The sequence below is a fragment of the Pseudoalteromonas sp. SCSIO 43210 genome, from assembly GCF_054133285.1.
On the sequence record NZ_CP087225.1, the window covers coordinates 4,902,080 to 4,946,368 of the forward strand.

40 protein-coding genes and 3 rRNA genes (1 of these 43 running past the window's edge) are annotated in these 44,289 nt (G+C 40.0%); 8 read left to right on the plus strand and 35 right to left on the minus strand.

Annotated features, from left to right (window positions below):
• Nucleotides 1-732, plus strand: partial view of an alpha/beta hydrolase gene (locus LOS73_RS21230; protein WP_007377906.1) — the 3' portion only. It extends 645 nt beyond the left edge of the window; the window shows 732 of its 1,377 coding nt (coding positions 646-1,377); its start codon lies beyond the left edge, outside the window; its stop codon occupies nt 730-732.
• Nucleotides 733-738: 6 nt separating this feature from the next.
• Nucleotides 739-1,878 (plus strand): GNAT family N-acetyltransferase, encoded by a 1,140-nt coding sequence (locus tag LOS73_RS21235; RefSeq protein WP_007377907.1) that lies wholly within the window; start codon nt 739-741, stop codon nt 1,876-1,878.
• Here LOS73_RS21235 and LOS73_RS21240 read toward each other — a convergent pair.
• Entirely contained in the window at nt 1,855-2,445 is a 591-nt protein-coding gene (locus tag LOS73_RS21240) for a DUF938 domain-containing protein (RefSeq protein ID WP_007377908.1), read from the minus strand. The genes LOS73_RS21235 and LOS73_RS21240 overlap by 24 nt on opposite strands.
• A 200-nt stretch (nt 2,446-2,645) precedes the next feature.
• Here LOS73_RS21240 and LOS73_RS21245 point away from each other — a divergent pair, with 200 nt between their 5' ends.
• The 5 genes from LOS73_RS21245 (at nt 2,646) to LOS73_RS21265 (ending at nt 5,707) form a co-directional block, all read left to right on the plus strand.
• Nucleotides 2,646-2,831, plus strand: coding sequence for a hypothetical protein (locus LOS73_RS21245; RefSeq protein ID WP_007377909.1), 186 nt, complete (start codon nt 2,646-2,648; stop codon nt 2,829-2,831).
• A 101-nt stretch (nt 2,832-2,932) separates the two neighbouring features.
• Nucleotides 2,933-3,298 (plus strand): hypothetical protein, encoded by a 366-nt coding sequence (locus tag LOS73_RS21250; protein WP_232525492.1) that lies wholly within the window; start codon nt 2,933-2,935, stop codon nt 3,296-3,298.
• An 11-nt stretch (nt 3,299-3,309) separates the two neighbouring features.
• Entirely contained in the window at nt 3,310-4,686 is a 1,377-nt protein-coding gene (locus LOS73_RS21255; protein ID WP_457934273.1) for a class II fumarate hydratase, read from the plus strand.
• Nucleotides 4,687-4,770: 84 nt separating this feature from the next.
• Complete coding sequence (locus tag LOS73_RS21260; RefSeq protein WP_007377912.1) at nt 4,771-5,292, plus strand: hypothetical protein; 522 nt, start codon at nt 4,771-4,773, stop codon at nt 5,290-5,292.
• Nucleotides 5,293-5,302: 10 nt separating this feature from the next.
• Nucleotides 5,303-5,707, plus strand: a complete 405-nt coding sequence (locus tag LOS73_RS21265; protein ID WP_457934274.1) for a hypothetical protein — start codon at nt 5,303-5,305, stop codon at nt 5,705-5,707.
• Nucleotides 5,708-5,726: 19 nt separating this feature from the next.
• Here LOS73_RS21265 and LOS73_RS21270 read toward each other — a convergent pair whose 3' ends face one another.
• The 13 genes from LOS73_RS21270 to LOS73_RS21330 all read right to left on the minus strand — a co-directional run bounded on the left by LOS73_RS21270 (nt 5,727) and on the right by LOS73_RS21330 (nt 21,158).
• On the minus strand, nt 5,727-5,912 hold the full coding sequence (locus tag LOS73_RS21270) for a hypothetical protein (RefSeq protein ID WP_007377914.1): 186 nt from the start codon (nt 5,910-5,912) through the stop codon (nt 5,727-5,729).
• Nucleotides 5,913-5,927: 15 nt separating this feature from the next.
• On the minus strand, nt 5,928-6,248 hold the full coding sequence (locus tag LOS73_RS21275) for a hypothetical protein (RefSeq protein WP_007377915.1): 321 nt from the start codon (nt 6,246-6,248) through the stop codon (nt 5,928-5,930).
• The gene (locus LOS73_RS21280) at nt 6,245-6,883 is read right to left on the minus strand and encodes a DUF4178 domain-containing protein (protein ID WP_033032150.1); all 639 of its coding nucleotides are present in this window, start codon (nt 6,881-6,883) and stop codon (nt 6,245-6,247) included. Before LOS73_RS21280 ends, LOS73_RS21275 begins: the two co-directional genes overlap by 4 nt.
• Nucleotides 6,884-6,957: 74 nt before the next feature.
• Nucleotides 6,958-7,650, minus strand: a complete 693-nt coding sequence (locus tag LOS73_RS21285; protein WP_007377917.1) for a PspA/IM30 family protein — start codon at nt 7,648-7,650, stop codon at nt 6,958-6,960.
• Between the two features lie 24 nt (nt 7,651-7,674).
• A complete protein-coding gene (locus LOS73_RS21290; RefSeq protein WP_004335098.1) occupies nt 7,675-8,088 on the minus strand; it encodes a YjfI family protein in 414 nt (137 codons plus the stop codon).
• Nucleotides 8,089-8,167: 79 nt separating this feature from the next.
• Entirely contained in the window at nt 8,168-9,889 is a 1,722-nt protein-coding gene (locus tag LOS73_RS21295) for a polyamine aminopropyltransferase (RefSeq protein WP_033032156.1), read from the minus strand.
• A 3-nt stretch (nt 9,890-9,892) separates the two neighbouring features.
• Complete coding sequence (locus LOS73_RS21300) at nt 9,893-10,792, minus strand: DUF350 domain-containing protein (protein ID WP_033032158.1); 900 nt, start codon at nt 10,790-10,792, stop codon at nt 9,893-9,895.
• Between the two features lie 25 nt (nt 10,793-10,817).
• Nucleotides 10,818-11,750 (minus strand): CHAD domain-containing protein, encoded by a 933-nt coding sequence (locus LOS73_RS21305; protein WP_306725103.1) that lies wholly within the window; start codon nt 11,748-11,750, stop codon nt 10,818-10,820.
• A gap of 701 nt (nt 11,751-12,451) precedes the next feature.
• A 5S ribosomal RNA gene (rrf, locus tag LOS73_RS21310) occupies nt 12,452-12,566 on the minus strand.
• 152 nt (nt 12,567-12,718) lie between these two features.
• Nucleotides 12,719-15,609, minus strand: a 23S ribosomal RNA gene (locus LOS73_RS21315).
• A 298-nt stretch (nt 15,610-15,907) separates the two neighbouring features.
• Nucleotides 15,908-17,443 (minus strand): 16S ribosomal RNA (locus LOS73_RS21320).
• Together the 16S, 23S and 5S rRNA genes form the textbook arrangement of a ribosomal RNA operon.
• 608 nt (nt 17,444-18,051) lie before the next feature.
• Nucleotides 18,052-19,845, minus strand: a complete 1,794-nt coding sequence (locus tag LOS73_RS21325; RefSeq protein WP_457934275.1) for a choice-of-anchor I family protein — start codon at nt 19,843-19,845, stop codon at nt 18,052-18,054.
• Between the two features lie 83 nt (nt 19,846-19,928).
• Nucleotides 19,929-21,158, minus strand: coding sequence for an acyltransferase family protein (locus LOS73_RS21330; protein WP_457934276.1), 1,230 nt, complete (start codon nt 21,156-21,158; stop codon nt 19,929-19,931).
• A 144-nt stretch (nt 21,159-21,302) separates the two neighbouring features.
• On the opposite strand from LOS73_RS21330, the gene LOS73_RS21335 reads away from it, so the two are divergent.
• Nucleotides 21,303-22,145 carry a LytR/AlgR family response regulator transcription factor gene (locus LOS73_RS21335; protein WP_457934277.1) on the plus strand — a complete coding sequence of 281 codons (843 nt, stop codon included), beginning with the start codon at nt 21,303-21,305 and terminating at the stop codon, nt 22,143-22,145.
• Between the two features lie 28 nt (nt 22,146-22,173).
• On the opposite strand, the gene glmU is transcribed toward LOS73_RS21335, so the two are convergent.
• The 21 genes from glmU to rpmH form a co-directional block, all read right to left on the minus strand.
• Nucleotides 22,174-23,532, minus strand: coding sequence for a bifunctional UDP-N-acetylglucosamine diphosphorylase/glucosamine-1-phosphate N-acetyltransferase GlmU (glmU, locus tag LOS73_RS21340; RefSeq protein ID WP_033031751.1), 1,359 nt, complete (start codon nt 23,530-23,532; stop codon nt 22,174-22,176).
• A gap of 325 nt (nt 23,533-23,857) precedes the next feature.
• Nucleotides 23,858-25,993 carry a winged helix-turn-helix domain-containing protein gene (locus tag LOS73_RS21345; protein WP_457934278.1) on the minus strand — a complete coding sequence of 712 codons (2,136 nt, stop codon included), beginning with the start codon at nt 25,991-25,993 and terminating at the stop codon, nt 23,858-23,860.
• A gap of 159 nt (nt 25,994-26,152) precedes the next feature.
• Complete coding sequence (locus tag LOS73_RS21350; protein WP_007377666.1) at nt 26,153-26,575, minus strand: F0F1 ATP synthase subunit epsilon; 423 nt, start codon at nt 26,573-26,575, stop codon at nt 26,153-26,155.
• 13 nt (nt 26,576-26,588) lie between these two features.
• Nucleotides 26,589-27,974: a F0F1 ATP synthase subunit beta gene (gene atpD / locus LOS73_RS21355; RefSeq protein WP_007377665.1), complete on the minus strand. Its 1,386-nt coding sequence runs from the start codon at nt 27,972-27,974 to the stop codon at nt 26,589-26,591.
• A gap of 33 nt (nt 27,975-28,007) precedes the next feature.
• Entirely contained in the window at nt 28,008-28,868 is an 861-nt protein-coding gene (atpG, locus tag LOS73_RS21360) for a F0F1 ATP synthase subunit gamma (RefSeq protein WP_033031118.1), read from the minus strand.
• 60 nt (nt 28,869-28,928) lie between these two features.
• The gene (gene atpA / locus LOS73_RS21365) at nt 28,929-30,470 is read right to left on the minus strand and encodes a F0F1 ATP synthase subunit alpha (protein ID WP_024597177.1); all 1,542 of its coding nucleotides are present in this window, start codon (nt 30,468-30,470) and stop codon (nt 28,929-28,931) included.
• A gap of 14 nt (nt 30,471-30,484) precedes the next feature.
• Complete coding sequence (gene atpH, locus LOS73_RS21370) at nt 30,485-31,018, minus strand: F0F1 ATP synthase subunit delta (RefSeq protein WP_007377663.1); 534 nt, start codon at nt 31,016-31,018, stop codon at nt 30,485-30,487.
• A 16-nt stretch (nt 31,019-31,034) separates the two neighbouring features.
• The gene (gene atpF / locus LOS73_RS21375) at nt 31,035-31,505 is read right to left on the minus strand and encodes a F0F1 ATP synthase subunit B (RefSeq protein ID WP_004335264.1); all 471 of its coding nucleotides are present in this window, start codon (nt 31,503-31,505) and stop codon (nt 31,035-31,037) included.
• A gap of 41 nt (nt 31,506-31,546) precedes the next feature.
• A complete protein-coding gene (gene atpE / locus LOS73_RS21380; RefSeq protein ID WP_004335261.1) occupies nt 31,547-31,780 on the minus strand; it encodes a F0F1 ATP synthase subunit C in 234 nt (77 codons plus the stop codon).
• Between the two features lie 56 nt (nt 31,781-31,836).
• Nucleotides 31,837-32,694, minus strand: coding sequence for a F0F1 ATP synthase subunit A (gene atpB / locus LOS73_RS21385; protein ID WP_024597178.1), 858 nt, complete (start codon nt 32,692-32,694; stop codon nt 31,837-31,839).
• 15 nt (nt 32,695-32,709) lie between these two features.
• The gene (locus LOS73_RS21390) at nt 32,710-33,090 is read right to left on the minus strand and encodes an ATP synthase subunit I (RefSeq protein ID WP_457934279.1); all 381 of its coding nucleotides are present in this window, start codon (nt 33,088-33,090) and stop codon (nt 32,710-32,712) included.
• Between the two features lie 142 nt (nt 33,091-33,232).
• Nucleotides 33,233-34,159, minus strand: coding sequence for a ParB/RepB/Spo0J family partition protein (locus tag LOS73_RS21395; RefSeq protein WP_007377660.1), 927 nt, complete (start codon nt 34,157-34,159; stop codon nt 33,233-33,235).
• 20 nt (nt 34,160-34,179) lie between these two features.
• Nucleotides 34,180-34,965, minus strand: coding sequence for a ParA family protein (locus tag LOS73_RS21400; protein ID WP_007377659.1), 786 nt, complete (start codon nt 34,963-34,965; stop codon nt 34,180-34,182).
• A 14-nt stretch (nt 34,966-34,979) separates the two neighbouring features.
• A complete protein-coding gene (gene rsmG, locus LOS73_RS21405; RefSeq protein WP_149605238.1) occupies nt 34,980-35,600 on the minus strand; it encodes a 16S rRNA (guanine(527)-N(7))-methyltransferase RsmG in 621 nt (206 codons plus the stop codon).
• A 15-nt stretch (nt 35,601-35,615) separates the two neighbouring features.
• On the minus strand, nt 35,616-37,505 hold the full coding sequence (gene mnmG / locus LOS73_RS21410; protein ID WP_007377657.1) for a tRNA uridine-5-carboxymethylaminomethyl(34) synthesis enzyme MnmG: 1,890 nt from the start codon (nt 37,503-37,505) through the stop codon (nt 35,616-35,618).
• Between the two features lie 428 nt (nt 37,506-37,933).
• Nucleotides 37,934-38,383 (minus strand): FMN-binding protein MioC, encoded by a 450-nt coding sequence (mioC, locus tag LOS73_RS21415; protein WP_007377656.1) that lies wholly within the window; start codon nt 38,381-38,383, stop codon nt 37,934-37,936.
• A 1,107-nt stretch (nt 38,384-39,490) separates the two neighbouring features.
• Nucleotides 39,491-40,855 carry a tRNA uridine-5-carboxymethylaminomethyl(34) synthesis GTPase MnmE gene (gene mnmE / locus LOS73_RS21420; protein WP_337150489.1) on the minus strand — a complete coding sequence of 455 codons (1,365 nt, stop codon included), beginning with the start codon at nt 40,853-40,855 and terminating at the stop codon, nt 39,491-39,493.
• A gap of 395 nt (nt 40,856-41,250) precedes the next feature.
• Entirely contained in the window at nt 41,251-42,885 is a 1,635-nt protein-coding gene (gene yidC, locus LOS73_RS21425) for a membrane protein insertase YidC (RefSeq protein ID WP_007377654.1), read from the minus strand.
• 8 nt (nt 42,886-42,893) lie between these two features.
• Complete coding sequence (gene yidD / locus LOS73_RS21430; protein ID WP_008138026.1) at nt 42,894-43,169, minus strand: membrane protein insertion efficiency factor YidD; 276 nt, start codon at nt 43,167-43,169, stop codon at nt 42,894-42,896.
• Between the two features lie 129 nt (nt 43,170-43,298).
• A complete protein-coding gene (rnpA, locus tag LOS73_RS21435; RefSeq protein WP_033031124.1) occupies nt 43,299-43,721 on the minus strand; it encodes a ribonuclease P protein component in 423 nt (140 codons plus the stop codon).
• A 7-nt stretch (nt 43,722-43,728) separates the two neighbouring features.
• The gene (gene rpmH, locus LOS73_RS21440) at nt 43,729-43,863 is read right to left on the minus strand and encodes a 50S ribosomal protein L34 (protein WP_004335215.1); all 135 of its coding nucleotides are present in this window, start codon (nt 43,861-43,863) and stop codon (nt 43,729-43,731) included.
• Nucleotides 43,864-44,289: the final 426 nt, after the last annotated feature.

Here is a 44,289-nt window from a genome sequence, read left to right on the forward strand (position 1 = left end):
ACTGTTTCGCCTAAAATTAAAGCGCTTATGCTTTATTCGCCCGGCTCTGAGCCGCATAATAAGTACGGCTGGATAGCAAAGTGGATTGATGCCATACCCTTTGTTAATTGGATAGATAAAGACGCCGATGTAGACTTTGCTAAGTATGAATCATTTCCTTTAAATGCAGCTGCCGCTTCATACGATGCAATGTCACTTGCAAGCGTAAGTAGTTTAAACAAACGCCCTGCACTTAAATTGCCTATTTTTAGTGTACTTTCCGACATTGATACCACGATAGATACGCGTGCCACGCTAAAATTATTAAGTGCGTTACACAAGGGTAATTCAGTAAAATATAAGCCACTCGATACTTTAGTACTTTATGGCAAAACCGATATTTTACCGCCAGACTTTGCTAGTGACTACACAGTAAATAACCCGCAATGCACAACACCTCAATGTAAAAAAGTTCATGGTATGTCGCATATTGCTGTTGTTAACTCACCGAAAAATCCACATTATGGAATTAACGCAACCTATCGTAATTGTGGCAGCTTTATTAACGATGAGTCCCTGTACAAAACATGTAAAACAACAACAAAACCACAACTAGGAGAGCGTACAAGCGCCAACTTAAAACACTATCCGGCTTTACAACGCTTAACTTATAATCCTCATTTTACCGAGCTTAAAATGCAAATTAGTACGTTTATTAAAAATGTAGAACAGCTTAGAACAACTACAAGGTAAGTAGTCATGGGAACGTTTTCGCACCAATGGTTTAGCAGTATTAATGAGATTGTTCAGGCGCAGTGGCAACGTTTATTTGGTGATGAACCATTTACTCAACATGCTTTTTTATATGCCCTTGAACAAAGCCAATGCGTAACACAAAAAAGCGGTTGGCAGCCCCATCACCTCGCTATTTTTGAAGATGATACGCTCGTTGCACTTGCACCCGGGTATTTAAAAAGTCATTCATATGGCGAGTACGTATTTGACTGGGCATGGGCTGAGGCATACGAAAAACACGGTTTAGAATATTATCCCAAGTGGCTATCTGGCATTCCCTTTAGCCCTATTGAAGGCAAGCGTATTGCTATCGATCACGCTAACCCAAATGCGGTGTATCAGTACATTACAGAGCAACTTAGCATACACAGTGCTGAGCAAAAGTGGTCGGGTTGGCATGTTAATTTTTGCGACCAAGCCCAAGCGACTTCATTAACTGAGCAACACGCCATGTTAAGAGTGGGTGTGCAATTTCAGTGGTTTAATAAAGGTTTTGAAACCTTTGACGACTTTTTGCAAATACTTAGCTCACGAAAACGTAAGTCACTTAAAAAAGAGCGAGCTAAAATAGCGCAACAAAATATTGATATTGAATGGCTGCAAGGAACGCAAATTACGCCCGAGATAATGCAATTGTTTTGTGAGTTTTATCAGCGTACCTACTTAAAGCGTTCTGGTCATTTGGGCTATTTAAATATGGAGTTTTTTACGCTTTTACATGCCTTAATGGCTAATAATCTCGTTATTATGCTGGCCAAAAGAGACGATAACGTGATTGCTGCAACACTCAGTTTAGTAGGTGCAAATACGCTTTATGGGCGCTACTGGGGAGCAAGTGAGGAAGTAGATTCGCTTCACTTTGAGTTGTGTTATTACCAAGGTATTGAGTTTGCAATAAAACATAAACTCAACTGTTTTCATTCGGGTGCACAAGGTGAGCACAAAATAGCACGCGGATTTGAACCCGTACTTACCTACTCTGCTCACCATATTGTTGATGGCGATTTCAGTAATGCAATAAGCGACTACTTAAAGCGTGAACGCGGCCATATTGATATATATAAAGAGCAATGTAGCTCATTACTGCCGTTTAAAAACGAGTAACTGATTATTTGCAGGCATGGCAGTATCGCTAATAAGCGTAAGCCCTGCTTGCTTAGCTAGTTGTTCAACTGCTTCAAAATCTCTTATTCCACTTAACGGATCGCGCTCTGTTAAAAAGGCACTAAAGTCATCATTACTTGGGCTGGTAAATTCATCTTGGTATTTGAATGGCCCATAAATACACAACATACCGTCGCTATTTAAGTGACGTTTAACACCGTCAAAAAAACGTTCAACTAATTGCCAACTTACAATATGAAATGTGTTTGCAGTATAAATAGCGTCAACCTTATCTATTGGCCACTCATTATTTAAATCAAGCTCAAGTGGTGCATGTAAATTAGTTAAATTAGCTTCGTGGTGCCATAAATTAATCCCTTCGTGGTTTATAGCGCGATCACTTGTATGCCATTGTAAATGTGGTAATTGTTCTGCAAAAAACACACTATGTTGGCCGGTTCCTGAGCCTATTTCAAGCAATACTTTCGTTTTATTAAGTACCTGAGTAAGCACTTTTAAAATAGGCTTTTTGTTATTTTCGCAAGCTTGTGAGAAAGGTTTAGCCATTACTTTGCACCAAATGAGAAGCATATTGCACAACAATATCGCAAATTGCTAATTTTGGGTAACTAAAATTGTATCGAGTATTTATAAAGACTATTAAATTCATAACTCTACAACTAATTTAAGGCAGTGGTATGTATTATGCTTTAGTTATATTAACCCTTACTTGGGTTAATTTATGATTTAATTAATAGGAAAATATTATGCATACTCCCTCTTATACAGCTGTAGATGCAGCTGTTGCTATAATTGAAAAAACCACCGACGATCATAGTTATGCCGTTGATATGAGAGCTACAGTAATCGATTTACTTTCGCATCCTAAACATAATCAAAAGGCGATAACAAAACATGAAACAGATCAGATATTTATTCTTGGCTACAATTAAAACTCAAATTAATATCGCAAATAATTTTAATAATAACTGTTTACACTGAAACCGATTAAATGTAATGATAACTATTATCGTTAACTTAAGTCGGTTTTTTTATGTCTTCAAATCATGCACAGCATCGCTACCATCAAGAACTCTCTTGCCATTGCTTAAGACCCGGCCTGCATGCACCCATGCTCGTTGCCGATTACATAGAAACCGCCCTAAACGTCGCCAAAAACTTTGAACAACAGCGAAATCCTTTGCTTCAAGAGTTTTATCTTAGGCGCACACACCATGAAATTATGAACAAAATGTGCGACCCTCTTATCCATAATGCTATTCGTAAGCAATGTTTAGAGCAGTTATACAAGCCATTATTAGCATTGAAACGGTTTTATAAAGTGCATAACAATACTGCACAATTTTTAATACTGGAGCGTGAAGCTCGTATTCTTAGCCACGAATTCAACCCTTTTTAAGGAGCACACTTATGAGCAACTTTAGAACAGAATCAGACAGCATGGGCGAGCTACAAGTACCTACTGATGCGCTCTATCAGGCGCAAACACAACGAGCAGTTAATAACTTTGCGATTAGTGGCCTTTCTATGCCAAAGCAATTTATCACTGCACTGGCTTATATAAAGCAAGCCGCTGCACAAAGTAACTGCGAGCTTGGCCATCTAAGTAAAGACAAAGCAAATGCTATTGAGCAAGCTTGTCAAAGTATTATTGATGGCGAACACATTGAGCATTTCCCCGTTGATATTTTTCAAACAGGTTCGGGCACAAGCTCAAATATGAATGCCAACGAAGTTATTGCAACACTTGCTAGCCGATTAGGCAATGAAAGCATTCACCCTAATGATGATGTAAACATGGGACAAAGCTCTAACGATGTAGTTCCTACCGCTATCGCACTCAGTAGTGCAATAAATGTAGTGTATGAATTACTTCCTTCGCTTGAAAACTTATCGCAAAGCCTAGAAAATAAAAAAGCTGAGGTAGGCCATATAGTTAAAACGGGCCGTACGCATTTAATGGATGCAATGCCAGTTACATTTGATCAAACACTAAGTGCATGGCAGTCACAAGTTAATCATGCTGCAGCAGGAATTAGACATAGTTTAGAGCGTGTATGCGAACTTGCACAAGGTGGTACAGCGGTTGGAACAGGAATAAATGCAGACCCTAAATTTGCAGCAAAATTTACAGAAAACCTAAGTGCCAATGTAGGCATTAGATTTGCGCCTAGCAGTAACTTTTTTTATAACATAGGTTCACAAGACGCCATAGTTGCGCTTTCGGGGCAATTAAAAGTACTCGCTGTCGCACAAATGAAAATAGCGAACGACCTACGCTGGATGAACTCAGGACCACTTGCAGGCTTAGGTGAAATAGAGCTTGAAGCATTGCAACCAGGCTCGTCTATTATGCCTGGTAAAGTAAACCCAGTAATACCAGAAGCCGTAGCCATGGTAAGTGCACAAGTAATCGGTAACGACGCGACCATTACAGTAGCCGGCCAAGCGGGTAATTTTGAGCTGAACGTTATGCTCCCAGTCATTGCTTATAATATTTTACAAAGTATAGAATTACTTGCCAATAGCGCGCAAGCATTGGGCGATAAAGCCATTGCCAGCTTTAAGGTAAATCAGCCTAATATAGATAAAGCACTCGCTAAAAATCCAATTTTAGTGACGGCGCTTAATCCGGTGATCGGTTACGAAAAAGCAGCAAAAATAGCAAAGCAGGCTTATAAAGAAGCCCGCCCTATTATTGATGTAGCTGAACAGGAAACTGATTTACCGCGCGAAGAACTCGAAAAGCTACTTAATCCCACCAAACTAACGCAGGGCGGACTTTAATTACTTGATTATATAGTTTTTATTGCCGTAAAAAATGCACAGTGTATGATAGTGATGAATATTTCATCACTATCAAGGTTTATTATGCGTACCCCATTGTTAGCCATACTTTTACCTCTTTGTTTAACTGCATGCTTAGATAAAACACCAGCTGAAACAGATCAAGTAACAGTCACCTCTGAAACTGAAACATCAAAGCCAGTACTTCAAAAATTACAAGAGAATACTAAAACACAAAACAAATCAGTTGCTGAAAAAATCCCGAAAGCCGATTTAAAAGAAGTTTCAATAGAAGATATCAGAGCAGCTAAAACCGAGTTAAATACACTTATTGCAGACACGCAATGTGATACAAGCACGCAATGTAGGGTAAATGCAGTGGGTAGCCGCGCATGTGGTGGACCGAGTAGTTTCATTGTGTATTCAACAAAATCAGCGTCTGAAGAGCAAGTAACAGCCTTAAGTGATAAAGTTACTAAGCTTGAAAGTAACTATAATGCACAAAAAGGGATGATGAGTATTTGTCAGCATTTAACAACGCCAAGCACGCAGTGTGTTGAAAATAAATGTGTTAAACTTGAAGGCTCAGCGGTAAGTGCATTTTAAGGATAACGTTATGAGTTGTTTATCATCGGCAATTAAACTATCAATTTTAAGCGTTGCTAGCAGCATTTTATTACTAAGTGGTTGTGCTAGCACTATAACGTCAAGCAATGAACAAAGTAAAAACTTGTCTGACTTAAACTATGAGCTGAATGACATGGTGAGTGATAATAGCTGCACCGCTAGCTTTCAGTGCAAAGTGCTTGAAGTTGGCGCCCGCGCATGCGGTGGACCGAGTAAATATGTTGTTTACTCAACACTTAACACCCCGCAAGAAAAAGCTGAAAATATTGCGCAACTCATAACAAAGCAAGAAAAAATTAAAAATGCAGCACAAGGCTTAACCAATTGCTCCCCTGTACTTGAAGTACAATCGCTGTGTATTAATCAGCAATGTCAGTCGTTTGATATAAAGTAAATCAAACTTAATTTCAGCGTTAACTTAAATACGGAATTAACGCTGAAATTACTACCACCAGTATCACGCAAATACCCGCTTTTATAATGTACTTCATGGGCATTGTTTTAAGCACCCAATACGCATAAATAAAACGTACAAAATAACTCGCCGCTGTACCAAACAACGCAAAAATAATTAAGTAAGCAATTAAAATAATATTCATAATAATCTAGTGTAACTACTTAGTTTTTTTAGTGTGAGCAATTAGTAAGTCAGCTACTTGTTGTTTTACGGCTCGCTTATCATCACTTGAGACATCAAAGCGACTGGCTAGTTGCGCAATTTCATCATCATTTAAATTAAACGATAAACGTTGACGCGTTTTTTTAGATTTTACGTCTAAGCCAAGTATTTTACGGATCATATCTGACGGCGTTAACTCTTGGTCTATAGCTTGCTTTTTTATCAGCTTTTGAACTTCACTGCTTAGATCAAATGCCATTTGCGTGGCACGTACAGCTTGTTCCTGACGTAACCACTTGTCTTTAGCATCACTCACTTAGCATCTCCGGGAAACAAGTCTACAATGTCTGACATTGGACGCATGAGCGTTAGCGATACTTCGGTTTCGCCGCCATCCCAAATTTCGATATTTAAACCAAAACCTTCATTATCTGACGCTAAGCAAATCATTTCACATGGCTCGCCACCTTCTTGCTCATAACGAGGTAATGCTTGGTTGCGGTAATCTTTATTATGGAAATAACACACATAAGGCGACTCGCTTTGTTGATAGCTTTTAGCTAAAAACTGCATAAAGCGCTCTGGTGTATTTTGCACTGTAATGTGGGTTAACGACTCTTCATCAAAAATACGCGCAAACTCATCAAGGCCAAATATCTCCTCAACTTCGTTTCGCTGAATTTTAATAGAAAAGTTAGCCCACTCCTCGCCGTCATCTTGCTCAATTTGTAAAAATACAACTTGGCCGCTGTTTGTCTCAAGTACAAATTCAGTATCGCTACTGTGCTGATATTGGTAAGTCTGAATACCAGTAACACGTAGCGTTTCACCTTTTAGCCATGCCGGATAAGCAAAGGAGTCGATAACGCTAAACATGTCGCCTTTTTTAAGCTCGCTCGGATGATTAAGCTGACGCTCTGGCTCTTTTTTAGATTTGAAAAAATTAAACATAGAAAGGCTGCCTTCTAAGCAAAAAAGGTAACTGAGCAAAACTCGGTTACCTTTTTAAAGTATAAACGTAATGGTTAGCTATTTTGCTTCGCTTTGATGCGAGCTAAAATATCAGCGCTTTTTGGACTTGTGTCGCCAATACCTGCTTCAGCCATTTTTGCTTTTAAGTCATCGCCATTTACGTCAGACTCAAGTTGCTTTGCAGCACCTAGCTGGTCGCTACGATCTTGTTGACGCTGTTTAATGCGTTCAAGCGATTGACGAGCCGATGTCATAGACGAGCTGTTTGTATTAAGCGTGCTGTTAACAGCCATTGTTGCTTGCTGTACGCTTTCAGTGGTTTTAACCATTGTAAGCTGGCGCTGATTCTCTTTAATCGATTTTTCAGCATCTTTAACTTGCTGCTTAAGCGTAACAATGTGATTGCTAAAGCCAGATAATACTTGCTCGTTTTCAGCTTTTTCAGCTTCAAAGTCACCAATTTTTTCTGCAATTTCTAATGCTAACGCTTCGTTGCCCTTTTCAAGAGCTTGGCCTGCATACGCTTCATGTTCAGCGATTGATGCATCTACAGCGCTAATTTTACGCTTAGTTTGCATTTCTTTAGCCATTACTTCAGTAAGGCTTTTTTTAGCACGGTGAAGTGCATTTTGCGCGTCTGCAATTTCTTGCTCAAAAATACGGATACCATTTTTGTCTACAATTGCTTCGCCTGCTTCACGAGCGCCGCCACGTACTGCTGTAAATAATTTTTTTAAAATACTCATAATCTTAACTCCACTAACTGGCTATTAATCGTTTAAATACAAGGTCACGGCTTCTAGTGCATCAATAGCGTTATCGGCTAATGTCACTAGTTCGTGGGTAACGTCATCTAATGATGAATTTACCGACAGTGCACCAAAAATCGCGTATTTGTTATCGATTTTAGCAAATGCACTCAGTGGAATTGGCACGTTTAAACGTAGTAATGTTTCGTTCAACTCGTTGCGTAATTCACTCTTAACTTCATCTTCGTCAAACAAGTAGCTAATACATAATAACTGCTCTTGCGTTTGTGTAACAAAAATTGGAAGTTCATCATTTCCATCAACAATGACTTGTAAAACATCTTGCTCGCCTGGGTTGGCAATCAAGAAAGACTCAAAGTTAGCACCTTCAGTTTCAAAAGAAGCTAATTTTATTGAAAGTTCATTTAATTCCATGTCTCTGCCTTTTGTCGTTTGACATATTATGTCTGAGTTAAGATTCTCACGGCTGACATATTATGTCAACCATGTTTTTTTAATTTTTATACAATTCGCTTTCTATTTGCCATGCAGTTCGGTAGTAATCATACAGCTGACCAGATCCTAACCTATTGACCTCAATATTTTTAACTTGTTCAAAGTATTGATTGGGAAATACAAAGCTTGCCAATAAATACTCTTTACTAATCCACCTTGATGGCACAGGCATAGCCGTCGCATCATTAATACGGCCACTGGCCGACTGCCCCATTTTAGTGGCTATAGTCCAGCCCCACTGCCCAAACGAAGGTATGTTTTGCTGATACTGCTCAACATACTCAAACCCAGCCGCTTTGACTGTTTTAGCAATGCTTAAAAACGCTTTTTTAGCATGATAAGGTGAAGTTGATTGAACCGCCATTGCGCCATCGGGTGCTAATAACTGACGTACATGATTATAAAAATAGTCACTGTACATTTTATTTAGATCAGGGTGATTTGGGTCCGGTAAATCAATTAAGATGGTGTCGAACTGCTTAGATTGATCAAGCAGCTTTTCAACTTCTAAAAATGCATCACCCACAATTATGTTGGCTCGCGAGTCTTGCATCGATTTATTGTTTAGCTGTAGTAATCGCTTATTGATGTGCTCTGGCGGCGTAAAGTCACCGTCTTTATGACCAAATAAATTGAGAAGCTGCGCATCTAAATCTATTAGCGTTACTTCACTTACAGGCCACTTTAAAACATCTCTAAGTGCAAGCCCGTCACCACCACCAATTATTAATACACGGTCGTGTCTGTTAGAGGCAAGCATTGCAGGGTAAACCAGCATTGAATGATATATTTGCTCATCAATACTTGAGAACTGTAAACGCCCATTTAAATATAAATCGGTGATTGGCTGAGGTTGGTTTTTGCTTAATCTTTCGGTTAAAACTACGTGTTGGTATTTAGTTGCTTGCGAATAAATTACCTTATCTTTGTATAAAATATTACTTAGATTGTTCATCCAGCTACTGCCAAATACTAAAATAAAGCCAAACAATGCCAACAGTACTATATGGCAAACTAAAAGTGCCTTAGCAAAGCGCACATAAGTGTGATAGCGCCATAAAAACGCGAGTCCTGCAATGATATTAAATAACGCCGTCCACGCCGCAGCTTGCATTATAGGCATTGAGAGCATGATGCTTACCCAAATGGCGGCACCAATACCAGCACCAATATAATCGGCACCATAAATAGTCCCTGCGTTGTTTTCTAAAAAACGGCCATAAACGTGCTGACGAATACGCGCTATAAGCGGTATTTCCATACCAATAAATAAGCCCAGTATTAAACCAAAAACATAAGGTAGAAAACGTGACCACTCTTGTAGCTTTTGAAATACGTAACCATTAAGTACAACATCAGGGGGTAAATTAAAAATGCTCGAAAATAAATGAGGAAGAGAGTAACTTACAGCTATTACACCCGCTATCGCTAAAATGCAGCCCATGCCAACCAAAGCAATAATGCTTTCTAGCCAAGCAAAAGCGGTAAATGCATCTTTAAACCAGCGCGCTAAAAAAGCGCCTAAGCCCATTGCTACAATCATAGTACCAATCATGGCGTAAATAGCGCTTTCTACTGAGCCAAGTACACGGCCCGCATAATGAGACAGTAAGTATTCATAAATAAGGCCGCATCCAGCAAGCACGGCCATAACAGTAATTAGTAATATATCGTGCCCAAGTAAGCGAGACTTACTTGGGGGAGTGTTGGTTGATGACACTGATTATGCGCCTAGTAAGGTTGCCATAGTGATACCTACAGCAAATGATACTGCTGCAGAAATAGTAGCTACACCTACATTTTTTTGACGATTAACTTCATCGGAAATATCGCAACCAGATAAAATTATTTTAATTGTCACTAAGTGCAAAATAATAAATGCGACAAGGCTCACTACAGCGCTAATAGCCCAGTATAGTAAACTCGCATTAATGTTATCAGCAGCGTATGGCGCAACACCCGTTGCAGCTGTAATAGCTAATGCACTACCTATTAAAAATCCAGCGTAACGAATACCCACAGCTAAGTTACCATCAACAATTGCTTGTTGTAGGCAGTCGCCACTTTTGTTTGTACGCTTAAATAACTGAACTCGGTATTGGCTAACAAGTAGTAATACAACACTACCTATAATAAAGGCAGCAATTACAATTGGAAGACCATGCCAGCCATCAGTAGCCACCCATAAAAGTGCTGAGCGAATAACTATTGCAACGCTAACAACATGACCAAAATCAATTATTGAAGCTGTAACGTTACCTTTAACTATTTCGTTGTGCAGGCTTACTTTACGAAGCGCTACTTTATCTTGGAAAAAGTGGCCCAACTTAATAAGTACAATAGCTAATGCGCCGTAAGCTAACATTTGCAGTGCTTCTTGTTGCAGTGTTGCAGCAAAAGCACCACTACTTACACCTGTTAATACAATCGCCAGTGCCACTAAACCAGCGGCAAAGCTAATACCAAAAGCAAAGTTATCACGCTCTGTTATTTCATCATTTGCGTGTAAGTTTGAAACCCAGCCTTTTATATATTTAAGGCTTACAAATAATAAAACAATAATTGCAAAATCAATCGCCAACGCTTGTAGCGACCACATAGTTATTCCATTAAATTCATACATATTATTCTAACTCCAACTTATTCTTTTACTTACCACGGCTCACGCCACGAGAGGTTCTGCTACCGCTATCACGCACCGTTCCTGAGCTATTGCTATAACTGCTAGAACGAGAATAACTACTGCGGCTTTTTGGTGGCGTATAACTACTACGACTTAAACCGGATGCACCTGTTTTTTTACTCGCATAAGGGCTTGTAAACTGCTTACCTTGGCGTTGGTATGTTTGGCGCGTGCGTGTTTCTAGCGCGCTTTGGGTTTTAATTTGTTTAGGGCTTGAATAACGCGAACGGCCATAGTCATTGTAATAACTATACTTTCGGCGCTTACTCCAGCTTCCATATTCAACACGATCAAATACATCACCTAAAATACGGTACATCCCGTACCATTGCCAAAAGCTAATACCGTTACTATTTGATTGCCAGTTACCATAGTTAGGGTTACCTACCATTTGGTTACCAACACCCTCACCTTCAGCTTGCTTACTAATTGCGCCTACACGCGCTAAAGTGCCTTTGGACATATCAGCTAGCATATTAATAGGATCGGTTAGCGCATCAGAAAATAGCGTAGGTTTAGACGCATCACGCAACAAATCAATGCTATGCAACGTATCTTCGTAAGGAGGAATTAAGTAAGTTCCTTTAATATCTTTAAGTCGCTGTGTTAAACCACTATAAAGTGCACCTTGGCGCGTTGCATCAAGGGTAATTACATCAACAACTTTTGTAAGCTCTGGTTGTTGTTTTTTAAGAAGCTCGCCATATTCTTTAAGTAATATAGCATTGCGCACACTCCCATTATCGAGTGCAGTACCAAGCTGAGACAGCTCCGTATCAGCCTTTTTAATAGACTCTTGAATTGTTTGTTGCAGCTGCTCTTCTTTAGATTGACAACCCATAAGCACTGCGAACAAACAAAACAGGCTTATAAGTTTCCAAGCTTTAATATTCGACATTCATGTCACCTGATTTACTAAATTAACGCAGCTAGTTTTACACAGGTCACTTATTAAACCAAGAATGAAATTGCAACAAAGTGAGAAGAAGTAGCTAGCTTTTAAATCCGACTGTGATTTAGTGAAGATATTGAGTTGTATCGCCAAGGTTAGAATTGAAGTAGAAGCTTTATAAGGGTACTTTCAGTGCTTTTACGTTGGGAGTCGCGCTCGCCCGACCTACGAGATGGATGTTGCTGTGAGTGGATGTTAATTACGCGTATTTTACTTTTCTGCAGACGTAAAAAAGCCCGAATCGTTAGATTCGGGCTTTCTACAATGTGAAGTCGGTGCGCTACGCAGTAGAATGTCGTGCTGCCCACAGCGGTGGAGAGTCACATAACAAATGCTACACTATCTTTGTGTCAGGGCGGCCTTCAGTGGGTCTCGCCTTCGAGCTGTTTTGTTTCACTACTGAGTTCGGCATGGGCTCTTGGCTATTTATTAAATCCAAAACAGCAAAAAACCCGTCACATTGCTGTAACGGGTTTCTTTAATTTGAAGCCTGGTGATGTCGTAGTGCCCACAGCGGTGGAGAGCCACAGTGAAATGCTACACTATCTTTGTGTCGCGATATGAGTGTGTGTTAATTGCGCACATTTTACTTTTCTGCAGACGTAAAAAAGCCCGACTATTTCTAGTCGGGCTCTCTACAATTTGAAGCCTGGTAATGTCCTACTTTCACATAGCAAATGCTACACTATCATCGGCGCTGTTTCGTTTCACTACTGAGTTCGGCATGGAGTCAGGTGGGTCCAAAACGCTATTGTCACCAAGCAAATTTGGGCGTTAATACGTATTTCTGCGCACTAACTGAATTTGGAAAATATCTGATAATATTTTTTAAGTCTTTCTTTAAGTAATATCTACTTTAGTTATATTAACTTCTTCGCGTGTTTCACTATCACATAAAACGCGTTTGGCGTTGTATGGTTAAGCCTCACGGGTAATTAGTACAAGTTAGCTTAATGGCTCACACCACTTCCACATCTTGCCTATCAACGTTGTAGTCTTCAACGGCCCTTCAGAGACTTTAAAAGTCTAGTGAGAACTCATCTCGAGGCCTGCTTCGCGCTTAGATGCTTTCAGCGCTTATCAGTTCCGAACGTAGCTACCGGGCAATGCCATTGGCATGACAACCCGAACACCAGCGGTTCGTTCACTCCGGTCCTCTCGTACTAGGAGCAACCCCTCTCAATTCTCAAACGCCCACGGCAGATAGGGACCGAACTGTCTCACGACGTTCTAAACCCAGCTCGCGTACCACTTTAAATGGCGAACAGCCATACCCTTGGGACCGACTTCAGCCCCAGGATGTGATGAGCCGACATCGAGGTGCCAAACACCGCCGTCGATATGAACTCTTGGGCGGTATCAGCCTGTTATCCCCGGAGTACCTTTTATCCGTTGAGCGATGGCCCTTCCATTCAGAACCACCGGATCACTATGACCTACTTTCGTACCTGCTCGACGTGTCTGTCTCGCAGTTAAGCTGGCTTCTACCATTACACTAACCGTACGATGTCCGACCGTACTTAGCCAACCTTCGTGCTCCTCCGTTACTCTTTAGGAGGAGACCGCCCCAGTCAAACTACCCACCAGGCACTGTCCGTAACCCCGATTCAGGGGCCAACGTTAGAACATCAAAACTACAAGGGTGGTATTTCAAGGTTGACTCCACAACAACTAGCGTCGCTGCTTCAAAGTCTCCCACCTATCCTACACATGTAGGTTCAATGTTCAGTGCCAAGCTGTAGTAAAGGTTCACGGGGTCTTTCCGTCTAGCCGCGGGTACACAGCATCTTCACTGCGATTTCAATTTCACTGAGTCTCGGGTGGAGACAGCGTGGCCATGGTTACACCATTCGTGCAGGTCGGAACTTACCCGACAAGGAATTTCGCTACCTTAGGACCGTTATAGTTACGGCCGCCGTTTACCGGGGCTTCGATCAAGAGCTTCTCCCTAAGGATAACCCCATCAATTAACCTTCCGGCACCGGGCAGGTGTCACACCGTATACGTCATCTTGCGATTTTGCACAGTGCTGTGTTTTTAATAAACAGTCCCAGCCACCTGGTCACTGCGGCTCCCGTCCGCTTAGAGAGCAAGTCTCATCACAGATAGGAGCGTACCTTCTCCCGAAGTTACGGTACGATTTTGCCTAGTTCCTTCACCCGAGTTCTCTCAAGCGCCTTAGTATTCTCTACCTGACCACCTGTGTCGGTTTGGGGTACGATTCCATATAATCTGAAGCTTAGAGGCTTTTCCTGGAAGTATGGCATCAGCAACTTCATCACCGTAGTGACTCGTCTCGTGTCTCAGGTTTAATGTTCGTCCGGATTTACCTAAACAAACGCCCTACTCACTTTCACATAGACTACCAACGCTATGCTTGCTTAGCCTGCTCCGTCCCCCCATCGCAATTATATCGAGTACAGAAATATTAATCTGTTTCCCATCGACTACGCCTTTCGGCCTCGCCTTAGGGGTCGACTTACCCTACCCTGATTAACATGGGATAGGAACCCTTGGTCTTCCGGCGTGGGAGTTTTTCACTCCCATTATCGTTACTCATGTCAGCATTCGCACTTCTGATACGTCCAGCATACCTCCCGGTACACCTTCAACCGCTTACAGAACGCTCCCCTACCACTCAGAATAAATTCTGAATCCGCAGCTTCGGTGCATAGTTTAGCCCCGTTACATCTTCCGCGCAGACCGACTCGACCAGTGAGCTATTACGCTTTCTTTAAAGGATGGCTGCTTCTAAGCCAACCTCCTGGCTGTCTGGGCCTTTCCACATCGTTTCCCACTTAACTATGACTTTGGGACCTTAGCTGGCGGTCTGGGTTGTTTCCCTCTTCACGACGGACGTTAGCACCCGCCGTGTGTCTCCCGGATATTACTTTACGGTATTCGGAGTTTGCAAAGGGTTGGTAAGTCGGGATGACCCCCTAGCCTTAACAGTGCTCTACCCCCGTAAGTATTCGTCCGAGGCTCTACCTAAATAGATTTCGGGGAGAACCAGCTATCTCCCGGTTTGATTAGCCTTTCACTCCTAGCCACAGGTCATCCCCTAACTTTTCAACGTTAGTGGGTTCGGTCCTCCAGTTGATGTTACTCAACCTTCAACCTGCCCATGGCTAGATCACCGGGTTTCGGGTCTATACCTTGCAACTAGTCGCCCAGTTAAGACTCGGTTTCCCTACGGCTACCCTATTCGGTTAACCTCGCTACAAAATATAAGTCGCTGACCCATTATACAAAAGGTACGCAGTCACCCAACAAGTGGGCTCCTACTGCTTGTACGTACACGGTTTCAGGTTCTATTTCACTCCCCTCACAGGGGTTCTTTTCGCCTTTCCCTCACGGTACTGGTTCACTATCGGTCAGTTGGGAGTATTTAGCCTTAGATGATGGTCCACCTATATTCAGTCAAAGTTTCACGTGCTCCGACCTACTCGATTTCACTTAAAATGTCTTTTCATGTACGGGACTATCACCCTGTATCGTGGCGCTTTCCAGCAGCCTTCCATTAACACATAATAAGCTTAAGGGCTGTTCCGATTTCGCTCGCCGCTACTTTCGGAATCTCGGTTGATTTCTTTTCCTACGGGTACTTAGATGTTTCAGTTCTCCGCGTTCGCCTCGTTAACCTATGTATTCAGTTAACGATACCTGCAAGCAGGTGGGTTTCCCCATTCGGAAATCCTAGTCTCAAGCGCTTTTTACTAGCTTGACTAGGCTTATCGCAAGTTAATACGTCCTTCATCGCCTCCAACTGCCAAGGCATCCACCGTGTACGCTTAGTCACTTAACCATACAACCCAAACGGGTCTTTGTTTTGTGACAGTTTAACTTCGCCAGAAGTCAATATTGAATACTAAAGTAGATACCAATCAATCAACTCATAAGAGTTAACTAAATGGCACTCAATGGTACTGCTACCATTGTTTTTTTACTTTTGAAAACTCTTGATAAATACACTGTATTCATCAGAATTTTATTATCAGCTTTTCCAAATTTTTAAAGAGCATATTAATTAGTTATCCCGAAGGACAAGCACTAATTAACAATCATCTGTGTGGACACTACGAACAAATAAGTTCTAAATCGTATAAGGAGGTGATCCAGCCCCAGGTTCCCCTAGGGCTACCTTGTTACGACTTCACCCCAGTCATGAATCACTCCGTGGTAAACGTCCTCCCGAGGGTTAGACTATCTACTTCTGGAGCAACCCACTCCCATGGTGTGACGGGCGGTGTGTACAAGGCCCGGGAACGTATTCACCGCGTCATTCTGATACGCGATTACTAGCGATTCCGACTTCATGGAGTCGAGTTGCAGACTCCAATCCGGACTACGACGCACTTTAAGTGATTCGCTTACCTTCGCAGGTTCGCAGCACTCTGTATGCGCCATTGTAGCACGTGTGTAGCCCTACACGTAAGGGCCATGATGACTTGACGTCGTCCCCACCTTCCTCCGGTTTATCACCGGCAGTCTCCTTAGAGTTCTCAGCATTACCTGCTAGCAACTAAGGATAGGGGTTGCGCTCGTTGCGGGACTTAACCCAACATCTCACAACACGAGCTGACGACAGCCATGCAGCACCTGTATCAGAGTTCCCGAAGGCACCAAACCATCTCTGGTAAGTTCTCTGTATGTCAAGTGTAGGTAAGGTTCTTCGCGTTGCATCGAATTAAACCACATGCTCCACCGCTTGTGCGGGCCCCCGTCAATTCATTTGAGTTTTAACCTTGCGGCCGTACTCCCCAGGCGGTCTACTTAATGCGTTAGCTTTGAAAAACAGAACCGAGGCTCCGAGCTTCTAGTAGACATCGTTTACGGCGTGGACTACCGGGGTATCTAATCCCGTTTGCTCCCCACGCTTTCGTACATGAGCGTCAGTGTTGACCCAGGTGGCTGCCTTCGCCATCGGTATTCCTTCAGATCTCTACGCATTTCACCGCTACACCTGAAATTCTACCACCCTCTATCACACTCTAGTTTGCCAGTTCGAAATGCAGTTCCCAGGTTGAGCCCGGGGCTTTCACATCTCGCTTAACAAACCGCCTGCGTACGCTTTACGCCCAGTAATTCCGATTAACGCTCGCACCCTCCGTATTACCGCGGCTGCTGGCACGGAGTTAGCCGGTGCTTCTTCTGTCAGTAACGTCACAGCTAACGGGTATTAACCGTTAACCTTTCCTCCTGACTGAAAGTGCTTTACAACCCGAAGGCCTTCTTCACACACGCGGCATGGCTGCATCAGGCTTGCGCCCATTGTGCAATATTCCCCACTGCTGCCTCCCGTAGGAGTCTGGGCCGTGTCTCAGTCCCAGTGTGGCTGATCATCCTCTCAAACCAGCTAGGGATCGTCGCCTTGGTGAGCCATTACCTCACCAACTAGCTAATCCCACTTGGGCCAATCTAAAGGCGAGAGCCGAAGCCCCCTTTGGTCCGTAGACATTATGCGGTATTAGCAGTCGTTTCCAACTGTTGTCCCCCACCTCAAGGCATGTTCCCAAGCATTACTCACCCGTCCGCCGCTCGTCAGCAAAGTAGCAAGCTACTCTCTGTTACCGCTCGACTTGCATGTGTTAGGCCTGCCGCCAGCGTTCAATCTGAGCCATGATCAAACTCTTCAATTAAAAAGTTTTATGTCTTTCGACAGCTCAATGAATTCTGAATTTTTTAATATCTTTCGATATTGAATTGACTGTGCCGAATAATTACCGAAATAACTATTCTGTTGGTCACTCAGTTTTCAATTGAGACTCTAATTTGTTTGCCTCGCTACCTAAGTAGGTTGGCTGTTAGAACTCAATCTGTACGAGTGCCCACACAGATGATTGCTTTATATTGTTAAAGAACGTTTTGAGTCGCTTTAGCGTCTCAAGGGATGCGGATAATACACCCTTTATTTTTCGAGTCAACACTTAGTTTTAAACTTTCTTTCGACAATTTAAAACCGAAGTTTTATTTAACTCTCTGAGTAGTTCGTGCCTCGCTATGCGTTGGCGTTTCCTGTCTCAGTGGGGTCGCATTATATGGAGATTCGAGCGGGGGTCAATGTTTTATTTCAGCTTTTTGACAATTAAATGAATTTAGTATGAAAGCTATACAAACAAAGGGCTGTAGGATACTTTTAGTTTAAAAAACACTCATAATTTATGTATCAATTGATGATGTATTAGTAAGGTTTAAACTAAGCTGTATGTTAAACAAACAACACACAGCTTTATTTAAAATTAAATATTTATTTAGATGCTATTTCCCATACGGCAATAGAGCCTGATATTTCATTTCCAACAATTAAGAGTGGATTTCCTGTTGCACTTTGCTCTGCTGAAACGAATACCATTCCTTCAGGTGCCAAATCGCCTGTAATATTCGCTCCTTTAATTAAGCCTCTATTATAGAAGTAGTCTTCAAACTGCACATTATATGGATTGGTAATGTCGTAAGCCATAATCCCACCCATACGCTCAAGCCCTATAAAAGCAAATGTACGATCGTCAATTTTGCCAATAGTCAGCGCTTCAGGCTCTGCGCCTTTATCATCTGAACGTGAGTCACCTTTGTTTTCATCTTCATTATTGTTAAATGATTCACCATGCACAGATGCTGTTATACGTGCTATATCGTCACCTGAATCAAAAACCACCAGCCCATTGCTATCCCAAATAGTAAAAGAACGTGCACCATAAGCATAAAGCGATTCGTATTGTCCGTCGTTATTGGTATCGCCTTTTATTGTTGTTACTTTTAAGCGACCAATATCATCATCGTCATTATTTAAGTAATCAAAATTAGCAGCAAGCGTTAAGTCTTCAACGCGGCTTTCATCTATATAAGCTAAGCAGCCATCGTCTTTATCGTAATCAAGTCCGCCCTTTGCTATACAGTCTGCTTCATCCGTTGTATCAAAAAAGTATTCTCTTGCGTCACCTTCGTTGGCAGTAACTATAAAGTTAGCGCCTTTCCAACTAAAACTTGAGATAGTATCGGGCTGGTAAATACCATAGAGCCCTGGGTATGATTTAAAATTCACGCCGCCGTCTTTATCTGAGGCATCAAGTTGTAAGCTTGACCAATATTTAAAGCCTAAGCCCTTTAGCTCAAGACTGTTGTCTTGTAGGTTAACTATTGCAAGTGCATTGTTTTCTTGAATAGATACATAAGCATATTTGTTATCTTTAGAAATGCTAACGTACTCGGGCTCTAAATCCATAGCTACTGTAGTATTTATTAGATTACCGTTAATAGTACGACCATTTGGGTTTGCAAAAACTACCCCTTGCGCTTCTAGTTCGGTTTGTTTGTTGTTATAGGCTTTAAAATCAATATTTATTGCTGTATCGGCTATTACATTATTTGTTATATCGATAATACTAATAGAACCTTCAGGATCTACGCTGTAGTCGCCACTTGGTTCACCTTCGTTAGCAACCACTGCCTTTGCGCCATCATGGGTGAACGTCACCATGTCTGGTAAAAATCCGACCGTTACGTTTTTAATAAATACAGGTGAGTCGCCGCTTATATCGTAAAAAGCAATTTGACCTGCATCACCCGTGCTTTTAGCAGCCATTGCGACCGCGAGTAAATTATTGTTTTCATCAATAGCAATGCTGTTTGCATCGCCTTGAGTATGCTCGTTTAAAGGCAACGTAATAACGGATGTTAAATTTTTGCCGTTTATAACCCCTTCGTTATCTTTAACGAGTGCGGCAGTATCAAAGGTGTCGGCGGGTAAAATATCAACAACAGCGTCATCGCCTGAACTGTTAATAGCGTAAATCCATTTTTTAGATGCTTGGTATGCAACTATTTCAGCCGCACCTTCTGGGCTTTGTGCATTTAGTACACCTCTACCCACAAGGTTAATATTTAATGCTGAATTAGCATTTACACCATTTATCCCATTAATGCCATTTGCGCCTTGTTCTCCCTGTAATCCTTGAGAGCCGTTTTGACCATCGTCACCATCAAGTGCGCAACCAGTAAGAATAGATATAAGTGACAGCGCAATAATTGATTTTTTAAACATATGATTTTCCTTAGTATTGTATTTGCTAAATATCAACACACAGGCATGACAAGATTATGGCAGTTTTAATACAGCCTCTTAGCCTAAGTAATTAGCTTATACGCTAGCGGAGTAATTAAAATTAAAGCGGCCGTATAACCAAGCATTTTTACACTCGAGGAATACTCTCGTTTAATTGCAACTCCTAGCAAAGGTCTAAGTACATCAATACGTGTAATACTCCATGTTATAACCCCGCAGAGAGACCAAGTTCCTGTAATAATGATAAATGGCTCAACAACAGTCCCTAAACTTAAAGGTTGCAGTAAAAAACACAAAATAATCAAAATGCTTTGATGCAATAAATAAAAGGGAAACACCCATGCATTGAGCTGCTTTAAATAGTAGGTATTAAAATTTAAAAATCGGTGAGCGAGCGCAAGTACAAAAAATACACCTACAACACGTTGAATATTGTAGCTAGCGCTTAAAATAAAATGAGGAAGAGTAAACACCTTCTGATAACTTAATATTATAAGTACAAACAAAACCGCAAAACTCAAAGCTAGTAATACTAAGTTTTTATTTAAGCACTTCCAAAAGTAAGTGTTTTTAGCAAGTATGTATCCTGCGAGTAGCAGTATTAAGCCGTTAGTTTCTCTGATTGAATCGCCAGTTAAGTAATGGCTTATAAATAGTGTGGCAATAGTGAGCAAGGTAATTAAAAACCCAAATGACATACCCGCTTTAACAAATGTTTTTAAAGGCGCAATAAAGGGCAAACGTTCAAAAAGAGCTAAAACAATAATGATCAGCATAAATTGCCACAACGAGCGCAAATACCATAAGTGATTTACATCCACATGCGGCCACACCCCAGACTGATAATTGATAAAAAGCGTATTGTTAGTCTCTATAAAAGCTAAATAAAATTGCCAATAACTAATATCAATAACACCGTGCTGCGACATTTCTGCAAACAGCTGTAAAGGCACTATTAACCATAAACCCACCAGCAAGGGTAATAGTAAAAAAATAGAGCGGTATAAGGTGAAATGCAACCAAGACTTAAAGCCACTTATTTTATCAATCATAAAACGCAGTGCTACGCCCGATATAAACCAAATGAGCAACATACGCCAAGGTGAAAACACCAACATTAAATATTCAACATACTGTGATGTGTAATTACTTTTAAAATGAAATCCCCAGTTTTCGCTATACAACATGCCAATGTGATAAAAAATTAGCGACGCAAATGCGATTACCCTAAGCCAATCAAGATAATATTTACGCGAATTAACTAATGAAGGTTGTTGTGTTTGAGTGTTCATGCTTTTACTACTTTATGAATTTTATGCGTTATTCATACCTAAAGCTCTCGCTAAAACTATCTACAAGTGCTTATATTACAAGCAATAGTGATAAAAGGTGGTATACAGGGATAAGCGTGCCACATTAGCAATAAGCATACATTTATGAACCTACAGCACTTTCAACGTTTTCAAAGCATTTACGCATCAGTATTACTGTGTGCTTACGTATTAATTAATAATACAGTAAACGCTACAACCCAAATAATGGAAGCCCAAAGAGAAGGCGCTTTAACTTTTTTAATGTGGGAGCCATTTGTTTGGGAGTATTCAAGTGCCTTGAGTACTTTGCTTATATTCCCTATTTTAATTTGGTTTTTAAGACACTTACCTTTTAATTGGCAAAATATTACGGCCTCATTAGGTATGTACTTTGCTGCCTCTATTATATTTAGCGTGTTACACGTTGGTATTATGGTAGGGGTTCGTAAATTCATATATTTGTTGAATGATGGGTCTTACAACTTTGGACTTAGCTGGTTTGAGCTTATTTATGAATACCAGAAAGACGCTATAAGCTTTGTGTTTTTTATCCTACTTATCAAAGTATATCAATATGTGGTACAGCAGTTACTAGGTGAAGCTTCTTCAATTGAAGAAAGTGAGCAGCAAACAAAATCGACCATAAATCGCTTATTAGTTAAAAAGCTCGGTAAGGAATTCATTATAAAAATAGAGGATGTTGATTGGCTTGAATCGTCGGGTAATTATGTAAACCTACATATAGGCTCACGTATATATCCGTTAAGGGCAACGCTTACAGCATTAAGTAAACAACTTGAAGTGCAGGGGTTTTGTAGAATTCACCGCAGCCATGGCGTAAAACTCGATAAAGTGGAGTCTATTACACCACTATCCAGTGGCGACAGTGAAATAAAATTAACTACAGGTAAAGTACTAAACCTATCTAGACGCTATAAAGAGCAATTTAAACTTCAACTAAAATAAAAAAGGCTACCTAAGTAGCCTCTAATTGTTATTTTTTAACTGGGCGTTTCCAACCTGTTAAATTACGCTGTTTAGAGCGTGCTATTGCTAATTGGTCATCTTCAACGGTACTGGTTATCACCGAGCCTGCACCAATTGTTGCAGTTGCACCTATATTTACTGGGGCAACAAGTGATGAATTAGAACCAATAAAAGCATTATCGCCAATAATAGTTTTTGATTTATTAACACCATCGTAGTTGCAGGTAATAGTACCAGCGCCAATATTCACTTTTTCGCCAATTTCAGCATCACCTAAGTAACTTAAGTGGTTGGCTTTTGAGCCTTTACCTAAACGGGTTTTTTTCATCTCAACAAAGTTACCAATGTGTGAGTCTTCTTCCATTACAGCACCAGGGCGAAGCCGAGCATAAGGACCCAACGTACACTGTGCGGCAACGCTTGCATCTTCAATTAAGGTATTTGCCTTTATTACCACGTTATCGCCTATGGTACAATTTTTAAGGACACAGTTAGGGCCAATTTGTACATTGCTACCAAGGGTTACATTACCTTCAAAAATAACGTTTATATCAATAAGTACATCTTCACCGGTGGTAACTGTTCCACGCACATCAATACGCGCAGGATCAGCAAGTGTTGCACCATTTAACATTAACTCTTGCGCTTGCCATGCTTGGTAAGCACGCTCAAGACCAGCAAGTTGTACGCGGTTATTTGCGCCCTCAACTTCCATTGCATGGTCTGGCTGAGCTGAAGTAATTTCTACACCTTCACTGTGCGCCATTGCAACGATATCTGTTAAGTAGTACTCGCCTTGTGCATTATTGTTAGATAAGTTACCCAACCATGTTTTTAATAGCTTACCGTTAACAGCCATAATGCCTGTATTTACTTCGTTAATAAGTAACTGCTCTGAGCTTGCATCTTTTTGCTCAACAATACCGACTAACTTACCACCGACACGAAGCATTCGACCATAGCCATTTGGGTTTACCAAATTTACCGTTAATACCGCTAAACCATTTTTAGGTGTTGCGGCTAATAAACGCTCTAGTGTTGATTGTTTTGTTAGTGGTACATCGCCGTATAAAATTAATACCGTGTCTTCATCATTAACATGAGAGTTGGCTTGCGCTACTGCGTGGCCAGTACCAAGTTGTTCAGCTTGGAGTACCCAATTTACATTGTTATCGGCAAGTTGTTGTTGTAATAGTTCGCCGCCGTGTCCGTAAACTAAGTTTGTAGTCGTTGCACCTAATGCCATCGCATTATCAATAACGTGCTGTACCATTGGTTTACCTGCAACTTTGTGCAAAACTTTAGGTAGAGCAGAGCGCATACGAGTACCTTTACCCGCAGCAAGAATAATAGTTGTTAGAGCCATTAAAACAATTTCCTTTTTTCGTTGTTTTAGCTAAATAAGTCTTATGTTTGTGCAGAAGATTACGTAAATCACTTCTTGTGCAAATACTCAGTAGGTTAGTTTATTAGTACTGAATCTTGACTGAAAAACACACTTAATTGAATAGCGTTATTGTAGCGGGGATTCGGAAAGGATATAAGTGAAAATTGCAATTACAGTACCCCTGTAGAACACTCATAAAAAACAATGTAAGCCATTGATTTTAAATCAATTATTAACATACTCCATAAGCAGACCAATAAATAGAGGTTTATTAGTAACTAGGTCACTTCACAAAAAACACTAACTAATCGCTTTCCTCTAATGAAAACCTCACAACTTCGTTATTTACTAGCTCTACTATTTCTAATGATAGAATGTTTCCTGAACTTGAAAAATTAACTTCTCGAATAACATCTTCTGCTTTACTAATCTCGAATACTTTATTAGGAGCGATATTAACGCCTTTGGAAAAATCATATTCGTATACAGCTTTCCCTGTTGAATGATAAAGTTTATTTTGGTTTGTTGATAAAGAGTGTTTATAGGCTGATTTTTTTACTTTAAAGCCTTTTGTTTGTTCCCCAGTTGATAAGTCGAAAAATATCAACATATCTAAACTATTCAAAAAAACGAGTTTGTTATTTTGTAACTGACCAAACCACACTGCATTTTTTACTGGTAACAATATACTATTAGAATTACTTCTATTAAAAATATAAGAGCTGCTGTTTGCACTAGGTTCATCCTGCACAATATAACCAATATTTTTATCTAGTAAATAATTAACCGAGATCAAATCACCTTTGGGGGCAATAACATCCTTAACGGATAACTCTTCATACTTGAGTATTTCTATTTTCTTTTCATCAACGCCAAAAGCTTCTTGGGAATCAGAAGATATTTTAAAGTCCTTATATCTTAAATTTACCTTTTTAGACGTGAGCTTACCGTCTTTGAATACTGTATTTAATTTAACAGATTCCCCATCACTACTTAAAAAAACAACATTTTCTCCAACTGTATTTGCAAAGCCACTTTCTAGCTTTGATACACGCTCAAAGTTTTCAGAAGTTAAATCGAACCTGTAAATATTATGATAAAAAGGGTAAGTAAGCCCTAAAATATTTTTATTATCAATTGGATAGGTTGATGAGTAAACACTTTCACTATCCACTTTTGTTTTACTTTCTAGACGGTTATTTTTTAATGAGTATTGGTAAAGAATCTCTTCAATATTGTCAAACCATAGCAGTGAATCTGTCTCATTGTTGTAGTTAATTGACCATATTCTATTCTTAGTCTCATAAAGCTTTATTTGGGCACCACCTTCTAAATCCGTCATGTATAATTGACTGGAATTAAATTGGTGTCTTTCAAAAATAATTTTTTTTTGGTTTTTTATAAAATATAAAAGTTTATCACCATACGAATTTAAGTTTGGTGAACTTATTTGAAACTCCTCACCTGTACTTAGGTTTCTATTAACAAGGACCGATAATTCAGAGCGATTTCTGTAACCATATTTAGAATATATATAAGAGTTGTTACCTAAACTTACAACATTCATTAGGTTTGATGGCTCACAATCAAATAAAAACTTACTATCAGCATTACTTGTTAAACCGACTTCCCACAGCTCACATTTACCTTCGCTTTCTAGACTATAAATTGCACGCTCACTATCAATAGACCAACCTGCAGGGAATATATTAGCATTAACTTCTGAGATTATTCTCTCTTGACCGGTATGTAAATTTTTGATTAAAAGCGATGAGTATAGTTGTTCTTTTTCAAGGAGTGTAAGTGTAACAGTTGAACTGTCTGGAGAAAGTACCATTCGGCTATATACGCCTTGTCGCCAAGATAGAACTTCCTCTTTAAATTTTTTATTAACAACATTTAAGTTTTTTGTTTCAACCTTGGGAGGCGTATTTTTTTGGCCAACTTTGCCTGGATCTAATACGTTTAAAACAATGTAAAAACCAATAAAAACGACCAAAGTGAATATAGCCAATAACTCAATTGATATTTTTTGTTTTTTATTAGGTGTTTCTTTTAATGCATTAACTTGGCTGAAAGACGAATTACCTTCTTCATAATATATAATCTCTGGCTCTAAAAAGAAGCTATACCCTTTTCTATAATGTGTTTTTACCACTAGGCCGCGTTGCATATCTGATTTCAGTACTTTTCTAAGCTCTGAAATAGCTCGGTTAATGGCGTTATCGTCGACATAGTGCTGACACCATACGTCATCAATTAAATCTTGACGTGTGATAATCGACTCTTTATTAAGAATAAGGTAGCTAAGAATTTTGAACAGCAACGGTTCTAACTCCCTCTCAATTACACCATCATTAATAGTTTGCCGTCTGGGATTTAAACGCCAGGCTCCAAACTTAATTTCTGCTATTGATTCTGAGAAAGTTGACGGTTTCATTGGTAGGTCACTACGTCCTTATAGCTAATAATTCGATGTAAATTTAATTATTAAAATTAACTACTTAATATTGTTTAGATTATCAGTAAGGCCTGATAGAGTCATCTATACGAGTACAAAAAAGCCCACTTAAAGTGGGCTTTTCAAAACCGGATAGGCTTACTTGTGACGTAATTGCTGAATTACGCGTAACTGAGCAACTGCTTCTGCCAGTCGCGTAGCCGCTTGTTGATAATCAAACTCAACAGCTGACGAATTCGCCATATGTTCTTCAGCTTCACGTTTAGCTTTTTGTACAGAATCTTCATCTAAATCTTCACCACGAACCGCAGTATCTGCAAGAATCGTGATGTGATTTGGTTGAACTTCTAATGTACCGCCAGCAACATATATCACATCTTCGTGACCAAATTGCTTAACTAAACGTACCATACCAGGTTTAAGGGCAGTTAGTAATGGAGCATGGCCTAGGTTTACACCCAGCTCGCCTTCACTACCAGATACTTGAATCGATTCAACAAGACCAGAGAACAAACTCTGCTCAGCGCTTACTACGTCAAGATGTACAGTCATAGCTGTCATACTACCCTCCTAGTTACATGCCTTTGGCTTTTTCTTGAGCTTCTTCGATAGAGCCAACCATGTAGAACGCTTGCTCTGGCATATCATCAAATTCACCGTTTAAGATGCCTTTAAAGCCAGCAATTGTATCTTTTAGTGATACGTATTTACCAGACGCGCCTGTAAACACCTCTGCCACGAAGAATGGCTGAGATAGGAAACGTTGGATTTTACGTGCACGAGATACAAGTTGCTTATCTTCGTCAGAAAGCTCGTCCATACCTAGGATTGCAATGATGTCTTTAAGTTCTTTATAACGCTGAAGAACTGTTTGAACGCCACGTGCTGTATCGTAGTGCTCTTGACCAATTACTTGTGGGTCAAGTTGACGTGAAGATGAATCAAGTGGGTCTACCGCTGGGTAGATACCAAGTGATGCGATATCACGTGAAAGTACTACTGTTGCGTCTAAGTGAGCAAAGGTAGTTGCTGGAGATGGATCTGTTAAATCATCCGCAGGTACGTATACCGCTTGGATTGATGTAATTGAACCAGTCTTAGTTGAAGCGATACGCTCTTGAAGCACACCCATTTCTTCAGCAAGTGTAGGCTGGTAACCTACCGCTGATGGCATACGACCAAGAAGTGCAGATACTTCTGTACCAGCAAGTGTATAACGGTAGATATTATCTACGAAGAAAAGTACATCGCGACCTTCATCACGGAACTTTTCAGCCATAGTAAGACCAGTTAACGCTACGCGTAAACGGTTACCTGGAGGCTCGTTCATCTGACCGTATACAAGCGATACTTTATCAAGTACGTTTGAATCGTTCATCTCATGGTAGAAATCGTTACCCTCACGTGTACGCTCACCAACACCTGCGAATACTGAGTAGCCGCTGTGCTCGATTGCGATGTTACGGATAAGTTCCATCATGTTTACAGTTTTACCAACACCGGCACCACCGAATAAACCAACTTTACCACCTTTAGCAAACGGACATACAAGGTCGATAACCTTGATACCAGTTTCTAAAAGCTCAACTGAACTTGATTGCTCTTCGTATGAAGGCGCTGCACGGTGAATAGACATACGGTCTTCTTCGCCGATTGGACCCGCTTCATCGATTGGCTCACCAAGTACGTTCATGATACGACCAAGTGTTGCTTTACCAACTGGAACTTGAATCGATTCACCTGTATTCATAACTAAAGCACTACGACGTAAACCATCAGTAGTACCCATAGCGATAGTACGCACTACACCGCCACCTAGCTGTTGTTGAACTTCTAAAGTCAAACCAGCTAAATCGCCATCTGTTACTCTTAGTGCGTGGTATACCGCTGGCACGCTATCTTGTGGAAATTCAATATCCACAACGGCGCCGATAATTTGGACGACCTTACCTAAACTCATGTCTATTCCTCTCGTTAATCTTTACCTGAAGCATTAAACTGCTGCTGAGCCAGAACAAATCTCACTAATTTCTTGTGTGATTGCTGCTTGGCGAGCCTTGTTATAAACAAGCTGTAGCTCGTCCATAAGGTCACCTGCGTTATCAGTTGCAGCTTTCATTGCAACCATACGAGCAGCCTGTTCTGAGGCAGCATTTTCTACCACACCTTGGTATGCTTGAGACTCAATAAAGCGTACTAACAAAGACTCTAAAATAGCCTCTGGGTTTGGCTCGTATAAGTAATCCCATGTATGAGCAGATACTTCTTCTTCAGCTTTTGGCAAAGGGAGTAACTGATCTATAATTGGCTCTTGCTTCATGGTATTAACGAATTTGTTATATACCAAGAATAAACGGTCTATTTTGCCTTCAGAAAATGCATCAAGCATAACTTTTACAGGACCAATAACGTCTTGTACTGAAGGTTTATCTCCTAGGCCCGCTTTTTTAGCGAGTAGTTGACCACCAAAACGTTGAAAGAAGCCAGCTGCCTTACTACCTAAAGTAGCAAATTCAGCATCAACACCTTTCTCTTTCCACGCTTTAACATCAAGTGCAACTTTCTTAAACTCGTTTGAGTTTAGACCGCCACACAGACCACGGTCTGTAGAGATAACAATATAACCAACTCGTTTTACTTCACGATCTTTTAAGAACGGGTGAGTAAAATCAAGATTTGCTTGAGCAACACGACCAATTACTTCACGTAATTTATTAGCGTATGGACGGCTTGAAGCAACGCGTTCTTGCGCCCTTTTCATTTTAGACGCAGCAACCATTTCCATTGCGCTAGTGATCTTTTGAGTGTTTTTAATACTCCCGATCTTGCTTTTAATCTCTTTTCCGCTGGCCATGACTCTCTCTCCGAATCAAGGTGTGCTTTAGTTTCCTAAAGCGCACCATTAATAACTAAATTACCAAGTTTGCGTAGACTTGAACTTCGTAAGAAGTTCTTTAAGCTGCGCTTCGATCTCGGCATTCAAGTTACCAGTTTCATTGATTTGAGCCACAAGCTCTGCGTATGTGCTAGTTGCATAAGAAAGTAAAGCTGCTTCAAAGTCACCGATTTTCGAAATTTCGATGTCTTGAAGGAAGCCTTTTTCAGCAGCAAATAACGACAAAGACATTTCAGCAACAGACATTGGCGCGTACTGTTTCTGCTTCATTAGCTCTGTTACACGCTCACCATGCTCAAGTTGAGCACGAGTAGCATCATCAAGGTCAGACGCGAACTGCGAGAACGCAGCTAATTCACGGTACTGAGCTAGGGCTAGACGAATACCGCCACCTAGTTTCTTAACGATTTTAGTTTGTGCAGCACCACCAACACGCGATACCGAGATACCAGCATTTACTGCCGGACGGATACCTGAGTTGAATAAGTCAGTTTCTAAGAAGATCTGACCATCGGTGATAGAGATAACGTTAGTCGGTACGAACGCAGAAACGTCGCCGCCTTGAGTTTCAATGATTGGCAATGCCGTCAATGAACCAGTTTTACCTTTCACTTCACCATTAGTGAACTTTTCAACGTAATCTGCGTTTACACGCGATGCACGCTCTAAAAGACGAGAGTGAAGGTAGAATACGTCACCTGGGTATGCTTCACGGCCTGGTGGACGCTTAAGTAGTAATGAAATTTGACGGTAAGCAACTGCTTGCTTAGACAAATCATCATATACGATTAATGCGTTTTCACCACGGTCACGGAAGTATTCACCCATAGTACAGCCCGCGAACGGTGCTAAGTACTGAAGTGCCGCAGATTCAGAAGCAGATGCAACAACTACGATAGTATTTGCTAGTGCACCATGCTCTTCTAATTTACGAACTACGTTTGCAATAGTAGATGCTTTTTGACCAATCGCAACGTACACACACTTAACGCCTGTGTCTTTTTGATTGATGATTGCATCGATTGCTAGTGCAGTTTTACCTGTTTGACGGTCACCGATGATAAGTTCACGTTGACCACGACCAACTGGAATCATCGCATCGATAGATTTATAACCAGTTTGAACTGGCTCATCTACTGATTTACGCTCGATTACACCTGGTGCAATTTTTTCTACAGGTTCAAACCCGTCGTTATCTAAAGCGCCTTTACCATCGATTGGAGCACCTAGTGTGTTTACAACACGACCAAGTAGACCAGGACCAACAGGAACTTCTAAAATACGACCAGTTGTATATACTTTTACGCCTTCAGTAAGGTCAGCGTACGGACCCATTACTACTGCACCAATTGAGTCGCGCTCAAGGTTTAGTGCGATAGCATAACGGCTGCCAGGAAGCTCAATCATTTCACCTTGCATACAGTCAGCAAGACCGTGGATGCGGATGATACCGTCAGTAACAGATACAATAGTACCTTCGTTACGAGCTTCACTTACAACTTCGAACTTCTCAATACGTTGTTTGATCAGATCTGAAATTTCAGTGGAATTAAGTTGCATGCTCTTTTTCCCAATTACGATTGTAGTGTTGTAGCTAAGCGGCTTAATTTACCGCGAATAGTACCGTCGATTACAGTGTCGCCAGACCTAATAATAAGTCCACCAACCACTGACGCGTCTTCACTACAATTCAGCTTAACTTTGCGTGCGAAACGTTTTTCAAGTGCCGCTACCAATGACTCTTGTTGCGCAGCAACAAGAGGAGTTGCAGAAATCACATCTACTTCGATTTCTTTATCGTATTGTGCTTTAAATTCAGCAAATAACTGTGCAACTTCAGGTAGAGCTGTCAAACGTCCATTTTCAGCCATCACCTTAACTAGGTTCTGACCTTGTTCGTTGAGCTGCTCAGCACAAAGTTGAATAAATAATTCAGCTTGTGCAGTAGCTGTAGGCATACCTGCTAAAGCAGATGATGCTTGTTCATTGCTGGCTACGTGGCCTGCAAAGAACAACATATCATTCCAGCTTTCTAGAGTGCCTTTCTCAACGGCAAGTTCAAAAGCCGCTTTAGCGTATGGGCGAGCGATAGTAGTCAAATTAGACATGCTCATACCCTCCTAATTACAGCTCAGCGACAAGTTTTTCAACGATGTCACTATGTGCGGCTTGATTAATTTCACGCTCTAAAATACGTTCTGCACCAATCACTGCCAGAGTTGCTACTTGCTTACGTAGCTCTTCTGTTATGCGATTACGTTCAGACTCAACTTCAGAGTGCCCTTGAGCAATGATACTTTCACGCTCTTGCTGACCACGAAGTGTTTCTTCGTCAACAATTAGCACTGCACGCTTTTTAGCTTGATCAATGATATCAGCCGCTTGAGCTTTTGCATCTTTAAGCTGTTCAGCAGCTTTCTTTTGCGCAAGTTCTAAGTCTTTTTCGGCTCTATCAGAGGCAGCTAAACCATCTTCGATTTTTTTCTGGCGAGCTTCAATTGCACCGTTTAGTGGTGGCCATACGTATTTCATACAAAATAATACGAACACCGTAAACGCAATCAATTCACCGATAAGAGTGGCGTTTAAATTCACAACCGCTCCTCCTTAAATAGTAAGCTGTTCAAAAAATAAAATTAAAGTACGAACAACAATACCATAGCGATACCAACACCAATCATTGCTACAGCATCGATTAGACCAGCAAGAATAAACATCTTAACTTGTAGCGATGGTGCAAGCTCAGGTTGACGCGCACATGCTTCAAGGAATTTACCGCCCATGTTACCAAAACCGATTGCTGTGCCGATTGCACCAAAGCCGATTAGTAAAGCTACTGCGATATACTTAAGACCTAATACTAGTTCCATTTTTTTCTCCAAAGTTTCAATTGTAAATTAAAGTTAAATATTAAAGGTTATAAAAATTAGTGATTATCTGAGCTTGCCATACTTAGGTATACGATTGTTAGCATCATAAATACGAATGCTTGCAATACAATTACTAAGATGTGGAATACAGCCCAAACAAAATGCAATGGTAATTGCATAAATCCGATAGCGCCGATCAAGATGAAAATCAATTCACCTGCATATAAGTTACCAAACAAACGTAGCGCTAATGAAAACGGTTTAGAAACCAGCGCAATCAGTTCAAGTAATAAGTTAAACGGGATTAAAAGGATTTGTAGTGCAGTATTATTTGAACTAAACGGGTGAAGTGTTAGTTCTTTAATAAAACCACCGATGCCTTTTATTTTAATTGAGTAGCCTATCATTAAAATAAATACGCCAAGCGCTAGCGCCGCAGTCATATTAATGTCAGTCGTTGGTACAATTTTCATGTACACATCGTGTGAATCCATACCAAACGCAGTTTCACCAACAAAACCAGCTAATGCAGGTAAAAAGTCAACCGGTATTAAATCCATTAAGTTCATTAAAAATATCCAAACGAATATTGTTAATGCTAATGGTGCAATAAGCTTGCTTTTACCATGGAAAGTATCACGTACGTTGTCACCAACAAACTCTACTACCATTTCAATGAAACATTGAAATTTTCCAGGTACACCTAGTGTTGATTTTTTAGCGGCACTACGAAAGATCCATAAAAATATAAGACCTAAACCGATAGACCATGCGAGGGTATCTATATGCCATGTCCAGAATCCACTGTCCGTACATGCTTTATTGAAGGCGAGACCTGTATCGGTCGAGCACATCTTAGCATTGGTCAAATGGTGCTGGATATGGCCAGATAGAGTAACTTCTTCTGCTGCCATGTTATATCCCAAAAGTTAATGTTTAAAAAAAACGGGTGCGAACAATCCAGTAAAGAGCGCCAGTATATAAGTACTAAAAAAGGGTAATAAAATTACCGGAAAATGCTTCAGTACTAGCGCAAACAATACAATTGTTAGCATAAATTTTAATCCGTTGCCGCGTTTCAACGAGGCATACGCTTGATTTGCTCGACTTGCACCCATATACCTAAATGCATAAAGTGCAAATACAAAGTGCGGAAGTACTGCGACAAATCCACCAGCGAGTGATGAAAGCGAAGCATTGGCTCCCGAACTAAAAAAAATAATTACAGCAGCAACTAATGCTACAATACCCTGAAGGCAAATTAACTTTAATACGGCAAGTCTATATGGACTCGCTAACTTATCAGTCACGTTTAGTTAACCTTTATTGCGTTCTAATTGTTAGGGTGTGAAAACTGGCGAAATTATACTTAATCCTGCCAGTTTTGCAACTTGAGTAGACGGTTTGTAACACGAAATAGCTACAAATGTCTCTTTTTAGACATGTAGAAAACTAATGGTGGGTATTGTCTTGATTAATGCGATTTAAAATACCGTCAAGTTCATCCAAATTAGTATAAGAAATAACAAGCTTACCTTTGCCTTTTTTATTGTAATTTATTTCAACTTTGGCACCTAGGTTTTCAGCAAGTTGTTGTTCTAACTGCTTAACATCTGGATCTTTTTCGGTTATTTCTTTAGCTGGCACTGGTTCTAAAATTGAGCGAACTAACTTTTCGGTTTCTCTAACTGTTAGTGCTTTAGCGACAGCTAAACGAGCAGCATCAGACTGCGCTTCGCCTTCAAGGGCTAACAGGCAACGAGCATGGCCCATTTCAATATCGCCATGCTCTAACAAAATCTTCACATCGTTATTTAAGTTATTTAAACGCAGTAAGTTAGTTACAGTCGTACGTGATTTACCTACCGCATCAGCTACTTGTTGATGTGTTAATTCAAATTCTATTAGTAAACGATTAAGTGCAACCGCTTCTTCCATGGCATTTAAATCTTCACGCTGAATATTTTCTATCAGTGCAATCGCAACGGCAGCTTCATCGGGTACATCTTTAATAATACAAGGTACTGTTTCAAGCTTAGCTATTTGCGCTGCGCGCCAACGACGCTCACCGGCGATAATTTCAAAGCTATTATGTGCAATAGGGCGCACAACAATAGGTTGAATAATACCTTGTGAGCGAATAGAACTAGCAAGCTCTTCTAGCGCCTCTTCAGACATGTCTTTACGAGGTTGGTATTTACCAGAGTGTAAAAACTCTATTGGAAGTTTTTGTAATTCACTGTTATTTGGCCCAGCTGCATTTTTTACAGCTTCAGTCACGTTTGATGTGTCTTGTTCCTTGCTTGCGCTCGGTGCAGGCTTTGACGAACTTAAAAGTGCATCGAGTCCTCGGCCTAAACCTCGTTTTTTAGCAGACATGTTATTTTTTTACCTCAAAGTTAGGCGACAACGGACGCTGTTTTTTCTTTTCTGCGTAGCATTTCACCAGCGAGTGCTAAATACGCTTTAGCGCCACTTGATGCCCGGTCATAATACATAGCTGGAGCACCAAAACTAGGTGCTTCGGCTAAGCGAACATTACGTGGGATCACCGTACGGTATACTTTATCGCCAAAATGTTGTTTTAATTGTTCTGATACATCATTTGCCAAACGGTTACGCGGGTCATACATAGTACGAAGTATGCCTTCAATTTGTAAGCTCGGATTCACTAATCTAGCAAGCTGCGTAATCGTATCCATTAATGCGGTTAACCCTTCAAGTGCATAATACTCACACTGCATTGGTACCAAAATAGAATCAGCCGCAGCCATAGCATTAACAGTTAACATATTTAAAGAAGGCGGACAGTCTATAAAAATAAATTCGTACTGGTCCTGAATTTTTTCAAGCGCGTTACGTAAACGCACCTCACGGGCAAATAATTCCATGAGTTTAACTTCTGCAGCGGTTACATCACCGTTTGCAGCAATCATATGGTATTCGCCAGACGTTTCTTTGATGATAACGTCTTCTATTGGTTTATCTTCAATAAGTAAGTCGTAAATAGTTGGCACATCGCCGTACTTATCTACGCCACTCCCCATAGTCGCATTACCTTGCGGATCGAGATCAATTAACAGCACTTTACGTTTCGTTGCAGCCATAGACGCAGCGAGATTAACAGCGGTTGTAGTTTTACCCACTCCACCTTTTTGATTTGCTAATGCGATGACTTTTGCCACAGTGTCTCTGATCCCTAGTCTTTAGAAAGAATAATTAAATGTCGTTGTGCATCTAACTTAGGTACTTCTAATGCAATTTTTTGCTCAAACTTAACGCCAGTAGGTAATGACTCTAGCTCTTCACTAGGGAACACACCTTTAAGTGCTATAAATTTACCCGAATGATCGATTAAGTGCGAACACCAGTCAACCATATCTTGTAATGAAGCAAATGCACGACTGAGTACGCCGTCTAATTTAACACTTGGTTGATATTCTTCAACTCTAGACTGCACAGGGGTTACATTATCAAGACCTAGTTCATGTTTAACATGCATTAAAAATCGCACACGTTTACCTAAACTATCTAATAGCACAAAATGTGTATTTGGTAATGCAATTGCCAACACGATACCCGGTAAACCAGGGCCTGTACCTACATCAATATAATGATGCCCGGGTAAATGAGGCGCAACAACTAAACTGTCCATAATATGCTTAATCATCATTTCTTCAGGTAAACGTACTGAAGTTAAGTTATAAGCTTTATTCCACTTATTTAATAACTCAACGTAACGGACTAGCTGTTGCTGTTGTTTTTCTGTTAGCGCAATATCAGTTTGCGCTAACAATGTAGTTAATTGTTGCTGTAACACTATGTACCCTTATCGTTACGCAGATTTGCGTAATAAGCCTTGCTTCTTCAGATACACCAATAATAGCGAAATCGCCGCAGGGGTGATACCAGAAATACGCGATGCTTGACCAATCGTGTCAGGACGTGACTCAATAAGCTTAGCAACTACCTCATTTGATAAACCAGATACGGTTTTGTAATCAAACTCTTTTGGTAAAATTGTTTGCTCATGACGAAGCTGCTTATTGATTTCATCTTGTTGGCGCGCAATATAACCTGCGTACTTAGTATGGATCTCAACTTGCTCGAGTGCTGCTTTATTTGTGAATTCAGATCCCAATCCGTCAATAGCCATCAGATCGTTGTAACGAATTTCCGGACGGCGAAGTAATTCTTCCAAGCTTGCTTCACGCGTAAGCGGGGTTTTAAGTAATGCGTTTACTTGATCTACAACGGCATGATCTTTGTGGATCCATGTATCTTTAATGCGTTGTTTCTCTTTTTCGATTACTTCCATTTTTTCGTTAAATGCCTGCCAGCGTTCGTCATTAACTAAACCAAGCTCACGGCCTTTTTCTGTTAAACGAATATCAGCATTATCTTCACGAAGTAATAAACGATATTCAGCACGGCTGGTAAACATACGGTAGGGTTCTTTTGTACCCAGTGTTGCTAAGTCGTCGATTAATACACCAACATAAGCTTCATCACGACGTGGTGTCCAAGAATCTTTGCCTTGCACTTTTAGCGCAGCATTCATACCTGCAATTAAGCCTTGTGCACCTGCTTCTTCATAGCCGGTAGTACCGTTAATTTGACCCGCGAAAAATAAGCCTTCAATAAATTTAGTTTCTAAAGACTGTTTTAAATCACGTGGATCAAAGTAGTCATATTCTATTGCATAACCTGGTCGACAAATATGTGCATTTTCAAAACCAGAAATAGATTGCACAATCTCAAGTTGTACATCAAACGGTAAACTAGTCGAAATACCATTTGGATATAATTCGTATGATGTTAAACCTTCAGGCTCAACAAATATTTGATGTTTATCTTTATCTGCAAAACGAACAATTTTATCTTCAATTGAAGGGCAGTAGCGAGGACCAATACCTTCAATAACACCTGAGTACATAGGTGAGCGATGTAGGTTTTTACGAATAACATCATGTGTTTTTTCGTTTGTGTAAGTGATGTAACACGGTATCTGTTGTGGGTGATCTGATTGTTTACCCATAAACGAAAACACAGGTGTTGGTGTATCACCAGGCTGTGCTTCCATTTTTGTAAAATCAACAGTACGTGCATCAATACGTGGCGGTGTACCTGTTTTTAAACGATCAACTCTAAATGGATGTTCACGTAAGCGATCAGCTAAAGCGATTGAAGGAGGATCGCCTGCACGGCCGCCTTTGTAATTTTCTAACCCTATATGGATTAAGCCACCTAAAAAAGTACCCACGGTTAAAACAACACTTGGTGCACTAAAACGCAAACCCATTTGAGTTACTACGCCAGTAACACGATCGTTTTCAACAATAAGATCATCACACGATTGTTGAAAAATTTTAAGATTATCTTGATTTTGCAATGTTGTTTGAATAGCCGCTTTGTACAAGGCGCGATCTGCTTGTGCTCGAGTTGCACGAACAGCAGGTCCTTTTGAAGAATTTAGTGTACGAAATTGGATCCCGCCTTTATCAATGGCCTGTGCCATTGCACCACCAAGCGCGTCAATTTCTTTTACCAAATGACCTTTGCCTATCCCACCAATCGCTGGGTTACAAGACATTTGACCAAGGGTATCCATATTGTGAGTCAGTAGCAGGGTATTCATCCCCATACGGGCAGCTGCTAATGCGGCTTCAGTGCCAGCATGTCCACCACCTACTACGATAACGTCAAAATTTTCGTGAAAAATCATTAATGGGATCCTACTTAAATCAAACCGGTAAACTTCAAAAGGGAGCGTATTCTACCTAGAAATTGGCAGAAGATAAATGATTAAACAGTGGGCAAGATCTAAGTATGTGATCTCTAATAATATAAAGGATCTTTTAAAGAGATCTTTTATTACTATTACTACTACTGATCGACTTTTCTGTTGATAAGGTTTAGATCTTCATTAAAAACATCAAATTAGATCAGATCTAAAGGTGTTAATATGATCGGATCATCCCGCAAATAAGCTCTGATCAAAAAGGCACTTTATGCACAGGGCTGAATCAGTTAGATCTTATCCCATGGATAAGCATGCTTTAAAAAGCAGTTTATTCAATCTTTATCCACAAAATCTATTAAATTATTAGTAAATTGTGGGTAACTTTATATGTAACTTTTTACTTGATCTCTCTATTTTAAGCCTGTTTTGGTTATCCAAGAGTCTAACCATGCTAATGCGGTGTCCTCTGGTAGTGCTTCATCGAGAATATTAAGCTCTAAGCGTTCTGCTACTTTTATAGCGCCTTTTTGAGCTAATAAGGCATCTATATTACGTCCAGCCTGGTTGTAAGTGTCATAACTGGTATCACCTAAAGCGATTACTGAGTATTTTAATTGAGATAAATCATTAGCTTGAGTCACATCTTCAACAAAGCTAATAAAGTTTTCAGGGTAATCACCTGCGCCATAAGTAGATGTGCAAATTAACCAAATGGTATTTTGCTGATCAATATCGCTAAATTCAGGTTGATCATGTAGTTGTGTAGTAATACCAAGGTTATTTAGCGCGTCGCTTAGTTGCTCTGCAACATACTCGGCTGATCCCATTTGGCTGCCAACAATAAGATTTACTGAACTCATGAATATTAGTGATCACATTTGTTTTAATTGCTGACTATGATAACTGAGTGAGGGTAACAGTAAAGTTAAGAGTGCCATTTTGTATAACTATTTTTGCAGTAATTTTACACTCATTCAAAAGCGTTTCTTTAAGTTGTTGATAATATAGGGTTTAACAAATTATCTTTAAATGTAATCTTCTGATCAAGTTGTTGATAACAGTGGGGAAAGCTCTGTTTAAATAGGCTTATTAGGTTGTTTTATATCCGCTAAGTTATTGATATTTCTAATCAGTAAAAAAGTTGAAATAGTAATTTATATATTAAAAGTAAATGTTGATCATAATGTGGATATAAAGCCTGTTGATAACCTCAAATTTAGATCTAAAATAAATTTTTAAAATGATCTAATAAAGCAGATCTAATGAAATTAATTAAAAATAAGCTCATAAACGGATAAATATTAATAAATAGTGAGGTTTTTTCAGCTTATTTACCTGTTTTTGGTATTTGTTTGAGCTGAAAATTAGGTATTGTGGATAAGTGATCGAGGTTTTTTAAATTTAATGTAGGTTTAGAGTCGTTATTTTTATATATTTTGCTGGTTGAGTTAGCAGATCAAAACTTTTTAATACTTAACAGTTGAGTTATTTTATTTAAAAATCACGATGATTATCAAATTATATGTTATCAAAAGTAAGTTTTTTAGAGTAATAATCAGTGTTTTTTAGCTCTTTAATTGAGCAAAAAGCATCATTCTTTGCGTGTATGAGGTGTGTTTTAGTGCATTTTTGTGGGCTAAAGTAAGTATAAGAAAGCCATTTATAACTTTCTTCTGCATGAAGTATAACGCTTTAAAAGTGTGTTATTGTTTGAAAAATGTATCGGTTTTGTATTAATAATAGGGGTAATTTACGCTATTAATGCCGCTAAAGAGTGTATTCCACATTGTTTAATCTACGTAATCAGACCTCTCTTAGCACGTAACAAAGGTAGCTTTGAATATGATTTATCGACTGTAACTCTCAGGAATTAGACGTATAAATAGCATATTTTAAAGCCTAATTTTTTATATGAAAAAGAGCACCTGAGTGCTCTTTATAATAAGAATATGCTTGTAATAAGGTGTTTATTTACCAATACAAAACGAGCTAAATATCTTTCCTAGTAAATCGTCAGAGGTAAATTCACCGGTTATTTCATTCAAATATTGCTGTGTTAAACGTAATTCTTCAGCCAGTATTTCACCGGCAATGTGCATTTCTAATTGTGTTTTACCGGTATCTAAATGATGGGCCGCACTTTCCAGTGCATCCAAATGACGACGGCGCGCCATAAAGCCACCTTCAGTTGCACCTTGAAAGCCTATACAGGCTTTTAAATGCTCGCGAACAAGTTCAATACCGTCAGCATTTTTGGCACTTAAGCTGATGACCGGGTATTGTTGCTCTTGCTCCATTCCTACTATATCACCCGATAAATCGGCCTTATTTCTGATGACTGTCACGCCCATACCTTCTGGTAATTTTGCCATAAACTCAGGCCAAATTTTATGCGGGTCAGTATCTGTAGTATCGGTGCCATCAAGCATAAATAAAACGCGATCGGCTTGGTTTATTTCATCCCATGCACGCTCAATGCCTATTTGTTCTACTCTGTCTGGGCTTTCGCGCAGGCCTGCGGTATCTATAATATGCAGTGGCATACCATCTATATGTATATGCTCTCGTAGTACGTCGCGAGTGGTACCGGCTATTTCTGTTACGATTGCGGCTTCACGACCAGCTAGAGCGTTGAGTAGGCTTGATTTACCCGCATTTGGGCGACCAGCAATAACAACACGCATACCTTCGCGCATTATGCTGCCTTGCTTGGCTTGATTAGTTACAGTATTGAGCTGATTTATAATGGCATCTAAATCACCTGACACTTTACCGTCAGATAAAAAATCAATTTCTTCATCAGGAAAGTCTATTGCCGCTTCTACATACATACGTAAGTGAATTACTTTTTCTACGAGTGTTTCTATGTGCTTAGAAAATTCACCTTGCAGCGACTGTAGGGCGCTTTTAGCGGCTTGTTCGCTGGTGGCATTAATTAAGTCGGCGATGGCTTCTGCTTGTGTTAAATCAAGCTTGTCGTTCATAAATGCACGTTCAGAAAACTCACCTGGCTTTGCTAAGCGAACGCCCTCGATTTTACTAATTTCTTTAAGTAACATATCCAGTACTACAGGGCCGCCGTGGCCTTGTAGCTCAAGCACATCTTCGCCTGTAAATGAGTTAGGACCTGCAAAGTAAATGGCAATACCTTGATCAAGTTGCTCGCCAGCTAGGCTTTTAAATGGCACGTAATCGGCGTAGCGAACTTTAGGAATTTTACCTACCACTTTTTCGGCAACGCTTTTAGCAAGGCTGCCTGAAACGCGAATTATACCAACGCCACCACGTCCGGGAGCGGTTGCTTGTGCTGCAATTGTATCTTGATTGATCATGCTATTAATTTGCCAACGATGAGTAACTTTATGGCGGTATTGTAACCTATGAAATAAACACTCGCGAATACTCTGGTGAAAAACAGGCAATAAAAAAGGCGACCTAAGTCGCCTTTATATAAGTAATATACCCAAGCCATCTCAAGATGCGAGTTTCAGTTGGAGTTAAAAGCTATTTAGGCAAGGCATTGATTGAGAATAATAGTGGTTCTATTGTTAAAATCAATAACGCAGTATAAATCGCTTTTAAACCAACCCTTTGGGCGTTTCACAGGTACTTAATTTCATCGTTGTTACTTTTTAAAAGGGACTGCCATTCTTGCAAAGTAACGCCTTGATCTTAAGCCCCTGTGAAACGCTGAATTTTGCATCTTGATATGGCTTGGGTATAGGCGCTAGCCTCTTACTTTAATTCCTTTCTTTTCCATGCCACGGTAGATGATTAACATCTGGACAATAGAAATAAGGTTAGACACTAACCAGTAAAGAACTAAACCCGATGGGAACCATAAGAAAAATACAGAGAAGATAACCGGCATAAAGGTCATCATTTTTTGCTGCATTGGATCAGTAACCGTCATAGGTTGTAGCTTTTGCGTCACAAACATACTCGCACCAAATAATATAGGTAATACGTAGTATGGGTCTTTCGCAGAAAGGTCAGTTAACCAAAAAATGAATTCAGCGTGGCGAAGTTCAGTTGACTCTAAGAATACGTAGAACAAGGCTAAGAAAATTGGCATTTGTAGCAAAATAGGGAAACAGCCACCCATAGGGTTAACTTTTTCTTTTTTGTACATTTCCATAGTTGCTTGGCCGAACTTTTGACGGTCATCACCAAACTTTTCTTTAAGAGCTGCCATTTTAGGTTGTAGGGCACGCATTTTTGCCATTGAAGTGTATTGCGCTTTAGTAAGTGGGTACATTAACGATTTAACGATAATAGTGATGGCAATAATTGCTACACCCCAGTTACCTAAAATGCTGTGTAGCCATTTTAGCAATACAAATAAAGGTTGCGAAATAAACCATAACCAACCGTAATCTACAGTTAAATCTAGGTCTGGGTGAATCGCTTCAAGAATATCCGATTCTTTCGGGCCCATATAATAAATAGCAGTTAGTGTTTGCTCACTACCAGCTTGAATATTAACAGCTTCATCTTTAGCACCAATAATAGCGGCATTACTTTTTGTAATTAAGCTATAAATTGTATTTGATTGATCCTGCATTGGAACCCAAGCACTTACAAAGTAATGTTGAATAAACGCAACATAACCACCTTGGGTGTTTTTGTTTAGGTTTTTATCAGCCATATCTGAAAAACTATACTTTTCGTATGGTTCTTCGTCAGTACCGTATGCAGCACCTAAATAGTTTTGATCAACCATGCTGCCTTTTTCTTGTACGGTACGCTTAATCTGCGTGTATAGCTGTACTTGAAGAGGTGCGCTGGTGGTGTTGTTAATTTTGTATTCTAAGCCTACGTCATACTGACCTTTTTTGAATACATACGTTTTAGTAAAACTAACACCATTACGATCTGTAAACTGAAGTGGAACGCGAAGCTCATCACCCGTTAAGGTATATGACTTTTGTTCGGTATTGTAAGTAGGGCGACCGTTAGCTGATGCGTCAGGGCCATTTAAGCCAATTAAGCCACTTTGTGAAAAGTATTGTTTGCCATCAAACTCACCAAGCAACATAAAAGGAGTGTTACTTCCTTTGGTGTCTTCGTATTGAAGAAGGTCTGTTTCAACAATGTCACCGCCTTTGGTGTCAATTTTAACTTTAAAAACGTCAGTTGTGATTTCAATAACTGAACGTTTAGCTAAAGTTGCTGAAGTAGGTAATTCTGAATCTGACGATGAAGGAATATAATCATCCGACTCTGGTGAATTTGCTTTTAGTGTTTGTGTTGTGGCACTTGGATCGACTTTAGGCTTGTTGTAATCATTGTCCCATTCTTGGAACAATAAAAACGACACTAGCATTAGGCCAATTAATAAAAACGTGCGTTGCGATTCCATAACAGCTCTTATTTCTCGTGTTGGTGGTTAATATGGGTTAATTTTTCAGGGACGGGGTCGTCTCCGCCTGAATGTAAAGGATGGCATTTTAATATGCGTTTCAAAGCTAACCAACTACCTTTTACCGATCCATGCAATTTAATTGCTTGAATAGCATAACTAGAACAGGTTGGATTAAAACGACAATGCGGACCTAACAGCGGGCTAATCCACTTTTGATAACCGCGGATAAATAACACTAAACAAAAAGTTGGTAAAGCAACAAGTGGTTTAAGTAACCTCATGATGTTTATGCCCCTACTTAAGTTTAGTGAGATAGATATCATGTATTTAAAGACTCAATTAGAAATTTTAAATGCATGATTAAAAGGTGAGCTAAAGATACATTAATTAACCCTGCAATTCTATTGCAATTAGGTTTGTTTATTAGATTTAGCTGATTTGTTTGGGCGTTTCTTAAAAGGTGGCGGTTTAGGTGCACCTGGTTTACAGCGTTCGTTAATTTTTCGCCATAATTTAGTAAGTTGTTTGGTTATTTCTTCATTAGACTGCTCATCAATACCATTTTTAACCATAAGCACAATATCAATATTATCGATGCTGTGTTGATTTAAACGAAAACTTTCGCGAGCGAGACGTTTAATACGGTTTCGTTGGCATGCCTTTTTTACACGTTTTTTAGCAACAGTAAGTCCTAACCTAGGTTTATCTTGGTTATTTGGTTTAGCTAATAGAGTAAAGAAAGGAGTTGCAGCCCGAGCGGGTTCATTAAATATGCGAGAGTAATGCGAGGGAGTTAACAGACGTAACTCCCTGCCAAAGCTAAAGTCTTCCACTTATAAATTAAGCAGAAAGAACTTTGCGGCCTTTAGCGCGGCGACGTGCTAATACTTTACGGCCATTTACAGTTGCCATGCGAGCACGGAAGCCGTGTGCACGTTTGCGTTTTAAAACGCTAGGTTGAAAAGTTCTTTTCATAACAATCTCATCCGATCGGTTAAAGTTAAAACATCCTATACAGGTCGCGATCCTGGCATAGGTGCCATTGCGAGCGCGAGATATTATAGATGAAGTGACTCAAAGTCAATCATAATTACAGCCTATACTAAGTGTTAGTTACTCTATTCATGGTGATCGAGAATTATGATCCACTAGGATCATCATAAATAAGAAGTTTTCCACAGCCCCTGTATAAAAAGTGAATAAAAGCAGGGGAAAAGTAAAATGGATCGTAAAATTGGTTCGCGATCTTAGTGTTATTTTGTTATGATCTGTCATCAGGCTTTGAAATAAAAGCTTATTTAAATCAGTCTGTTAATGTTTTTATACAGCGATATCAACAATTTTATAAAAATCAATCTTTTACTTGTGGATAAAGTGTCTTCATAATACGCGGCCTTGGGC

Coding starts and splice junctions, on each gene's coding strand:
- LOS73_RS21235 (WP_007377907.1), top strand. CDS start 739: ATGGGAACGTTTTCGCACCAATGGTTTAGCAGTATTAATGAGATTGTT.
- LOS73_RS21240 (WP_007377908.1), bottom strand. CDS start 2,445: ATGGCTAAACCTTTCTCACAAGCTTGCGAAAATAACAAAAAGCCTATT.
- LOS73_RS21245 (WP_007377909.1), top strand. CDS start 2,646: ATGCATACTCCCTCTTATACAGCTGTAGATGCAGCTGTTGCTATAATT.
- LOS73_RS21250 (WP_232525492.1), top strand. CDS start 2,933: ATGTCTTCAAATCATGCACAGCATCGCTACCATCAAGAACTCTCTTGC.
- LOS73_RS21255 (WP_457934273.1), top strand. CDS start 3,310: ATGAGCAACTTTAGAACAGAATCAGACAGCATGGGCGAGCTACAAGTA.
- LOS73_RS21260 (WP_007377912.1), top strand. CDS start 4,771: ATGCGTACCCCATTGTTAGCCATACTTTTACCTCTTTGTTTAACTGCA.
- LOS73_RS21265 (WP_457934274.1), top strand. CDS start 5,303: ATGAGTTGTTTATCATCGGCAATTAAACTATCAATTTTAAGCGTTGCT.
- LOS73_RS21270 (WP_007377914.1), bottom strand. CDS start 5,912: ATGAATATTATTTTAATTGCTTACTTAATTATTTTTGCGTTGTTTGGT.
- LOS73_RS21280 (WP_033032150.1), bottom strand. CDS start 6,883: ATGTTTAATTTTTTCAAATCTAAAAAAGAGCCAGAGCGTCAGCTTAAT.
- LOS73_RS21285 (WP_007377917.1), bottom strand. CDS start 7,650: ATGAGTATTTTAAAAAAATTATTTACAGCAGTACGTGGCGGCGCTCGT.
- LOS73_RS21290 (WP_004335098.1), bottom strand. CDS start 8,088: ATGGAATTAAATGAACTTTCAATAAAATTAGCTTCTTTTGAAACTGAA.
- LOS73_RS21300 (WP_033032158.1), bottom strand. CDS start 10,792: ATGTATGAATTTAATGGAATAACTATGTGGTCGCTACAAGCGTTGGCG.
- LOS73_RS21305 (WP_306725103.1), bottom strand. CDS start 11,750: ATGTCGAATATTAAAGCTTGGAAACTTATAAGCCTGTTTTGTTTGTTC.
- LOS73_RS21325 (WP_457934275.1), bottom strand. CDS start 19,845: ATGTTTAAAAAATCAATTATTGCGCTGTCACTTATATCTATTCTTACT.
- LOS73_RS21330 (WP_457934276.1), bottom strand. CDS start 21,158: ATGAACACTCAAACACAACAACCTTCATTAGTTAATTCGCGTAAATAT.
- LOS73_RS21335 (WP_457934277.1), top strand. CDS start 21,303: ATGAACCTACAGCACTTTCAACGTTTTCAAAGCATTTACGCATCAGTA.
- glmU (WP_033031751.1), bottom strand. CDS start 23,532: ATGGCTCTAACAACTATTATTCTTGCTGCGGGTAAAGGTACTCGTATG.
- LOS73_RS21345 (WP_457934278.1), bottom strand. CDS start 25,993: ATGAAACCGTCAACTTTCTCAGAATCAATAGCAGAAATTAAGTTTGGA.
- LOS73_RS21350 (WP_007377666.1), bottom strand. CDS start 26,575: ATGACAGCTATGACTGTACATCTTGACGTAGTAAGCGCTGAGCAGAGT.
- atpD (WP_007377665.1), bottom strand. CDS start 27,974: ATGAGTTTAGGTAAGGTCGTCCAAATTATCGGCGCCGTTGTGGATATT.
- atpG (WP_033031118.1), bottom strand. CDS start 28,868: ATGGCCAGCGGAAAAGAGATTAAAAGCAAGATCGGGAGTATTAAAAAC.
- atpA (WP_024597177.1), bottom strand. CDS start 30,470: ATGCAACTTAATTCCACTGAAATTTCAGATCTGATCAAACAACGTATT.
- atpH (WP_007377663.1), bottom strand. CDS start 31,018: ATGTCTAATTTGACTACTATCGCTCGCCCATACGCTAAAGCGGCTTTT.
- atpE (WP_004335261.1), bottom strand. CDS start 31,780: ATGGAACTAGTATTAGGTCTTAAGTATATCGCAGTAGCTTTACTAATC.
- atpB (WP_024597178.1), bottom strand. CDS start 32,694: ATGGCAGCAGAAGAAGTTACTCTATCTGGCCATATCCAGCACCATTTG.
- LOS73_RS21395 (WP_007377660.1), bottom strand. CDS start 34,159: ATGTCTGCTAAAAAACGAGGTTTAGGCCGAGGACTCGATGCACTTTTA.
- mnmG (WP_007377657.1), bottom strand. CDS start 37,505: ATGATTTTTCACGAAAATTTTGACGTTATCGTAGTAGGTGGTGGACAT.
- mioC (WP_007377656.1), bottom strand. CDS start 38,383: ATGAGTTCAGTAAATCTTATTGTTGGCAGCCAAATGGGATCAGCCGAG.
- mnmE (WP_337150489.1), bottom strand. CDS start 40,855: ATGATCAATCAAGATACAATTGCAGCACAAGCAACCGCTCCCGGACGT.
- yidC (WP_007377654.1), bottom strand. CDS start 42,885: ATGGAATCGCAACGCACGTTTTTATTAATTGGCCTAATGCTAGTGTCG.
- yidD (WP_008138026.1), bottom strand. CDS start 43,169: ATGAGGTTACTTAAACCACTTGTTGCTTTACCAACTTTTTGTTTAGTG.
- rpmH (WP_004335215.1), bottom strand. CDS start 43,863: ATGAAAAGAACTTTTCAACCTAGCGTTTTAAAACGCAAACGTGCACAC.